This window comes from Nocardia sp. NPDC004654 (assembly GCF_040609595.1).
In the GTDB taxonomy this organism is placed as follows: Bacteria; Actinomycetota; Actinomycetes; order Mycobacteriales; family Mycobacteriaceae; genus Nocardia.
The window spans coordinates 56,803-111,062 of the sequence record NZ_JBEXKI010000007.1; the positions used below are offsets into that span (position 1 = coordinate 56,803).

At 68.5% G+C, this 54,260-nt stretch carries 59 protein-coding genes and 2 pseudogenes (2 of these 61 only partly in view); 34 read left to right on the forward strand and 27 right to left on the reverse strand.

Annotation, left to right across the window (positions count from 1 at the left end):
- A protein-coding gene (gene mptB, locus ABZV58_RS23415; protein ID WP_355002283.1) for a polyprenol phosphomannose-dependent alpha 1,6 mannosyltransferase MptB crosses the window boundary here: on the reverse strand, positions 1 to 1,621 show its 5' portion. The gene continues 62 nt to the left of window position 1, outside the view; the window shows 1,621 of its 1,683 coding nt (coding positions 1-1,621); its start codon is at positions 1,619 to 1,621; the stop codon falls past the left edge of the window.
- Positions 1,622 to 2,155: 534 nt separating this feature from the next.
- Here mptB and ABZV58_RS23420 point away from each other — a divergent pair.
- The 11 genes from ABZV58_RS23420 to ABZV58_RS23470 all read left to right on the forward strand — a co-directional run bounded on the left by ABZV58_RS23420 (position 2,156) and on the right by ABZV58_RS23470 (position 10,875).
- Complete coding sequence (locus ABZV58_RS23420; RefSeq protein ID WP_355002284.1) at positions 2,156 to 2,968, forward strand: metalloregulator ArsR/SmtB family transcription factor; 813 nt, start codon at positions 2,156 to 2,158, stop codon at positions 2,966 to 2,968.
- Positions 2,965 to 4,401, forward strand: coding sequence for a Fe-S cluster assembly protein SufB (gene sufB / locus ABZV58_RS23425; RefSeq protein WP_355002285.1), 1,437 nt, complete (start codon positions 2,965 to 2,967; stop codon positions 4,399 to 4,401). Before ABZV58_RS23420 ends, sufB begins: the two co-directional genes overlap by 4 nt.
- The gene (gene sufD / locus ABZV58_RS23430) at positions 4,401 to 5,612 is read left to right on the forward strand and encodes a Fe-S cluster assembly protein SufD (protein ID WP_355002286.1); all 1,212 of its coding nucleotides are present in this window, start codon (positions 4,401 to 4,403) and stop codon (positions 5,610 to 5,612) included. The genes sufB and sufD overlap by 1 nt, the downstream gene beginning before the upstream one ends.
- Positions 5,613 to 5,644: 32 nt before the next feature.
- Positions 5,645 to 6,421: a Fe-S cluster assembly ATPase SufC gene (gene sufC, locus ABZV58_RS23435; protein WP_355002287.1), complete on the forward strand. Its 777-nt coding sequence runs from the start codon at positions 5,645 to 5,647 to the stop codon at positions 6,419 to 6,421.
- Position 6,422: 1 nt separating this feature from the next.
- Positions 6,423 to 7,676 (forward strand): cysteine desulfurase, encoded by a 1,254-nt coding sequence (locus ABZV58_RS23440; RefSeq protein WP_355002288.1) that lies wholly within the window; start codon positions 6,423 to 6,425, stop codon positions 7,674 to 7,676.
- A 3-nt stretch (positions 7,677 to 7,679) separates the two neighbouring features.
- A complete protein-coding gene (gene sufU, locus ABZV58_RS23445) occupies positions 7,680 to 8,177 on the forward strand; it encodes a Fe-S cluster assembly sulfur transfer protein SufU (RefSeq protein WP_355002289.1) in 498 nt (165 codons plus the stop codon).
- Positions 8,170 to 8,541, forward strand: a complete 372-nt coding sequence (locus tag ABZV58_RS23450) for a metal-sulfur cluster assembly factor (protein ID WP_355002290.1) — start codon at positions 8,170 to 8,172, stop codon at positions 8,539 to 8,541. Before sufU ends, ABZV58_RS23450 begins: the two co-directional genes overlap by 8 nt.
- 147 nt (positions 8,542 to 8,688) lie before the next feature.
- Positions 8,689 to 9,114 carry a DUF4189 domain-containing protein gene (locus ABZV58_RS23455; RefSeq protein ID WP_355002291.1) on the forward strand — a complete coding sequence of 142 codons (426 nt, stop codon included), beginning with the start codon at positions 8,689 to 8,691 and terminating at the stop codon, positions 9,112 to 9,114.
- A 138-nt stretch (positions 9,115 to 9,252) separates the two neighbouring features.
- On the forward strand, positions 9,253 to 9,672 hold the full coding sequence (locus tag ABZV58_RS23460) for a DUF4189 domain-containing protein (RefSeq protein ID WP_355002654.1): 420 nt from the start codon (positions 9,253 to 9,255) through the stop codon (positions 9,670 to 9,672).
- A 175-nt stretch (positions 9,673 to 9,847) separates the two neighbouring features.
- A complete protein-coding gene (locus tag ABZV58_RS23465; RefSeq protein ID WP_355002292.1) occupies positions 9,848 to 10,291 on the forward strand; it encodes a DUF4189 domain-containing protein in 444 nt (147 codons plus the stop codon).
- Positions 10,292 to 10,365: 74 nt separating this feature from the next.
- The gene (locus ABZV58_RS23470; RefSeq protein WP_355002293.1) at positions 10,366 to 10,875 is read left to right on the forward strand and encodes a GNAT family protein; all 510 of its coding nucleotides are present in this window, start codon (positions 10,366 to 10,368) and stop codon (positions 10,873 to 10,875) included.
- A gap of 4 nt (positions 10,876 to 10,879) precedes the next feature.
- On the opposite strand, the gene ABZV58_RS23475 is transcribed toward ABZV58_RS23470, so the two are convergent.
- From ABZV58_RS23475 to ABZV58_RS23485, 3 genes are read right to left on the reverse strand one after another with little or no spacing between them, the layout of a single operon-like run.
- On the reverse strand, positions 10,880 to 11,542 hold the full coding sequence (locus ABZV58_RS23475; protein WP_355002294.1) for a methionine ABC transporter permease: 663 nt from the start codon (positions 11,540 to 11,542) through the stop codon (positions 10,880 to 10,882).
- A gap of 7 nt (positions 11,543 to 11,549) precedes the next feature.
- Entirely contained in the window at positions 11,550 to 12,575 is a 1,026-nt protein-coding gene (locus ABZV58_RS23480; protein WP_355002295.1) for a methionine ABC transporter ATP-binding protein, read from the reverse strand.
- Positions 12,572 to 13,411 carry a MetQ/NlpA family ABC transporter substrate-binding protein gene (locus ABZV58_RS23485; RefSeq protein ID WP_355002655.1) on the reverse strand — a complete coding sequence of 280 codons (840 nt, stop codon included), beginning with the start codon at positions 13,409 to 13,411 and terminating at the stop codon, positions 12,572 to 12,574. The genes ABZV58_RS23480 and ABZV58_RS23485 overlap by 4 nt, the downstream gene beginning before the upstream one ends.
- A gap of 373 nt (positions 13,412 to 13,784) precedes the next feature.
- Here ABZV58_RS23485 and ABZV58_RS23490 point away from each other — a divergent pair, with 373 nt between their 5' ends.
- From ABZV58_RS23490 to ABZV58_RS23500, 3 genes are all read left to right on the forward strand, one after another.
- Positions 13,785 to 14,294 carry a hypothetical protein gene (locus tag ABZV58_RS23490; RefSeq protein ID WP_355002296.1) on the forward strand — a complete coding sequence of 170 codons (510 nt, stop codon included), beginning with the start codon at positions 13,785 to 13,787 and terminating at the stop codon, positions 14,292 to 14,294.
- Between the two features lie 13 nt (positions 14,295 to 14,307).
- The gene (locus ABZV58_RS23495; RefSeq protein ID WP_355002297.1) at positions 14,308 to 15,477 is read left to right on the forward strand and encodes a zinc-dependent alcohol dehydrogenase; all 1,170 of its coding nucleotides are present in this window, start codon (positions 14,308 to 14,310) and stop codon (positions 15,475 to 15,477) included.
- 349 nt (positions 15,478 to 15,826) lie between these two features.
- On the forward strand, positions 15,827 to 16,360 hold the full coding sequence (locus ABZV58_RS23500; protein ID WP_355002298.1) for an FHA domain-containing protein: 534 nt from the start codon (positions 15,827 to 15,829) through the stop codon (positions 16,358 to 16,360).
- Positions 16,361 to 16,417: 57 nt separating this feature from the next.
- Here ABZV58_RS23500 and ABZV58_RS23505 read toward each other — a convergent pair whose 3' ends face one another.
- The 3 genes from ABZV58_RS23505 to ABZV58_RS23515 form a co-directional block, all read right to left on the reverse strand.
- The gene (locus tag ABZV58_RS23505; protein ID WP_355002299.1) at positions 16,418 to 17,080 is read right to left on the reverse strand and encodes a S1 family peptidase; all 663 of its coding nucleotides are present in this window, start codon (positions 17,078 to 17,080) and stop codon (positions 16,418 to 16,420) included.
- 142 nt (positions 17,081 to 17,222) lie between these two features.
- A complete protein-coding gene (locus ABZV58_RS23510; protein WP_355002300.1) occupies positions 17,223 to 17,468 on the reverse strand; it encodes a hypothetical protein in 246 nt (81 codons plus the stop codon).
- Positions 17,469 to 17,623: 155 nt separating this feature from the next.
- Positions 17,624 to 18,748, reverse strand: a complete 1,125-nt coding sequence (locus ABZV58_RS23515; protein WP_355002301.1) for an NAD-dependent epimerase/dehydratase family protein — start codon at positions 18,746 to 18,748, stop codon at positions 17,624 to 17,626.
- A gap of 172 nt (positions 18,749 to 18,920) precedes the next feature.
- Here ABZV58_RS23515 and ABZV58_RS23520 point away from each other — a divergent pair, with 172 nt between their 5' ends.
- The 10 genes from ABZV58_RS23520 (at position 18,921) to ABZV58_RS23565 (ending at position 25,285) form a co-directional block, all read left to right on the forward strand.
- Complete coding sequence (locus ABZV58_RS23520) at positions 18,921 to 19,274, forward strand: hypothetical protein (RefSeq protein ID WP_355002302.1); 354 nt, start codon at positions 18,921 to 18,923, stop codon at positions 19,272 to 19,274.
- A 185-nt stretch (positions 19,275 to 19,459) separates the two neighbouring features.
- Positions 19,460 to 19,627, forward strand: a complete 168-nt coding sequence (locus ABZV58_RS23525; protein ID WP_355002303.1) for a hypothetical protein — start codon at positions 19,460 to 19,462, stop codon at positions 19,625 to 19,627.
- 91 nt (positions 19,628 to 19,718) lie between these two features.
- A complete protein-coding gene (locus tag ABZV58_RS23530; RefSeq protein ID WP_355002304.1) occupies positions 19,719 to 20,252 on the forward strand; it encodes a hypothetical protein in 534 nt (177 codons plus the stop codon).
- A 105-nt stretch (positions 20,253 to 20,357) separates the two neighbouring features.
- A complete protein-coding gene (locus tag ABZV58_RS23535) occupies positions 20,358 to 20,678 on the forward strand; it encodes a hypothetical protein (RefSeq protein ID WP_355002305.1) in 321 nt (106 codons plus the stop codon).
- Positions 20,679 to 20,907: 229 nt separating this feature from the next.
- On the forward strand, positions 20,908 to 21,522 hold the full coding sequence (locus tag ABZV58_RS23540) for a TetR family transcriptional regulator (RefSeq protein WP_355002306.1): 615 nt from the start codon (positions 20,908 to 20,910) through the stop codon (positions 21,520 to 21,522).
- Between the two features lie 391 nt (positions 21,523 to 21,913).
- Positions 21,914 to 22,336: a hypothetical protein gene (locus tag ABZV58_RS23545; protein WP_355002307.1), complete on the forward strand. Its 423-nt coding sequence runs from the start codon at positions 21,914 to 21,916 to the stop codon at positions 22,334 to 22,336.
- 2 nt (positions 22,337 to 22,338) lie between these two features.
- Positions 22,339 to 22,764 (forward strand): DUF1360 domain-containing protein, encoded by a 426-nt coding sequence (locus ABZV58_RS23550; RefSeq protein WP_355002308.1) that lies wholly within the window; start codon positions 22,339 to 22,341, stop codon positions 22,762 to 22,764.
- Positions 22,765 to 22,946: 182 nt separating this feature from the next.
- Positions 22,947 to 23,669, forward strand: coding sequence for an alpha/beta fold hydrolase (locus tag ABZV58_RS23555; protein ID WP_355002309.1), 723 nt, complete (start codon positions 22,947 to 22,949; stop codon positions 23,667 to 23,669).
- A 40-nt stretch (positions 23,670 to 23,709) separates the two neighbouring features.
- Positions 23,710 to 24,276, forward strand: a complete 567-nt coding sequence (locus ABZV58_RS23560; protein ID WP_355002310.1) for a hypothetical protein — start codon at positions 23,710 to 23,712, stop codon at positions 24,274 to 24,276.
- 160 nt (positions 24,277 to 24,436) lie between these two features.
- A complete protein-coding gene (locus ABZV58_RS23565; RefSeq protein ID WP_355002311.1) occupies positions 24,437 to 25,285 on the forward strand; it encodes an LLM class flavin-dependent oxidoreductase in 849 nt (282 codons plus the stop codon).
- Positions 25,286 to 25,368: 83 nt separating this feature from the next.
- Here the strand turns inward: ABZV58_RS23565 and ABZV58_RS23570 are convergent, their stop codons facing one another.
- From ABZV58_RS23570 to ABZV58_RS23605, 8 genes are all read right to left on the reverse strand, one after another.
- A complete protein-coding gene (locus ABZV58_RS23570; RefSeq protein ID WP_355002312.1) occupies positions 25,369 to 26,142 on the reverse strand; it encodes an SDR family NAD(P)-dependent oxidoreductase in 774 nt (257 codons plus the stop codon).
- A gap of 99 nt (positions 26,143 to 26,241) precedes the next feature.
- Positions 26,242 to 27,183: an alpha/beta hydrolase family protein gene (locus ABZV58_RS23575; protein WP_355002313.1), complete on the reverse strand. Its 942-nt coding sequence runs from the start codon at positions 27,181 to 27,183 to the stop codon at positions 26,242 to 26,244.
- Positions 27,184 to 27,315: 132 nt separating this feature from the next.
- Entirely contained in the window at positions 27,316 to 27,948 is a 633-nt protein-coding gene (locus tag ABZV58_RS23580; RefSeq protein ID WP_355002314.1) for a TetR/AcrR family transcriptional regulator, read from the reverse strand.
- 10 nt (positions 27,949 to 27,958) lie between these two features.
- A complete protein-coding gene (locus ABZV58_RS23585; protein WP_355002315.1) occupies positions 27,959 to 29,452 on the reverse strand; it encodes an NAD(P)/FAD-dependent oxidoreductase in 1,494 nt (497 codons plus the stop codon).
- Positions 29,449 to 30,306: an SDR family NAD(P)-dependent oxidoreductase gene (locus tag ABZV58_RS23590; protein WP_355002316.1), complete on the reverse strand. Its 858-nt coding sequence runs from the start codon at positions 30,304 to 30,306 to the stop codon at positions 29,449 to 29,451. The genes ABZV58_RS23585 and ABZV58_RS23590 overlap by 4 nt, the downstream gene beginning before the upstream one ends.
- Positions 30,290 to 31,198, reverse strand: a complete 909-nt coding sequence (locus ABZV58_RS23595) for an alpha/beta hydrolase (protein ID WP_355002317.1) — start codon at positions 31,196 to 31,198, stop codon at positions 30,290 to 30,292. The genes ABZV58_RS23590 and ABZV58_RS23595 overlap by 17 nt, the downstream gene beginning before the upstream one ends.
- On the reverse strand, positions 31,195 to 32,541 hold the full coding sequence (locus tag ABZV58_RS23600) for a cytochrome P450 (RefSeq protein ID WP_355002318.1): 1,347 nt from the start codon (positions 32,539 to 32,541) through the stop codon (positions 31,195 to 31,197). The genes ABZV58_RS23595 and ABZV58_RS23600 overlap by 4 nt, the downstream gene beginning before the upstream one ends.
- A gap of 127 nt (positions 32,542 to 32,668) precedes the next feature.
- Positions 32,669 to 33,280, reverse strand: coding sequence for a PepSY domain-containing protein (locus ABZV58_RS23605; RefSeq protein WP_355002319.1), 612 nt, complete (start codon positions 33,278 to 33,280; stop codon positions 32,669 to 32,671).
- Between the two features lie 161 nt (positions 33,281 to 33,441).
- Here ABZV58_RS23605 and ABZV58_RS23610 point away from each other — a divergent pair, with 161 nt between their 5' ends.
- A complete protein-coding gene (locus ABZV58_RS23610; RefSeq protein ID WP_355002320.1) occupies positions 33,442 to 33,792 on the forward strand; it encodes a hypothetical protein in 351 nt (116 codons plus the stop codon).
- Between the two features lie 8 nt (positions 33,793 to 33,800).
- On the opposite strand, the gene ABZV58_RS23615 is transcribed toward ABZV58_RS23610, so the two are convergent.
- A complete protein-coding gene (locus ABZV58_RS23615; protein WP_355002321.1) occupies positions 33,801 to 35,000 on the reverse strand; it encodes a serpin family protein in 1,200 nt (399 codons plus the stop codon).
- 256 nt (positions 35,001 to 35,256) lie between these two features.
- Between ABZV58_RS23615 and ABZV58_RS23620 the strand changes: the two genes are divergently transcribed.
- Both ABZV58_RS23620 and ABZV58_RS23625 read left to right on the forward strand, forming a co-directional pair.
- The gene (locus tag ABZV58_RS23620) at positions 35,257 to 35,676 is read left to right on the forward strand and encodes a YciI family protein (RefSeq protein WP_355002322.1); all 420 of its coding nucleotides are present in this window, start codon (positions 35,257 to 35,259) and stop codon (positions 35,674 to 35,676) included.
- 15 nt (positions 35,677 to 35,691) lie between these two features.
- Positions 35,692 to 36,969, forward strand: a complete 1,278-nt coding sequence (locus tag ABZV58_RS23625; RefSeq protein ID WP_355002323.1) for a sigma-70 family RNA polymerase sigma factor — start codon at positions 35,692 to 35,694, stop codon at positions 36,967 to 36,969.
- Between the two features lie 27 nt (positions 36,970 to 36,996).
- On the opposite strand, the gene ABZV58_RS23630 is transcribed toward ABZV58_RS23625, so the two are convergent.
- Both ABZV58_RS23630 and ABZV58_RS23635 read right to left on the reverse strand, forming a co-directional pair.
- Positions 36,997 to 38,289, reverse strand: coding sequence for an NtaA/DmoA family FMN-dependent monooxygenase (locus ABZV58_RS23630; protein WP_355002324.1), 1,293 nt, complete (start codon positions 38,287 to 38,289; stop codon positions 36,997 to 36,999).
- 83 nt (positions 38,290 to 38,372) lie between these two features.
- On the reverse strand, positions 38,373 to 39,176 hold the full coding sequence (locus tag ABZV58_RS23635; RefSeq protein WP_355002325.1) for an LLM class flavin-dependent oxidoreductase: 804 nt from the start codon (positions 39,174 to 39,176) through the stop codon (positions 38,373 to 38,375).
- A 253-nt stretch (positions 39,177 to 39,429) separates the two neighbouring features.
- Between ABZV58_RS23635 and ABZV58_RS23640 the strand changes: the two genes are divergently transcribed.
- Together ABZV58_RS23640 and ABZV58_RS23645 are read left to right on the forward strand one after the other, a co-directional pair.
- On the forward strand, positions 39,430 to 40,488 hold the full coding sequence (locus tag ABZV58_RS23640) for an AI-2E family transporter (protein WP_355002656.1): 1,059 nt from the start codon (positions 39,430 to 39,432) through the stop codon (positions 40,486 to 40,488).
- Positions 40,489 to 40,591: 103 nt separating this feature from the next.
- Positions 40,592 to 40,846 (forward strand): annotated as a pseudogene (locus ABZV58_RS23645) (hypothetical protein); the annotation flags it as partial.
- On the opposite strand, the gene ABZV58_RS23650 reads toward ABZV58_RS23645, so the two are convergent.
- From ABZV58_RS23650 to ABZV58_RS23675, 6 genes and pseudogenes are all read right to left on the reverse strand, one after another.
- Positions 40,829 to 41,767: a formylglycine-generating enzyme family protein gene (locus ABZV58_RS23650; RefSeq protein WP_355002326.1), complete on the reverse strand. Its 939-nt coding sequence runs from the start codon at positions 41,765 to 41,767 to the stop codon at positions 40,829 to 40,831. The pseudogene ABZV58_RS23645 and the gene ABZV58_RS23650 sit on opposite strands and share 18 nt — an antisense overlap.
- A 326-nt stretch (positions 41,768 to 42,093) precedes the next feature.
- On the reverse strand, positions 42,094 to 43,398 hold the full coding sequence (locus ABZV58_RS23655) for a bifunctional o-acetylhomoserine/o-acetylserine sulfhydrylase (protein ID WP_355002327.1): 1,305 nt from the start codon (positions 43,396 to 43,398) through the stop codon (positions 42,094 to 42,096).
- Positions 43,399 to 43,439: 41 nt separating this feature from the next.
- A pseudogene (locus tag ABZV58_RS23660) lies at positions 43,440 to 43,592 on the reverse strand (OsmC family peroxiredoxin); the annotation flags it as partial.
- A 258-nt stretch (positions 43,593 to 43,850) separates the two neighbouring features.
- Positions 43,851 to 45,011 carry a hypothetical protein gene (locus ABZV58_RS23665; RefSeq protein ID WP_355002328.1) on the reverse strand — a complete coding sequence of 387 codons (1,161 nt, stop codon included), beginning with the start codon at positions 45,009 to 45,011 and terminating at the stop codon, positions 43,851 to 43,853.
- Positions 45,012 to 45,249: 238 nt separating this feature from the next.
- Positions 45,250 to 46,893 (reverse strand): MDR family MFS transporter, encoded by a 1,644-nt coding sequence (locus tag ABZV58_RS23670; protein ID WP_355002329.1) that lies wholly within the window; start codon positions 46,891 to 46,893, stop codon positions 45,250 to 45,252.
- Positions 46,886 to 47,383, reverse strand: coding sequence for a MarR family transcriptional regulator (locus ABZV58_RS23675; RefSeq protein WP_355002330.1), 498 nt, complete (start codon positions 47,381 to 47,383; stop codon positions 46,886 to 46,888). The genes ABZV58_RS23670 and ABZV58_RS23675 overlap by 8 nt, the downstream gene beginning before the upstream one ends.
- 152 nt (positions 47,384 to 47,535) lie before the next feature.
- Here ABZV58_RS23675 and ABZV58_RS23680 point away from each other — a divergent pair, with 152 nt between their 5' ends.
- Positions 47,536 to 48,336 carry a DUF1460 domain-containing protein gene (locus ABZV58_RS23680; RefSeq protein ID WP_355002331.1) on the forward strand — a complete coding sequence of 267 codons (801 nt, stop codon included), beginning with the start codon at positions 47,536 to 47,538 and terminating at the stop codon, positions 48,334 to 48,336.
- Positions 48,337 to 48,355: 19 nt separating this feature from the next.
- On the opposite strand, the gene ABZV58_RS23685 is transcribed toward ABZV58_RS23680, so the two are convergent.
- Positions 48,356 to 48,835, reverse strand: a complete 480-nt coding sequence (locus tag ABZV58_RS23685; RefSeq protein ID WP_355002332.1) for a nucleoside deaminase — start codon at positions 48,833 to 48,835, stop codon at positions 48,356 to 48,358.
- Positions 48,836 to 49,044: 209 nt separating this feature from the next.
- Entirely contained in the window at positions 49,045 to 49,875 is an 831-nt protein-coding gene (locus tag ABZV58_RS23690) for a helix-turn-helix transcriptional regulator (RefSeq protein ID WP_355002333.1), read from the reverse strand.
- 438 nt (positions 49,876 to 50,313) lie between these two features.
- On the opposite strand from ABZV58_RS23690, the gene ABZV58_RS23695 reads away from it, so the two are divergent.
- Positions 50,314 to 50,517: a hypothetical protein gene (locus ABZV58_RS23695; protein WP_355002334.1), complete on the forward strand. Its 204-nt coding sequence runs from the start codon at positions 50,314 to 50,316 to the stop codon at positions 50,515 to 50,517.
- Positions 50,518 to 50,616: 99 nt separating this feature from the next.
- On the opposite strand, the gene ABZV58_RS23700 is transcribed toward ABZV58_RS23695, so the two are convergent.
- Positions 50,617 to 51,024: a VOC family protein gene (locus ABZV58_RS23700; protein ID WP_355002335.1), complete on the reverse strand. Its 408-nt coding sequence runs from the start codon at positions 51,022 to 51,024 to the stop codon at positions 50,617 to 50,619.
- Positions 51,025 to 51,368: 344 nt separating this feature from the next.
- Between ABZV58_RS23700 and ABZV58_RS23705 the strand changes: the two genes are divergently transcribed.
- The 3 genes from ABZV58_RS23705 to ABZV58_RS23715 all read left to right on the forward strand — a co-directional run.
- Positions 51,369 to 52,895, forward strand: coding sequence for a helix-turn-helix domain-containing protein (locus tag ABZV58_RS23705; RefSeq protein WP_355002336.1), 1,527 nt, complete (start codon positions 51,369 to 51,371; stop codon positions 52,893 to 52,895).
- 361 nt (positions 52,896 to 53,256) lie between these two features.
- Positions 53,257 to 53,787, forward strand: a complete 531-nt coding sequence (locus tag ABZV58_RS23710; RefSeq protein ID WP_355002337.1) for a GreA/GreB family elongation factor — start codon at positions 53,257 to 53,259, stop codon at positions 53,785 to 53,787.
- Between the two features lie 15 nt (positions 53,788 to 53,802).
- Positions 53,803 to 54,260 carry the 5' portion of a CBS domain-containing protein gene (locus ABZV58_RS23715; RefSeq protein WP_355002338.1) on the forward strand. 130 nt of this gene lie beyond the right edge of the window, so only the first 458 of its 588 coding nucleotides appear in the window; the start codon lies at positions 53,803 to 53,805; its stop codon lies beyond the right edge, outside the window.

Sequence of the window (54,260 nt, forward strand, 5' to 3'; positions counted from 1 at the left end):
GCCACGGCAGGGAGTTACGCGTGATCACGATGAACAGCACGCCGACGATGACGGTGGCGATGGCGGCGCCGACGATCTGGAACACCTCGAGATCGGCGCCGCGCGGCATCTGTAGAACACTCACCACCGCGGAGAACGCGACCGCGGGGACACGGAACACGGGCCGGGTCGCCCACGCCGCGAGCGGAACGATCGCCCACAGCAGATACCACGGTTGCACCACCGGGAACAGCAGCACGATGGCGCCCAGGGTGACGCCGAGCGCGCCCACCGGGTGCAGGCGACCGGTGCCGGTGGCGACGAGCATGCGCACCGTCACGAACGCGGCGACCGTCGCGGCGATCGGACGGGTGATGCTGAGCAGAGCGGTGGTGTGATCGCCGAGGCCGAGTAGTACGCCGCCGAAACCGGTGATGATGCCGAGCGCGGTGGGCAACGACATCCAGCTGCGCACGGCGCTCGCGGTATTGAGCGTGTGGATCCACCCGAAGCCGAGACCGCTCGCCGAACTGATCACGAGCGTGGTGCCGAGGGCTATCGCGCCGAGCATCGCGGCCGCCGTCACCACGGGCCGCCAGCCGCCGCCCCAGCGTCGGGCGAGCGCCATCCACACGAAGCCCATCGCGATAATGGAGGTGATCTTGATCGTCGAGGACAACGCGATGATCAGCGCACCGGCGATCAGCAGCGCGTAGGCCCGTCCGTCGAACGGGTGGGTGTCCTCGATCGCCCGCAGCGCGAACTCGAGTCCGGCCAGCATCAGACCGATCATCAGCGCGTCGTTGTGCACGCCGCCCACCAAATGGAACAGCACCAGCGGATTCGCCGCGCCGAGCCACAGCGCGCTCACCCCGGCGACACCGCAGCGGACGGACAACCGCGGCAGCGCCCAGACGATCAAGGCCACACCCGCCAGCGCGAGCACCCGGTGCACCCAGACGCCGAGAATGATGTTGTCCCCGGTCAATTCGGCGATGCCACGGCCCATCCACAGGAACAGCGGCCCGTACGGGGCGGGCGTATCCCGCCAGATGGTCGGGACGTTGTTGGTGAGGACGTTGTCGATTCCGAGACCGGCGACGGGGCCTTCTTTGTAGGGATCGATGCCGCGCGCCGCGATCTCGCTCTGCGCCAGGTACGAGTACACGTCGTTGCTGAACAGCGGCGGGGCCACGCTGAGCGGGATGATCCACAGCAGCAGGGTGCGGTCGAGCTGCGAGCGGGTCAGCCGGTGACGGGGGGAGCCGCCGAGGCCGCCGACCGCGAAACGGCCGAGCAGCAGCCAGGCGAGCACCACGACGACGGCGCCGATCATGCACATCGCCAGCGAGCCGGTGTGCGCCCTGGCGAAAATGCCGAGCACGCGCAGACCGGACGTCGGGTTCTGCTGCACCGGCTGCGCGCCGATGCCCAGCGCGCTGATCGCCATCAGCACCGTGCCGGTCGCGCCCATGAGCCGGATGCGGTCGAGCTGGACCAGCTCTCTGCGGTCGAGTTCGGGCACCTCGGATTCGTCGCGGTGTAACACCGCGATGGTGTGATCGGCCGCGGGCACGTCGAGACCGAGCGCCCGGCGCCCGAATACCACTGCCTTGCGCCGCGCGCCCTCCAGTACCGCCACGAGACGCAGCCTAGTGGGCGCTGCCGGACGGAGTCCGTCAACAGCCCGCGCACGGCCGAAGGGTAGGGCGGAGGTACACCTAGCGGGCGTCGTTGGACAGAGTCCGTCGACAGCCCGCGCCCGGCCGGGCGTCGGTCTCGTACCGCACCGAGTGGCCGACGGGATCGAGCATCGCGACTCGTCCGTAGATATTTACGAACGATATTCGTGTGTACTCACCCGAGTCTCTCGAGCGAGTGTGGCCAATGTCGCAGCAGGTCCGGATCTCGCATCGCCGGGGTGTGCCAGCGGCACGAAAAGGTGCGGGACTCGGCCCGGGACGGAAGGGGGCGGACGCGGGTCGCAGCGGAAAGCTCCAGGTTGGAGCCGCGCGAACCGTGTGGAGGCGGAGGGGCGGTTGTCCGGTTTGCTGAATCGCGCCCTTGTTGCCCGAAGGAACGGGCGCTGCCACCGCCCCGGTCACGCAGGTCGAGCCCTGTTCTACTCAGGGCACCCTTATTAGATTTCGGGAACGAATTCCGCCACACTGATGTTGTGAAAACCGTGGGTTTGCGGAAGAACGACGAGAGGTCCGGTCGCAAGACCGGTGCCGCGCCGTCCGCTGCCGTCGCCACGGTCGGGGCCGAGGGGCATCACACCCGTGCCGCCATCGTCCAGCTGCTGCTGGAGGAGGGGCCGATCACCGCGACGGCGATCGGTAACCGGCTGGGGCTTGCCCCGGCGGGCGTGCGCCGCCACCTGGACGCCCTCATCGATTCGGGGCAGGCCAGGGCCAGCCGGTCCGCGCCGTGGCAGCAGAAGGGGCGCGGCCGTCCGGCCAAGCAGTATCAGCTGACCGCTGCGGGTCGCGGCAAGCTCGGGCACGCCTACGACGACCTCGCGGGCGCGGCGATCCGCCAGCTCGGCGAGATCGGCGGCGACCAGGCCATCACCGAGTTCGCGCGTAAACGGGCACGCACTATCGTGGCCGGGATCGAACCCGTCGGGGAGCACACCCCGGAGACCACCGAGGCCAAGGCCGAGGAGATCGCCGAGGCGTTCACCGACGCCGGGTTCGCCGCGTCCACCCGCAAAGTGGGCGCGGGCGTGCAGATCTGCCAGCATCACTGCCCGGTCGCGCACGTCGCCGAGGAATTCCCGCAACTGTGCGAGGCCGAACTCGAGGCGTTCCGCGATCTGCTCGGCACCCATGTGCAACGGCTCGCGACGATCGCCAACGGCGACTGCGCGTGCACCACGCACGTTCCGCTGCTCGTATTACCGATTACCAATTCCCAAGACGCACAACCAGCCGCCGCACAGCCCGCGACGGTACGAACGAACGACTCCGGAAGGAGTGCCGAATGACGACGACCACCGACCAGGTGCAACCGCTCACTCAGGAAGAGACCATCGCTTCGCTGGGCAAATACGGTTACGGCTGGGCCGATTCGGATGTGGCCGGTGCCAGCGCGCAACGAGGCCTGTCCGAGGCTGTCGTCCGCGACATCTCGGCCAAGAAGAACGAAGAGCCGTGGATGCTCGAGCAGCGGCTCAAGGCGCTGCGCATCTTCGACCGCAAGCCCATGCCGAACTGGGGCTCCAACCTCGACGGCATCGACTTCGACAACATCAAGTACTTCGTGCGCTCGACCGAGAAGCAGGCCGAGAGCTGGGAAGACCTGCCCGAGGACATCAAGAACACCTACGACAAGCTCGGCATCCCGGAGGCGGAGAAGCAGCGGCTGGTCGCCGGTGTCGCCGCGCAGTACGAGTCCGAGGTCGTCTACCACCAGATCCGCGAGGACCTGGAGGCCCAGGGCGTGATCTTCCTGGACACCGACACCGGTCTGCGCCAGCACCCGGAGATCTTCCAGGAGTACTTCGGCTCGGTGATCCCCGCCGGTGACAACAAGTTCTCCGCGCTGAACACCGCCGTGTGGTCGGGTGGCTCGTTCATCTACGTGCCGCCGGGCGTGCACGTCGACATCCCGCTGCAGGCCTACTTCCGCATCAACACCGAGAACATGGGCCAGTTCGAGCGGACCCTGATCATCGTCGACGAGGGCGCCTACGTGCACTACGTCGAGGGCTGCACCGCGCCGATCTACAAGTCCGACTCGCTGCACTCCGCGGTCGTCGAGATCATCGTGAAGAAGGGCGGCCGCTGCCGCTACACCACCATCCAGAACTGGTCGAACAACGTCTACAACCTGGTCACCAAGCGGGCCAAGGCCGAGGCGGGCGCGACCATGGAGTGGATCGACGGCAACATCGGCTCCAAGGTCACCATGAAGTACCCGGCGGTCTGGATGACCGGCGAGTACGCCAAGGGCGAAGTCCTCTCGGTCGCGTTCGCGGGCGAGGGCCAGCACCAGGACACCGGCGCGAAGATGCTGCACCTGGCGCCGCACACCTCCTCGACCATCGTGTCGAAGTCGGTGGCGCGCGGCGGTGGCCGGGCGTCCTACCGCGGCCTCGTCCAGGTCAACAAGGGCGCGCACGGCTCGAAGTCGACCGTGAAGTGCGACGCGCTGCTGGTCGACACGATCAGCCGCTCGGACACCTACCCCTACGTCGACATCCGCGAGGACGACGTGACCATGGGCCACGAGGCGACCGTCTCGAAGGTCTCCGAGGACCAGCTGTTCTACCTGATGAGCCGCGGCCTCACCGAGGACGAGGCGATGGCGATGGTGGTGCGCGGCTTCGTCGAGCCGATCGCCAAGGAACTCCCGATGGAGTACGCGCTGGAACTCAACCGCCTGATCGAACTGCAGATGGAAGGAGCCGTCGGCTGATGGCCGTCGAGAACGTTGCCGAAGCCGCTGAGGCTCGTACCCCGGCGATCAATAAAGGCGAGGTTTTCACGTCGTTCGACGTGAACGCCTTCGAGGTTCCGCACGCCAAGGACGAGGCGTGGCGGTTCACCCCGCTGCGCCGCCTGCGCGGCCTGCACGACGGCACCGCGACCCGGGACGGCAAGGCGCAGGTCGAGGTCGTGCCGGCCGAGGGCGTCACCGTGGAGACGGTGGACCGCACCGACGCGCGCCTCGGCCAGGCCGGTGTGCCCGCGGATCGCGTCGCGGCGCAGGCGTACTCCGGTTTCGAGCAGGCCACCATCGTGTCGGTCGGCTCGGAAGTCGAAGTGGCCGAACCGGTCACCGTCACCATCACCGGCCCTGGCGAGGGCAAGACCGCCTACGGTCACTTGCAGATCCGGCTCGGGAACTTCGCCGTCGCCACCGTCGTCATCGACCAGCGCGGCAGCGGAACCTACGCGGAGAACGTGGAATTCGTGCTCGGCGACAGCGCCAAGCTGGTCGTCGTCGCGGTCCAGGACTGGGCCGACGACGCCGTGCACACCACCGCCCACCACGCCATGCTGGGCCGCGACGCCACCCTGCGGCACACCGCGGTGACCCTCGGCGGCGACCTGGTTCGCCTCACCGGCACCGTCAAGTACGACGGCCCCGGCGGCGACGCCGAACTGCTCGGCCTCTACTTCGCCGACGCGGGACAGCATTTCGAGCAGCGCCTGCTCGTCGATCACGCGGTGCCCAACTGCAAGTCGAGGGTGCTGTACAAGGGTGCGCTGCAAGGCGACCCGGCTGGGTTCGATGGGCGCTCCGCAAGCTCCGCGCACGTACCCAAGGGCGACGCCCGCACGGTCTGGGTCGGCGACGTGCTGATCCGCGCGGCCGCCGAGGGCACCGACACCTTCGAGGTGAATCGCAACCTGGTGCTCACCGACGGCGCGCGCGCCGACTCGGTGCCGAACCTCGAGATCGAGACCGGCGAGATCCTGGGCGCCGGACACGCCTCGGCCGCCGGCCGTTTCGACGACGAGCAGCTGTTCTACCTGCGCGCCCGCGGCATCCCCGAGGACGCCGCCCGCCGCCTGGTGGTGCGCGGCTTCTTCCACGAGATCATCCAGAAGATCGCGGTCCACGAGGTCCGGGAGCGGCTCGAGACGGCCATCGAGGCCGAGCTCGCCGCGATCGGCGTCTGATCACCGAAACTCTTACCCCGCAAAGGAACTCCATGACCACCCTGGAAATCAAGGACCTGCACGTCGAGGTCGCCAACCCCGACGAGACCGGCGAGCCCATCAAGATCCTCAAGGGCGTGAACCTGACCGTGAAGTCGGGCGAGACGCACGCGATCATGGGCCCCAACGGCTCCGGTAAGTCGACCCTGTCCTACGCGATCGCCGGCCACCCGAAATACACGGTGACCTCCGGCTCGATCACCCTCGACGGCGAGGACGTGCTCGAGATGTCGGTCGACGAGCGCGCGCGTGCGGGCCTGTTCCTGGCCATGCAGTACCCGGTCGAGGTGCCCGGCGTCTCGATGTCGAACTTCCTGCGCACCGCCGCCACCGCGGTCCGCGGCGAGGCTCCCAAGCTGCGCACCTGGGTCAAGGAGGTGAAGGAGTCGATGAACGAGCTCGAGATCGACGCCGCCTTCGCCGACCGCAGCGTGAACGAGGGCTTCTCCGGCGGTGAGAAGAAGCGCCACGAGATCCTGCAGCTCGGCCTGCTCAAGCCGAAGATCGCCATCTTGGACGAGACCGACTCCGGCCTGGACGTCGACGCGCTGCGCATCGTCTCCGAGGGTGTCAACCGCTACAAGGAGCGCGAGGACGGCGGCGTCCTGCTGATCACGCACTACACCCGCATCCTGCGCTACATCCAGCCGCAGTTCGTGCACGTCTTCGTCGGCGGCCGCATCGTCGCCGAGGGCGGCCCCGAGCTGGCCGAGGAACTCGACGCCAACGGCTACGTCCGCTTCACGACCGCTGCTACCGCTGGAGCCTGACATGACCGCTACGGTCCGCACCCTCGACGTCGCCCGCATCCGGGCCGACTTCCCGATCCTGAGCCGCACGGTTCGGGACGGGAAACCGTTGGTGTACCTGGACTCCGGCGCGACCTCGCAGCGGCCCCTCGCGGTGCTCGACGCGGAACGGCGATTCCTGACCGAGAGCAACTCGGCGGTGCACCGCGGCGCGCACCAGCTGGCCGAGGAGGCGACCGACGCCTACGAGGGCGCCAGGGCCGACATCGGCCGGTTCGTCGGCGTCGACGCCGACGAGATCGTGTTCACCAAGAACGCGACCGAATCGCTGAACCTGGTGACCTACTCGTTCGCCGACGACCGGTTCCCGTACCACGTCGGCCCCGGCGACGAGATCGTCATCACCGAGCTGGAGCATCACGCGAATCTCGTTCCGTGGCAGGAACTCGCGCGGCGCACCGGCGCGACACTGAAGTGGTACGGCATCACCGCGGACGGCCGGATCGACCTCGATTCGCTCGAATTGTCGCCCGCCACCAAGGTCGTCGCGTTCACGCACCAGTCGAACGTCACGGGCGCGGTCGCCGACGTGGCCGAGATGGTGCGCCGGGCAAAGGAAGTCGGCGCTCTGGTGGTGCTGGACGCCTGCCAGTCGGTGCCGCACATGCCGGTGAACTTCCGCGAACTCGGCGTCGACTTCGCCGCGTTCTCCGGGCACAAGATGCTCGGCCCGTCCGGTGTCGGCGTCCTCTACGGCCGTCGCGCGTTGCTCGCGGAGACCCCGCCGTTCATCACCGGTGGCTCGATGATCGAGACGGTCACTATGGAGGCAAGCACCTACGCCCCGCCGCCGCAGCGGTTCGAGGCGGGCGTGCCGATGACCTCGCAGGTGGTCGGATTGGGCGCGGCGGTGCGGTATCTCGACGAGATCGGCATGGAAGCCGTTGCGGCCCATGAGCACATGCTGGTCGGCGCCACCCTCGAGGGTCTCGGCGCGATCGACGGCGTGCGCATCGTCGGCCCGACCGAGAACGTGGATCGCGGCGGCGCGGTGTCGTTCGTGGTCGACGGCATCCACGCTCACGACGTCGGCCAGATTCTGGACGACGAAGGCGTCGCGATCCGGGTCGGCCACCACTGTGCCTGGCCGCTGATGCGCAGGATGGGCATTCCGGCCACCGCCCGGGCCTCGTTCGCGGTCTACAACACGCTCGACGAGGTCGACGCGTTGGTCGCCGCGGTGCGGAAGGCTCAGAGCTTCTTCGGAGTTGCATAAGACATGCGCATGGAGCAGATGTACCAGGAAGTGATCCTGGACCACTACAAGCACCCGCACCACCGCGGGCTGCGGGAACCGTACGGCGCCGAGGTGCACCACGTGAACCCGACCTGCGGTGACGATGTGACCCTGCGCGTCCAGCTGGACGACAACGGCGATGTCGCCGACGTCTCCTACGACGGCCAGGGCTGTTCGATCAGCCAAGCCGCCACCTCGATCCTCACCGATCAGGTCATCGGGTTGCCGGTGCAGCAGGCGCTGAAGGTCGTCGACGCCTACAACGAGATGATCTCCAGCCGCGGCACGGTCGAGGGCGACGAGGACATGATCGGCGACGGCATCGCGCTGGCCGGTGTGTCCAAGTACCCGGCGCGGGTCAAATGCGCACTGCTGGGCTGGATGGCGTTCAAGGACGCCGTGGTCCGGATAACCTCCGCGGAAGAGACCAAGCGCACGATGGGCAGCGCCCTGCCGAAGAATGGGGAACGTCATGAGTGAGTCGACGCCGACGACGGAAACGGCCGAGCAGGTCGAACTCTCGGCCGAGGAGATCAAGCACCTCGAGGACATCGAGGAGGCCATGCGCGACGTCGTCGACCCCGAGCTGGGTATCAACGTCGTCGATCTCGGCCTGGTCTACGGCATCAAGGTCGAGAACGAGGTCGCCAAGCTGGACATGACGCTGACCTCGGCGGCGTGCCCGCTCACCGATGTCATCGAGGACCAGTCCCGCAACGCCCTGGTGCGCAGTGGTCTGGTCGAGGATCTCGAGATCAACTGGGTCTGGATGCCGCCGTGGGGGCCGGACAAGATCACCGAGGACGGCCGCGAACAACTGCGCGCCCTCGGTTTCACCGTATAACGCTCTTCGATATCGGGCCCGGATCGCGATGATCCGGGCCCGATTCGTTTCTAGCCCCGAGAAGGGTCGACTTTCGAACTTCCATGCCGTCGGCAATGATTGCGGGGGCTCCGATTCCGGGGCCGATCCGAACAGGAAGATAAATCGATGAGATTGATGGGTAAGGTCGGCTTCGCCGTCGCGGTGAGCAGCCTTGCGGTGGGGTCGGTGCTGGGTGCCGGTTCCGCGAACGCGGCGAGCTTGCACGCGGCGATCGCGGTGAACCCCAACACGTTGGTGTACGGGTTGAGTGTCAACGCGGCGAGCACCGCCGACGCCGACGCCGCGGCGATCGCCGACTGCGGCACGGACGGTTGCGAGGTGGCTGCCTCGTGGGCGAACGGCTGCGGTGTGCTGATGGAGAGCAACGACGCCGCCGTCGTGGCGACCGGCGCGACCAGGGCGGATGCCGAGCGCGCCGGCTACCAGAAGATCGCGGAGGTCACTCCGACGGCGTTTCTGGCCAACGTCGGCTCCGCCAATCTGAGCGGCGTGCGGATCATCGAGGCCGTCTGCACGGCGAACGCGCGCTGATTCGCCCGTGATCGTCCCCGACGTCCAGATCTGCTGGGGCCGTTGACGTTCGCGATCCGCTGAATATCTGGACAAACCGGGCACGCTCGGCAAGGATCTCCCCGTTATCGCTTCTGAAACGGGGAGATCCTGTTGTCTGTGCTGCGCAAGTCGGCTCTTGCCGTCGCCGTGTCCTCCACCGCCGCCCTCGGGGTCGTCGCCGCCGGTGCGGCCGAGGCGGCGCCCAAGCTCTACGGAACGCTGGCGTTCTCGCCGAGCACCGGCCGGGTGGTTGCCGCGATGGACCACCCCAGCCGCGTGCAGGCCGACGCCGCGGCCATCCGCGAGTGCAACGTCTACGACTGCGACCTGGTGCTGAACGTCGTCGACGGCTGCGGCGCCATCGCCCGCGGCGCCGACGGCCGGTTCGGCTGGGCCGCCGCGGGTTCCCGCGAGGAGGCCGAGCGGATCGCGGTGGCCTCGCTCGGCGAGAGCGCGCCGCCCTTCCCCGATCTCGGCAGCGCGTCCCCGCGGGCCGCGCAGGTTGCGGTGTCGGCCTGCACGAAGAATGTCGGCTGAGAGCGGTTCACATCGCTCGCGCGGCGCGGGACGTTCTCGAAATGAAATACTCACAGCGAGGGAACAATTCGTAGCCGAGCGCGCCACGATCGCGTTCCCGCGGCAAATTTGGACATTTACGAATTCGTGGACAATGATCTGACCCGAATCGTTTCTGAAACGGGGAGGAAATTCAATGTCGTTGTCGCGCAGTATCTTCGTGGGCGCGATCGCCGCGGGCGCGGTGGTCGCCGGTGCGGGGCCCGCCGCTGCCGAGCAGGCCGAGCCGTGGGAGACCCGGATCGGTGATCTCTACGGTGCCATGGCCATTTCGCGCAGCACCGGTGCGGTGTCCTACGCGGTGAACTACAACAGCCTCGCCGCGGCCGACGCCAACGCGATCGATGAGTGCGGCGCCCGCGACTGCCAGGTCGTCGTGCACTTCCGCAACGCCTGCGGCGCGGTGGCGCAGGGCGCCGACGGTCGCGTCGGCTGGGCCTGGGACCACACCAAGAGCGGCGCCGAGCGCGCGGCGATCCAGGTGCTCGGCCTCAGCGCGCCGCCGTTCCCGGACCTCGGCAGTGCCTCGCCGCGCCCGGCGAGCACGGTGCTCTCCGCCTGCACATCCAACGTCGGCTGAGGTCCGCTGCCCGCTTTGTGGCGAAATCTCCGGGATGTCGGTTGCCGAATCGTGATCTTGTTGACGATTATGGAGTGGTGCAGCTATCCGACGGCGTGATCGCGCTGCGACCGATCACGGTGGCCGATGCCGAGGCGCATCTGGCCGCCGCGGAGCCCGAGCGGGTCCGCGGGCTCGACGGCGGTCCCGGCACGCTCGAGAGCGTGACGGCCCACTTCGAGAAGTGCGTGGCGGACTGGGCCGCGGAGGGACCCGAGCGGATGTTCGCGATCACGGCGGAGAACGGGGCGGCCCTCGTCGGCACCCTGGATATCCGGACCGATCGGATCTACTTGGCGGCGGGCCAGGCCGACCTGTGGTTCGACATCTACCCGGCCTGGCGCGGCCGCCGTCTGGCCACCAGGGCGGTCATCCTCGGTTGCCGGTACCTGGCCAGCACAGGTCTGGCCGACGAGGTGGTGCTGCGGATCGATCCCACGCACGCCGCCTCGGTCGGCGTGGCCCGCCGGGCCAGGTTCCACTACCTGCGTAGCAGCGACGAACCCGGCGTCGGCCCGCTCGACTGGTACATCCAGGCCCTCTGACCGGTTACCTGCGCAGCACCTTGTGCGCCAGCCAGTTGCCGAGGAACTGGATGCCCTGCACGCCCGCGATGATGATCAGGGTGGCGACCAGGGTGACCTGCCAGTCGAAGCGCTGGTACCCGTACACCAGGGCGAAATCGCCGAGCCCGCCGCCGCCCACGATGCCCGCCATCGCGGACATGTCGACGATCGCGATCACCACGAAGGTGTAGCCGAGAATCAGCGGACCGAGCGCCTCCGGGACGAGCAGCGTCAGAATGATCCGCAATGGTCCCGCCCCGACCGCCCGCGCCGCCTCGATCACGCCGGGATCGACGGTGACCAGGTTCTGTTCCACGATCCGGGCGATCCCGAACGAGGCCGCCACGATCATCACGAAGGCGGCCGCCTCGGTGCCGATCGTGGTGCCGACCACCTCCAGCGTCACCGGCCCCAGCGCGGCGAGGAGGATGATGAACGGGATCGGCCGCACGATGTTGACCACCACGTTGATCAGCACGTTGACCGGCGCGTTGGCCAGCAGTCCGCCCTTGCGCGTGGTGTACAGGGCGGTGCCGAGAAAGAGCCCGATCAGCCCGCCCACCACGAAAGTGATCAGCACCAGGTAGACGGTGGTGCCGATCGCCTCGGTCAGCACCGGCCGCAGGCGCTCCCAATCCGTGTGCACGGTCCGCTCACCTCCGTTCCAGTTCGTCGATCACCTTCGCCACCGCGTCGTCCGGCCCGTGCAGGGCCAGCGTGACGCTGCCGAAGGTCTTGTCCTGGAGCGTGCTCACCCCGCCGTACACGACCTCGAACCGCACGTCGGCGTGCGCCGCGCCGGTCAGTGCCGCGCCGAGACCGCGCTCGTCGTCGACGTCGACGGTGACCAGGGTGCCGCCGTGGCGTTCGCGCAGCCGGGCCAGTTCGCCGGAATCGGGCCGGTTGTGCAGCACGGTGCCGACGAACGACTTGGTAGGCGTGGCGCGCGGCGCCGCGAAAACATCGAAGGTCTCGGCCAATTCGACGATCCGGCCCTCGGCGAGCACCGCGACCCGGTCGGCCACCGCGCGGATGACATCCATCTCGTGGGTGATCACCACGATGGTGACGCCGAGTTCGCGATTGACCTTCTTCAGCAGGCGCAGCACCTCGCCGGTGGTCTCCGGGTCCAGCGCCGAGGTGGCCTCGTCGGCCAGCAGCAGCGCGGGCGAAGTCGCCAACGCCCGCGCGATGCCGACCCGCTGCTTCTGCCCGCCCGAGAGCTGGTCCGGATAGCTGCGCGCCTTCTCCGAAAGGCCGACGAACTCGAGCAGTTCGGCGACGCGCGCCTTGCGCTCGGCCCGCCGCCACCCGGCGATCTTCAGCGGGTACTCGACGTTGCCCGCGACCGTGCGGGAGCGGAACAGGTTGAACTGCTGGAACACCATGCCGATATCGCGCCGGATCCGCCGGACCCGGGCTTCCGGTACATCGGTGATCGGTGTGCCGGAAACCAGGACGGTGCCGCTCGTCGGCTTCTCCAGCGCGTTGATCAGACGCACCAGCGTGCTCTTGCCCGCGCCGGAATAGCCGATGACGCCGAAGATCTCGCCGCGCTCGATCCGCAGATCTATGCCGTCGAGTGCGACATGGCGGTCGGCGCCCTTACCGAAAACCTTGGCGACGCCGCGGAATTCGACTGCGGCCGCGCGCTCGTCCGGCTCGGTCGCCGAACTCACTTGCCGTCGCGGATGGTCTGCTGCACCCGCTGCAGGATCTGTTCCAGCTCCGGTGCGGGGCGGGTCACCTCGACCGCGGTGTTCTTGGTCGACTCCGCGTGCGCCGCTTGCACTTCCGGGTCCTTCCAGACGTCGACCACCTGCTTGTAGAGCGGGTTGTCTTTGTCCTCGGCCCTGGTGACGATGACATTGATGTACGGCTCGGCCGCCGGATTCCTCGGATCGTCCTTGTACAGCGCCGAATTCGGGTCGATGCCGGAGCGCTCCAGGAAAGTGTTGTTGATGACCGAGCCATCCGTCGAGGCCAGCGACAGCGCCGTCTGCGCCGCGTCGACCGGCGTCACGGTGACCTTGGACGCGGCCTTGTCGATGTCGGCGGGGGAGGGCTGGCGGCTGTCGCCGGACAGCTTCAGCAGTCCGGCGGCCTGCAGCACGAACAGCGCCCTGGCCTGATTGGTCGGGTCGTTCGGGATGGCGATCTGGCCGCCCTGCGGGATGTCGGCCAGCGATCGGTGCTTCTTCGAGTACAGACCGAGCGGCACGATGTAGGTGGAGCCGATCGGGGTCAGCGTGTCGTTGTTGGACACGTTGTACTGGCCGAGGAACTGCAGGTGCTGAAACAGGTTGACATCGATCTGCCCCTGCGCGAGCGCGAGATTCGGCTGCTGGTAGTCGGAGAAGTTGGTGATCCGCAGGGTGATGCCCTGGTCTTTCGCCTTGCGCTCGAAGACGTCCCAGACCTGATCCCGGTCGGTGGTGCCGATGCGCACCACTGTCCCGGAGGACGCGTCGTCGGTGCCGCACGCCGTCAGGGTGAGGGCCGCGGTGGCTACCAGGACCGGGATCGCCAGTACCCGATGGAATTTCACTCGTGCTCCCGAATGCTCGTCGCAAGGTGGCGGGGCAGCGCGTCGTCGCCGTCCCGCCTTTTCTGAACCCGGCAATCCAAGCGGCGCGGCACGGTGACCGACAAGGATTTCGCTAGTGGTGAGCGGAACCCTCGCGCAAAGTTGGACAGTCGTCTAGTTTGACTGTCGACCGAACCTCGCGCGTCGGGTGCGGGCGGCGGACCGCCGTGAGGGGGCGGTCCGCATCGGCCGCGGGACCGGTGACGTGCTGTGTTTGCCCGGGGACTCGTCGGGTAGGCGGTCGGGGAAGCGCACCAGGGATTCCGGCTCTCGACCCGCAGACCGCTCGAAGGGACGTCCCATGCACTACGTCGACACGGCCAAAGGGCAACTGACCGAACTCGTCGAGAAATTTTTCGAATCCGCCAGCCGGACCGGACCCAGCCGGACGGTGACGATCTCCCGGTCGCGGGCCGAGGTCGAACGGTTCTGGCGCGACGCGGACAACCTGTCCCGGGTGCTCGGCGATCTCGGCGACGTCCGCGCGACCGGCCCCGCCGCCTACGAATGGACGCTGCTGCGCGGTGACGACGAGGCGCTGACCTGGCAGACCACACTGGTGACCGAGGCGGACGGCCTGCGTTTCGTCGGCGCCGCCCCCGACGGCTCCGCTCGCGAGCGTGGACCCGAGATCGGCTTGTTCTTCGCCGACGCGCCGCACGGCCTGGGCACCGAGGTGACGATGCGCGCGTCGGCGCCGGTCCCCGGTTTCCTGATCGGACCCGCGGCGTTCAAGGCGCTCTACCGTGCGCGCGCACTGCTGCAAACCGGTGAGCTGCCCACCCTCGAACACAACCCCAGCGCTCGCTGACCGAGGAGACGACATGCGCGCACTCTGCTGGAACGGCGTCGACGACCTGGCGGTGGAGACCGTCGACGAGCCGAGGCTGGTCAATCCGCACGACGCCATCGTGCGAGTCCGGCTGACCACCACCTGCGGTTCGGACCTGCACTTCATCGACGGCTACCTGCCGGGCATGCGCGAAGGCGATGTGTTCGGCCACGAGTTCATGGGCGAGATCGTGGAGGTCGGCAAGGAGGTCGTCGCGCGTTCGGTCGGCGAGCGGGTCGTCGTACCGTCCTTCATCGGCTGCGGCTCGTGCTGGTACTGCGACAACGACCTGTACTCGCTGTGCGACACGACGAACCCGAACGCCGAGCTGCAACAGCCGATCTTCGGCTATCCGACCGGCGGCATCTACGGGTACACCCACCCGTTCGGCGGCTATCAGGGCTCGCACGCGCAGTACATCCGGGTGCCGTTCGCCGACGTCAACTGTTTCACCGTCCCCTTCGGGGTGACCGACGAGCAGGCGCTGTTCCTGTCCGACGCGGTGCCGACCGGGTTCATGGGCGCCGACTTCTGCGACATCTCGCCCGGCGACACGGTCGCGGTCTGGGGGAGCGGCGGCGTCGGGCTGATGGCCGCGCACAGCGCCCGGCTGCTCGGTGCGGAGCGCGTCATCGTCATCGATCGGCTCCCCGAACGGCTCACCCTGGCGCGCGAGAACATCGGCGCGGAGACCATCGACTACACGGCGGTGGGCAGCGTGCTCGACGCGCTGCGCGAAGGCACCGGCGGGCGAGGACCGGACGCCTGCATCGACGCCGTCGGGATGGAAGGGCACGGCACGGGTCTGCAACAGATCTACGACCGCGCCAAACAACTGCTGCGCATGGAGACCGATCGCGCGACGCCGCTGCGCGAGGCGATCCTCGCCTGCCGCAAGGGCGGGACCGTCGCCGTGCTCGGCGTCTACGGCCTCACCGACAAGTTCCCGATGGGCGCCGTGACCAACAAGAACCTGACCATCCGCACCGCGCAGCAGCACGGGCAGCGGTACGTGCCGCGATTGCTCGACTACGTCCAGCGCGGAGAACTCGACCCGACATATCTCATCACCCACGACATGCCGCTCGAGGATGCGGTGACCGGATACGACCTGTTCAAGAACAAGCGGGACGGCTGTGTCCGAGCGGTCTTCCGTCCGTGAGTTCGGCACGCCGGCACGTTGTCACACCGGTGGTCCGGCTGACGAGTAGAAATCGAGCCTCGGGCGGAAAATAGCCCCCTGGTTGCCGCACGCGAGTAGCTCGCCGCGTGCATTCAGCCGTGAAAGAGCGCATTCTGTGTTATGGGTCGGGTGCTCGTAGTCATGACGTACTTCGGAACGGGAACTACGCATCATGTCCACGCCACAGGGACAAAAAGCGCTGGGTAACGGATCGTACTCGGCAGCATACGAGCGTGCGCGGCGACAGCCGGCCGGTTGTGCCACGCTGTCCCACCGGGACCGGCACGGGGGCTGGCGTGAGATTCCACTCGATCACGGCGCGACCCGGATGACGATCGGGCGGTCGGACGCCGCGGACATCATCGTGGCGGCCGACGCGACGGTTTCGCGCCTGCACGCCATCATCGAGCGAGTGGGCGGCTGCTGGGTCGTGATCGACAACGGTCTGTCGATGAACGGGACTTTCGTCAACGGCGAGCGCGTCGGCGGATTTCGGAAGCTCGAGTCCGGCGATTCGGTGCGCCTCGGGAAATCGGTGTTCGTCTTCACCGACGGCCAACCGTCCGACGACGGGAAAACGGTCGTCCAGATGCGGCTGCCGACCCGGAATGCACTGACCGAGGCACAGTATTCGATTCTGGCGGCGCTGTGTCGCCCGTATGATTCCGAGACCGCGTTCACCTACCCCGCGTCGAACTGTCAGATCGCCCAGGATCTGTGTCTCAGCGTCGCCACGGTGAAAACCCATATGCGAGCGCTGTTCAAGATATTCGACGTCGAAGCCCTGCCGCCGAATCAGAAACGGGTGTTCCTGGTCGAACGTGCCATCGAGAGTGGCGTGATCGACTATCACGATCGGTAGGGCTGCGGAGTACCGGCGCCGCGTGCGCAGCGGCGACTCCTTTCGGCGCGATGGACCTCAGATCGGGTCGAAACCCACGCCGACGCCACCGCGTGCGTCGATATCGGCGATGATGGCGGCCATGTTGCCGCCCAGCTGCGGTCCGAGGCACGGCACGTACAGGTAGCCGTTGACCATGCCGACCAGCGTTGTCCCGACCACGATCGGCCCGCCGGAGTCGCCGGGCAGGACGCAGATCTGGGTCCAAGCCCAGTTGTTGGTCTCGAACACGTCGCCGTAGGCCAGACCGCAGGTCTGGCCCGTGGTGTAGCCCTGCTTACAGGCGATTTCCGGAAACCGCACCGGCCCGCCCACCGCGGTGATCGTCGTATTTCCCACGCGATTCACGGGGACGACTCGGTCCGGATCGAACTCGATGACGGCGTAGTCCATATCCGCGTTCGTGAAGGCGAAGGTGCCGACTACGCCGGCGTCACGGTTGGCCTCGGCGGTGATCGAGGTACCCGCCGCATCGCAGTGACCCGCGGTGAGACCGACCAGCCGACCCGCGGCGTCGTGCCCGATCGTGGTGAGCGTGCAGACGCCCTGGTCGCCGACGACGATGCCGGAGCCGCCGCCGAGCACCGCCGGGGCCGCGGCATGCGCGATGCCTGCTTGCGCCCCGGCCGGCAGCACGCCTGCCGCGAGTGCGAAGACGGCCACTGCGAGTTTCCTGAACATAGTCCATCCCATCGCTGGGGCCGCGATGCTCCCGTGCGGCGCTATTGACGTTGGCACCTCCTCGAGCACTACTGCTACAAGTCACCACACCACAGGAGTGTGTGACGCGCGGCGTTTTCGGCATTGTCGCGTTGCGATTACGTCATGCGAGGCAGATGCCCGTACCGAACGGGAAGATCGGCGGTACGAAGCAGACCCACCACAGGAATGGGTTCCACCACAGCAGAGCCGGCTCGACCTCAGCGGGAACTTGGTCGGAGGCGGGCGCCACCTGAACGGGCACAGGGGGTTCGACGGCCGGGGCCGAGGTCGCAACGCCTGAGCCGAGGGCGATCATAGGTGCGATCGCTACCGCTGCGACGGCTGCGCGCATTTTGGTTGATTTCATGATCTTTCCTTCAACTGAGCGCTTTTCGGGACACCCGGAAGGCGTCCCGGAATGACACCACCAACTCTTCTCGCAGACCGCGCGGAAGATCTTCCACCTGCGGGTTGGAAATGCTCAGACCTCGGGTTGGAGTGCCCGTCGCTGTTCGGAAACGGCTACACCCTGTTCGTCACCGAACGGGGTGGTCGCGTCCGAGCGGTCTTCCGGCTGTGTGCGGGAGCGGGGGAGGGGAACGCCTGGGTCTGATGGGTGGGGTGCCCAAGTCGGGATCGCGCGCGAGCGGGCGCGAGCGGCGGGCTGTCTCCGGTTCGGCGCGTGCGAAGTCCCTCGGCGAGTTCGGCGGCGACCGCATCGGCCGGGTGACGCGGTGCCCAGCCGAGTTCCCGGCGCGCCTTGGCCGTGTCGATCAGGCACGCCCTGTCGGCGAGCTCGAGCCAGCCCGGATGCAGCGGCTGTACGCCGAGTCGCCAGCTCGCCCACGCCGCGGCGGTCAGCGCGGGCAGCGGCACCGGAAAGCGAAATCCGCCGAAGGTGGCGGCCAGTTCGGCGGTTCTCAGCACCGGCTCGGCGGCCAGGTTGTACGGGCCGCTCGCCTGCCGGATCAGGATCAGCCGGAGTGCCGCGGCGACGTCTTCGCTGTGCACGAGCTGCAACCGCAGGTCCTTCCACAGCGGGATCGGTAGCCAGCGGCGACCGATCAGGGTGCGCGGCAGCCACGGACTCAACGCCCAGTCGGCGAGTTCGGCGGCCGCGTCGGCCTGCGTCACGCCGCACGGCCGGATCCGCGCGACCCGCACGCCGGGGTGCTCCACCGCGAAACCGTCGAGCAGCGCTTCGAGCACCGCTTTGCCCCGGCTGTAGGCGCTGCCGGGAACCCCGCTCGACGGCCACGCCTCGTCGACCCGCTGCCAGCGCGGCGCGGGCGCGTACGCCGCAACCGAGGACGCGCACGTCAGATGCCGCACGCCGCAGTCCGCAACGGCCCGTAGCACATTCGCGCTACCGGCCAGATTCGTCCGCTCCATCAGCGGCTCCCCGCTACGTGGATGGATCGCCCACGCCAGATGCACCACCGCGTCCGCGTCCGCGAACGCCTCGCGCAGCACCCCGACGGCCCCCGGCGCACCGATATCGCACCGCACCCAGCGGGCCCGCGCGTACGGTCCGCGCTCCGCGGGCGGTCGGCGAACGACACCGACGATCTCCCAGTCCTCGGCGCACAGCGCCCGCAGCAACGCGGTCCCCACATTGCCGCTGGCCCCGGTGACGACAACCTTCACCAGCCGCGTCCTTCGAAGCTTCGTCCGGACATGCCCCCGCCATACCCGCAACCGCACGAGTCACACGATCGGCTCCGCGTCGACAGTGTCGCGGACCTCGGTCCGAGTACTACGGTCACTTCGACACCGCCGAGGACGCCGTGCAGGAGGCCATGCTCGCGGCGGCGACCAAGTGGCCCGTCGACGGCAGGCCTCGACCTACGCCGAGACCGACTGGCCGCAGATCACGCTGCTCTACGAGCGGCTGCTGCGGCTGGTCGACAATCCGATCATCGCGCTGAACCATGCCGTCGCGGTCGCCATGGCGGTCGGACCGCGAGCCGGTCTGCGGCTGCTGGACGAGCTCGCCGCCGACGAGCGCCTGCGCGCCGACCATCGGGTGCCCGCTGTGCGCGCCCACCTGCTGGAACTGCTCGGCGACGACGCGGCCGCGCGCGAGTCCTATCTGCGCGCGGCCCGGCAGACCACCAGCCTCCCCACCCAGCGCTACCTGTACGCCCGCGCCGCCGCCCTGACCGCCGACTGAGCGGACCGCTACTCCGGAATACGCTCGGCGTACTCCGCCTCGAGCCGGGCGGAGGTGGACCTGTTCACCCACCTGCTCCAGCGTGAACGTCACCTCGGATCTGTCACCCCAGGTGAACGACAGCAGCCGCGGCGGCTCCCAGGCCAGGACCTCGCCCCGCATCCCTAACAGCTCCAAGATGTTGGGTGAGCTTGCCGACCATGTCCTGGCGTCGCGAGAGCGGTGCCGAGCGGGATCTTCTCCGCCTTCGGCCGGCCCGAATGCCGATCGAATTCCGCTGTTTCGCGGACCTTGGCCGCGAGGTGAGCCAGGTCGGCGATGTCGAGGAACTGGTCGACGTGGGTGAGGATTAGGATCCTGCGGTATGGCCCGCGGACGATCCACCGGCATCGAAACCCGGCGAGCCACAACGAGATTGCCCGACGTGCCCGCTTGGAGAACGCATTGAACAGCCCGTACTCACCTGTCGAGGAGCTCAACCTGCTGATGGAATTGCAGGACAGGCTCGGTTACGAGAATTACGCCGACGGGTTCGGTCTCACGGACTTCGGTGACATCTCGGGCCTGGTGGCGGGCTGGTCGAAAGATCCGGAGTTCACCGACCGGCTGATTCCGTTCGCGCAGGCCAACGGTTCCGGTTCGTTCTACGCGCTGTGGCGCCTCGACGACCGGGCCGATCTGGCGACGCTGCCGGTAGTCGTCTTCGGAGACGAGGGCGGTCAGCACGTCGTCGCTCGCCACGTGCGGGAGTTGTTCCAGCTCCTCGGCTTCGACTCGGAGATCCGAGTCGACTGGAAAGAGGTGTACTTCTATCGCGAGGAGGACGAGGCGCACCGCGACTGCCACGACGAGTTCGTGGCGTGGCTCGACGAGAACTTCGGCCTGCCCCCGGCGGAGGACCCGGCAGCCGTACTCGCGGCGGCGCAAGCGGAGCTGGGGGAGCGGTTCACCGACTGGGCGAAGCCGTTCCTCTCCTGAATCCTTCCTGGCCCCTGAGTGCTTGCGGCCGAAGGGTATTCGCGACGCTCCTGGACACCGTACGATTCGTCGAGGACTCCCGCTGAGCAGATCGGTAGCACCACAATGATTCTCGCGACCGCCATCGACGTTCTGGCGCAAGTCGGCAACCCCACTCCGGAGCCGCCGCCCGATTCGGACAGATACCTGCAACTCGTCCGGTATCTGATCTGGTTCGCCATCCTCGGCGCGGTCGCGCTGGTGGTGATCGGTATTCCGCTGATCGTCGTGTTGGTGACCCGCCGGTCCAACCGTCGCGCACCGGGTGGGCCGGGGGCGGGCCCGGGCTACGGCGGCCCGCACCAGCCGGGGCCGGGCGGTCCCGGCGGCGGTGGTCCGGCGGGTGGTGGATGGGAGGGCTACGGTGGCGGTGGTCCGAGGGTCTGAGCGCCAGCCGTCGTCGACCCTTCGAGACCGGTGCGACCAGCCCACCGCGATGTCCGACAGCGGTAGCCGGTCGCACCATCGCCGAACCGGTCGGCGGCCCGGCCGTGATGGCGACGGCGGATTCATGTCTCGAGCACCTGTTCTGTAGTTTTACGGGGCAGCGGTTGGGCGTGACGGCCGAGGCGCACATATTCGGCCGCTCGGTCGCAATAGGGAGGAATTTCGAAACATGGCGCGCACCAAGGAATTCGACCCAGACGTCGTCTTGGACCTCGCCATGGATCTGTTCTGGCAGCGCGGGTTCGAAGCGACCTCGATGTCCGATCTGGTCGAGCATCTCGGCATAGGCAAGGCCAGTATCTACGCTGCCTTCGGCTGCAAGCGCTCACTGTTCATCAAGGCGCTGCAACGCTACCTGCAACTCGCCGACGAGCGGCTCACCGGCGCGCTCTCGCGTCCGGGCCCGGCCGTACCCGCCCTTCGAGCGCTCATCGCTCACTTCGTCGCCGAAGCCCGCGACGAACACCGCTACCTGGGCTGCCTGGTGTCCAATACCGCCGTCGAACTCGCCGACCGAGACCCCGAAATCGCCGCGCTGATCGAATCGGGTTGGGCAAGCTGGGAAGATACGTTCACTTCGGCGTTCACGCGCGCCCATGCGCAGGGCGAACTGGCCGCCGACCGCGATCCACGTGCGCTGGGCCGTTTCCTGCTGGTCTTCCTCCAAGGCGTCTGGGTCTTCGAACGCACCCCCAACGCCGCCACCCGCCTGCAAGAGGCCAGCGAAATGGCCGCGGCGTACCTGTTCGATCACCCCGCACCAGCTCCACTGGCCCCGCACTAGCTCCATCGGCTCGGAGGGGAGCCGTCGCACCTTTCGAGCCCGCGACGTGGAGCCAAACATCCCATCAATCAGCTGACCGCGGGAAATCCCGGTCGAACCCGGGTCGATGGCTCGGCGCCGTCGCGTCCGCATATTCGCGGCGATCGTGGGTAGGCGGCAACTGATCAGCGATTCGCGAGACCCGAGGAGGTGATCGCGATGCCCGGTATGTGCGAGCGGATGATGGACATGTTCATGGGTCTGCTCAACATGCTTCCCGGCATGCCGATGATGATGTGATCACTGGAAAAGTCGGCCTCCAGGGCGGATCAGCACCCTGGAGGTCGTTGCCCGACCGAATGCCCGATTCCCAAGTCGACATCCCTTCCCGACTCACCTCGAGGAGCACATCATGGGTATCGCAGCACTGATCACCTGGCTGTTGACCGCAGGCGGCGGCGCGGTCCTGCTCGGCACCTGGATCGCCAAGGGCGGCGCGCGACAGCCAACCGCCAGCCATCTGCCGCCGCCGGTCGTTTTCGGTCACTTCCTGCTAGCCGCGGCTGGCCTCGTCGTCTGGATCATCTACCTGGTAGTGGACTCGACGGCGCTGGCCTGGATCGCGTTCGCCCTGTTGGTGCCCGTCGCCGCCCTCGGATTCGCCATGCTGTTGCGCTGGCTGCCGGTCTATCGCTCCCGCACCGCCGCCGCGGCCGAGGTCATCGACTCCGCTCCGCCGGAACGGCACTTCCCGGTCCCGATCGTGGCCGCGCACGGGGTACTGGCCGTCACCACGGTCGTCTTGGTCCTGCTCACCGCCCTGGGTGTCGGCTAGACATGATGTACGCGCTCACCGTGATCGCGGTGGCGATCCTCGGCAGGCTCACCCACCGGAGACTTCCGGAGGCCATGAGTGTGCAGGACCTGGTGACGACCGCGTTCGCGGCCCACAAGCTCTCCCGCACCGTCACCAAAGACGCTGTCGTCGCACCGCTTCGGGCCCCGTTCACGCGCCCGGCCGGCAACGGCGGCCCCGGCGAGGTGATGGAGCGCCCCAAAGCCGAGGACGGCGTCGCGCGCGGCATCGGTCAGCTGCTGACGTGCCCGTTCTGCTTGGACGTCTGGGTGGTGACGGGCTTCACCGTCGGCCACGTCTTCGCGCCGCGCGCGACCCGAATGATCGGTGAATCCCTGGCCGTACTCGCCGGTGCCGACTTCCTGCACCTCGCGTACGCGACCGCCCAGCAGATCGCCGAGCAGTAGACGCTCGATGGGGTCCAGCGGCTCGGCCGCGGCCTGGCGCCGCGGTGCCTGCCTCGGCGCTACGGTCGGACCGCGACAGCGGACAAGCCTGCAAGCGGCAGACACGTCGGTGACTCGCGGCGACGGCGGCGTGTGTCCATTACTGTCCCCAGGGCACCCCGGCCCCTCGAGGAAGCAGGTCGATGGACACCGTGCGAAGGCTGCTCGTCTGTCTGGTTTCGGTCGCGCTCGGTCTCGGCGTTGTGGGCGGACCCGCCGCCGCCGAGCCGGTGCCCGGTGCCGCGCGGAACCCGGTCCTGGTGATCGGCGGGTTCGACGCGAACGTCGGCAAGCTCGAGACCCTGCGGGCCTGGTTGGGCTCGCGCGGCTACACCGCGTACGCGATGGTGCTGCCGGGCACGCCCGCCGCGACCGCGCCGCTGGTCGACTCGGCGCGCGCCGTCGCGGACAAGGTCGCCGAGATTCGTCGCGAAACGGGTTCGGCGCGAGTGGATCTCGTCGGCCACTCGATGGGTGGTCTGGCCCAGCGTCACTACGTGAAGTTTCTCGATGGGCGCGCGGCGGTGGGCATCTACCTCGACTTCGGCACGCCGGAAAACGGCGTGGCTCTCGCGGTGCTGTGCGCACCGTTCTACCCGGGCTGCCGCGACCTGACCCCTGGTTCACCGTTCCTCACCGCGCTCAACGCCGCACCGGCGATTCCCCCCGACCTCCCCGCCTACCACCTGTTCTCCGAGGACGCGGGCGAGGAACGCGAACCGCTGCCCGGCGCGACGAACGCGAGCGTGCAATCGTTCTGCCCGGGCCGCCGGGTGACGCACGCCGACGAACCGATCGACGGCGCCTTTCAAGAGTTGATCGACAGCGCGCTGCGCGGCGAACCCCTGGCCACCGGCTGTCCCTGAGCTGTCGAAAGATGTCCGAAGCCGCTTCTACAATCCCCGCGTGACGCTTACCCTCGCCGACCTCGTCGGCTACACCGATCGTGACCTCGACGCCGACCTGGCGCGGTGGTTTCCCGATGCGACTCCCGTCCAGGTGCCGGAGGAAACCCCGCCGGTGGCAAGGTTTCTCGCGCGCCTCGCGCCCACGGACGCCGCGGCGCTGGCTGCGCTCGACCGCCGGGTGCGCTCGGGCCGCTTGCCGCAGTTCTTGGACATCTTCTCCTGGTCCTACGGTTTCGACTTCGGCGGAAACGATTGCGGGCTCCTCGATTCGGACTACACCACCGAGCTCACCGACGACGACGTCTACTCGATCGGCGCGGACGGCGGCGGCAATCTGTACGTCGTGCTCACCAATGGTCAAGTGGCCGTGTGGTTTCACGAAGAGGAGGTGCTCGAGGGCGGCACCCGCTTCGACAACCTCGATGTCTTCCTCTGGTCGTTCGTGCGCTACCGCGCCGTGCGCGCGGGGAAACTCGCGCTCTCGGCCGTGGAGGCGGACTTCGTGGCGCTCGGCCAGGACGGCGCGCTCGAGCCGAACCTCGGCCTGCTGAAATACATGAAGTAGGTACGCCCGTTTGTGCGCAACGACCCGGTGAATCTATAGTGGTCGCAATCCGATTGGTGCTCCCAAGAAGTACAGCCGCAGAACGGGAGACCACGCCTCGATGATCCAGGCGATGGAGTGGGCGGTGCTGTTTGCCCACCCATTTTTCTGGAGGAATCCCATGCATATCGGACTCGGATTGCCGATCTCCGGCCCCGTTCTTCTGCTCGATTGGGCGCGGCGTGCCGACGCGGGGCCGTTCTCGACGCTCGGCTTGCTCGACCGCCTCGTCTACGACAATCCCGAACCGTTGGTCGCTTTGTCGGTCATCGCCGGAGCGACCAGCCGCGTCAAGGTACAGACCGAGGTGCTGCTGGCCCCGCTGCGGGATACCGCGCTGCTCGCCAAACAGGTTGCGACACTGGACCGTATGTCCGGCGGCAGGCTGGTGCTCGGGCTCGGCGTCGGTGGACGCGCCGACGACCATCTCGCCACCGGCGTCGAGCTGCGCACCCGCGGCCGTCGGATGAACGAACAACTCGCGCACCTGCGCGGCCTGTGGTCGGGAGAGCCGTTCGGCGCGGAGTGCGGTCCGATCGGCCCGGCTCCGGTGCGGCCGGGAGGTCCGCCGATCCTGTTCGGCGGCTTCAAGCCCGCCGCCCTGGAACGCGTCGCGCGCTGGGGCGACGGTTTCCTTTCCGCGGTCCCGCCGAACTGGGCGGGCGGGTTGTTCGACTCCGTCCGCAAGTCCTGGCACGACCACGGACGCGACGGCGACCCGCGGCTCGTCGCGCAGGTCAACGTCGCCCTCGGTCCGCAGTCAGTCGTCGACGAAGCCCGCACGGCGATCGGCGCCTACTACGAGTTCAGCGGCTGGGCCGACAACATGGTCGCGGGTCTACGCGCCACTCCCGACGAGATCCGCGCGGCCATAAGGCAATTCGCCGACCTCGGCGCCGACGAGGTGATGCTCTACTGCTACGGCTCCGATCCCGGACAGGTCGACCGCATCGCCGATGTGATCGGCTGATCGAGCACCCGGGCCCGTCGGCAGTATTGCCGACGGGCCCGGAACGCCGCCGCCGGTCCCGGCTCCGGGCGCGGCGCCGTCTGTCAGAACATGCTGTAGCCGCCGTCGATCAGCAGGGTGTCGCCGGTGTGGTAGGCGCTGGCCGGGCTCGCGAGATAGACCGCGACCGCTTCGAAGTCCTCGGGGGAACCCCAGCGCCGCACGGGAATTCGCGGCTGAACGCGTTCCCTGAAGCGGTCCCAGGCGAAGATGTGCTCGGTCATCGGGGTATCGATCCAACCGGGAAGCACGGCGTTGGCGCGGATGCCGTGCTTGCCGAGTTCGACGGCGATCGAGTTGATCACCGCGATGATGCCCGCCTTGCTCGCGGCGTAGGACTGGCCGCGAGGCACGCCTTGCCTGGCCGCCAGGCTGGCGGTGGCGACGAGGCTGCCGCCCGTGCCCTGGGCAACCATCACCTTCGCGGCCTCGCGCAGGGTGACGAAGGCGCCGTCCAGGTTGACCGAGGTGACGCGGCGGAACTCCGCCAAACCGGTGTCGAGGAAAGGCGTCATACTCTGCGCCACACCGGCATTGACGAAACAGGAGTCGATGCGCCCGAGTTCGGCGGCGGCGCGCGCGACGGTGTCCACGATCTGCTGCTCCTCGGCGACGTCGCAGACGAGGGGAAGCACGCGGCCGCCGAACTCGCGCAACTCGGCGGCGGCCGTGGCGTTGCGTTCGCCATTGCGACCGACGATGCAAACGTCGGCTCCCGCGCGGGCCAGGCCGCGGGCGAAACCGAGCCCGATCCCGGAGTTGCCGCCGGTGACGACGGCGACCTGGCCGCTGAGATCGAAGGGGGAGGCGTCGGTCATGCGTGGGTCCTTCCGTCGGCGACACTGCCTGTGCTCGAAGGTACCGGTGGCCGACGGGACGGTGACGGCCCCGACGCGGTGCCGGGGCCGTGCGGTCGGTCAGGCGCCCACCGACGTCAGCAGCATGTTCAATGCGTTCTGCATCTGGGCGCGCCAGGCGGGCCAGTCGTGGCCGTGGCCCTCGACGTAGCGCTCGTCGACATTCGCGCCGAGTTGCTGGAGGCGGTCCACGAAGCGGTAGTTTTGCTGGTAGACCGCCTCTTCCACGCCGCCGCTGCGGCCGTAGGAGACGAACAGGGGCTTGTCGGCGAGTTTCGCGGCATGGCTGTAGGGGTTGTTCTGCTCCCAGATCGCACGCTGGGCGGGGATGTTGTAGTCACCCCAGACGCGTTTCCAGTCGGCGGCGCAGCCCTGGCCGGGCTTGTCCGGGTCGCCGGGGGCGCCGGAGGCGTGCAGTGGGTCGACGTTGCCGCTGAAGGAGGCCGCGGAGCGGAACATGCCCTGGTACTCGGCCGCGAACTTCATCGCGCCGAGGCCGCCCATGGAGTTGCCCGCGATGGCGCGGGTGGTGTTGGCCTTGTAGGTCGATTCCAGGATGGTGCGCACGTCTTCCAAAAGGTACTTCTCCCAGGCGGGAGCGCCCCAAGCGCCGTTGTTGTACCAGTCGGAATAGGCGCTGCACCAACTGGTTTCGGGCAGCACGAAGATGGCGTTGGCGTCCTCGGTGAGCGCTTCGAGATCACCCTTGTCGGTCCAGGACTTGTGGTCGTCGAAGCCGCCGTGCAGCACCCAGACCGTCGGCCAGGTGCGATTGGCGTCCTTGGACCAGCCGGGCGGCAGCAGCAAGCGGACGACCTTGACCGACCAGTCGGGGCCTTCCAGGTTCGGGGAGGAGATGCCGATGTCGAGGATGCGGTCACTCACGCGCGCCTCCCAGCGCACGATGCCCGCCGCGGCGGCGGGCGTTCGAGGGACGAAAGTCGATGCGACACCAGCCAATACGGCGACGACCGCGAGCGCGATCCGGATCGGTCGAGACACAGGGGATCCTTTCGGTACGAGCTGTCGCAGAGGAAGGTAGTCGAGTACCCGGTTCTGCGAATAGCAGTGTTCGTGAAACTGTGAACACTCACCAGACGCGAATTCCTCTGGGGGCTCAGCGCACTCGCTGTGTCAGTCGCGGTCTTCGGGTTCGTAGCGCGGGCCGAGCAGGGCGATGGCGGTCTCTACGGCGACCTCGACGAGATCGGAGACGTCCTCTCCGTCCTCCACGGCGGAGGCGATGAGTTCACGGTAGCCGCCGTAGAGGATGGTGGCGGTTCTGCGAGTCGCTCGATGCACGCCCGGTGCGCCGAATTCCGGTGTGGCGGTGAGGTTCTGGATCAGGCCGACGAACGCGTCGGCGGCCTCGCGGTGCAGTCGCCGCGCGTCCTCGCCCAGCGCTGGAGTGTCACGGATCCAGGCGAGGGTGATCGTCCGGTCGGTCTTCGACGCGTCGATCCACGCCTCGATGGCCTGGCGGACCTGCGTTCGCCAGGGCGCGCGAGGATCGACGGCGTCGTAGATCCGCTGAATGGTCTCGTTGTTCCGTTCGGTCAGCAGCGCGATGAAACAGTCCTGCTTGCTGCTGAAGTGCTCGTAGAAGGTGCGCCGCGAGGTGCGCGCGGCCCGGACCACGTCGGCCACCGTGGCGTCGCGGTATCCGCGCTCGCGAATCGCCTCCGCCATCGCGTCGAGCAGCCTGCGCCGGAAGCCGGATTCCGGCGCGGTTTCGGCGGCGGTGGTGGCGGGCTCGGCGCGGGTCACATCGACCAGATTAGTGACCGCCCGGCTCCGCGAGCACGTCGGACCCGGCGCGGTGCGGCGTCGCTCGGGCGAAGCGGAGGGTGCCGTCGTCGATCCGGCCGTGCCGCAGGGTGAGCACGTCTTGGGCGTAGTTCATGCCGAGCCGCCACGGCGCCCGCGTTCCCGCTTTCGGGAACCGGTCCAGCGAGCGCAGGACGTAACCGGCCTGGAAGTCCAGCAGCGGTCTGGCGTCCATCGCCGGGTCTGGCACCGGCACGCAGTGGTCGTAGCCGTGCGCGTCCATATGGCGCAACAGCCGACAGACGTATTCGGCGACCAGATCGGCCTTCAACGTCCACGAGGCGTTCGTGTAGCCGATGGTGAACGCGAAATTCGGCACCCCGCCGAGCATCATGCCTTTGTAGGCCATGGTCTGCGGCAACGGGACCTCCCGCCCGTCGACGGAGAGCCGGATGCCCCCGAGCGCGAGCAATCGCAGACCCGTCGCGGTCACCACGATGTCGGCCTCGATCTCCGTGCCGGAGGTCAGCCGCAGCCCGCGTTCGGTGAACCGGTCGATCCGGTCGGTGACCACCGACGCGCTCCCGTCGCCGATCACCCGGAACAGATCGGCGTCCGGAACCAGGCACAGCCGTTGGTCCCAGGGGCCGTAGCTGGGGTTGAAGTGGACGTCCACGTCGTAGCCAGCGGGCAGATGCTTGATCGTCTGCTCGCGGATGAACTTGCGCATCATCGCGGGCCGCCGCTGGCTGAGCTGGTAGATGAGCGTGCTGATGAGCACGTTCTTCCACCGGGTGACGGCGTAGGCGCGGCGCGGACCGAGCACCGCGCGCAAGCGGGTGGCCACGGCGTCCACGGTCGGGGCGGGCAGGATATAGCTGGGCGAACGCTGCAGCATGGTGACGTGGGCGGCCTCCCGTGCCAGGGCCGGGACCAGCGTCACCGCCGTGGCGCCGCTGCCGATCACGACGACGCGCCGACCCGCGTGATCGAGGTCGTCGGGCCAGTGCTGCGGGTGCACCACCCGGCCGCCGAAATCCTCGACACCGTCGAACTCGGGGGTGTAGCCGCGGTCGTAGTGGTAGTAGCCGCCGCAGACGTACAGGTACGAGCACGTCATGGTGACCGTCGCGCCCGCGTGCTCTACGGTGAGCGTCCAGCGCGCCGTCCCGCTGTCCCAGGATGCGTCGACAACCTTGTGCCCGAAGCGGATTCGCCGATCGATGCCCGCCTCGGTCGCGGTCGCGCGCACGTAGTCGAGTATCGCAGGTCCGTCGGCGATCGCCTTGGCGTCGGTCCACGGCCGGAACCGGTAGCCGAGGGTGTGCATGTCCGAATCCGATCGCACGCCCGGATAGCGGAACAGGTCCCAGGTGCCGCCGATCGCCTCGCGCGCCTCCAGCACGAGGTAGGTCCGGTCGGGGAGAGCCGTCTGCAGGTGGTGGGCGGCGCCGATGCCGGACAGGCCCGCGCCGACGATCACCACGTCGAGATGTTCGGTCATGCCAGCGCCTCGCTCCGGCCCCTGGCCCGCAGCCGACGCTCCAGCATCGCGATCACGGCGTAGTAGTGGGTGGGCGTGATCCGTGCCAGCGCGTCGATGAGGTAGGCGTCCGGCCCGACCAGGATCCGCGCCTTGCCCTGTTCGACGCCTCGGGCGATGATGTCGGCGGCCTTCTCGGGCGACGTGAGGGTGGCCGCTTCGAACTCGGTCGCCAGCTGCTCCTTGCTGCGCCCGAGGCCTTCGGGATCCTTGCGCACCCTGGCATTTCGCGCGATGTTGGTGGTGATGCCGCCGGGGTGCACGTTCACCGCCGAGACACCGGTGCCCCGAAGTTCTTGGCGCAGCGCGTCGGTGAAGCCGCGAACGGCGAATTTCGCGGCGCAGTAGGCGCTTTGGTTCGGCATGCCGACCAACCCGAACACGCTCGACGTATTGACGATCACGCCGCTGTCCTGCTCGACGAGCAGCGGCAGGAAGGCGCGCGTGCCGTTGACCACGCCGTCGAAGTTGATCTGGCGCAACCACTCGTCGTCCTCGGCGTTCGCGTCGAGCACCGACGCGGACACCGCGACCCCCGCGTTGTTGAACACCGCCGCCAACGGCGCGGTCAGCCAGGCCCGCACCTCGTCGGCGAACGCGCGCTGATCGGCCGCGTCGCGAACGTCGAGCACGCGGGTGAGCACGGGACCGGAGAGCGATGCGGCGGTCTCCTTCAGTCCCGCCGCGTCGATGTCGGCGATGGCGACCGGGGATCCCCGGCGGGAAAGATGCTGGGCGAGTGCGCGTCCGATGCCGGAGGCGGCGCCGGTGATCATCGCCGGGTGACCGGACAGGGGTCTAGCGGTTCGAGGCATCGGTGCTCCTGGTTACTGCGGTGCGAATGTGTTCGTCGATGAGGTCGGCGAGTGTCGGCCAGATGCCTTCGGGCAGGTCGTGACCCAAGCCGGTGAGCGTGCGCAGGCGCGCGCCCGCGATGGCGCCGGCGGTGACGGCGCCGCCGGTGGGCGCCACCATCAGATCGCGATCGCCGTGCAGCACCAGCGTCGGCGCGGTCACCGCGCGGAGTTCTCGAGTTCGGTCGCCGGACTTCAGGATTCCCGCGAGCTGGCGGCCGACGCCCGCCGCGGGCCGCGGGTCGCGATCCCACACGAGCGCCGCCGCCGCGCGCACGGCGGCCTCGTCGAACGGATAGCCCGCGGACCCGATGTGCCGGTACATGCGGACGGCGGCGTCCACGTGCTCGGCACGGGTGCTCGGTGGTCTGCCGAACATGCGCCGCCACGTCGTGAGGGCGGGTCGGCCGACGCGCGGGGCACCGGTCGTGGACATGAGGGAGATCAGCGAGGCGACCCGCTCGGGATAACGCGCGGCGACGGTCTGCGCGACCATGCCGCCCATCGACATGCCGACCAGGTGTACGGAGCCGAGATCGAGCGCGTCGAGCAAGCCGACGGTGTCGGCGGCCAGATCGCCCAGCTCGTATTGCTCGGGATGCCACCGCTTGCGCAGGAAGTCGAGCGGACCCGGCGGTGGGAAGATCAGATGCGTCGACTCGCCGACATCGCGATTGTCGAAGCGCAGCACCGGATGACCGCGTTCGGTGAGCAGGCGGCACAGGCCGTCGGGCCAGATGTGCAGCTGCTGGCCGAGTCCGGCGATCAGGACGATCGGCGTCCCTTCCGAGTCGCCGAGCCGCTGGTAGGCGAGGTGGACGCCGCGACCGACGTCGACGCGACCCTCGATCATGCCGTCACCTCGGCGGCCTGCGTGTCGGCCGGGACCGCGGGGCGCGGCGGTCGCCTGCGCACGACCGCCCGGCCCTTCTTGGCGGGAACCAGCGCCACACCGCGGAAGTGCGCGCGCTCGTCCGGCGCGGTGGTCGTCTCCAGCGTGAAATCCCTGAGCAGCGTGCGCAATACGACGTTCATCTCCATCGTGGCGAAGGCGGCGCCGATGCAGCGGCGCGAACCGCCGCCGAACGGGATCCAGGTGAAGGTGCCCGGTCGCACCCCGAGGAACCGGTCCGGGTCGAAGGTGCGCGCCCTCGGGAAGAGCTCTTCGTTGTCGTGCATGAGCCGAATGCTCACCAGCACGTTCTGCCCCTTGGGCAGCGTCCAGCGTCCCAGTGTCATCGACTCGGCGCGCACCTTGCGCGCGGTCGCGTCGATCACCGGCCGCACGCGCTGCACCTCGAGCAGTGTCGCTTCGCGCAACTCCGAGCCGCCCGCGTCGACCTCGGCGACCAAGCGCCGCAAGATCTCCGGATGCCTGCGCAACCGCTCGACGGTCCAGGCCAGCGTCGTCGCGGTGGTCTCGTGCCCGGCGGTGAGCAGGGTGAGCAGTTCGTCGGCGATCTCGCCGTGCGTCATCGCGGAGCCGTCGTCGTAGCGGGCCTGCAACATCATCGACAGCACGTCGTCGCGATCACCCAGATCGGGGTCGGCGGCGGCGCGGGCGATGAGTCGCGCGACGATCTCGTCGTAGTGCTCGCGGTGCGCGGCGAATCTGGCCCACGGCCCGTAGCGGCCGAGGAACTTTCGCGGCACGGGCAAGGCCGCCAACGCCGAACCGACGAGAACCAGCCGGGGGAGCAGGACGCGCAGCTCCTCGAACTCCCGGCCTTCCGCGCCGAACACCGCGCGCAGGATCACGTTCAGGGTGATCCGCATCATCGAGTCCATCGTCGCGAACTCGACGCCTGAGGGCCAGGTCGCCAGCTCCCGCTCGGTTTCCTCTTCGATGAGCGCTTCGTACACCGCGAGCCGCTTGCCGTGGAAGGGCGGGGTGAGCAGCTTGCGCTGCTTGCGGTGTTCGGCCCCGCTCAATGCGAAAAGCGAACCGGGACCGAGGAATTGGCCGAGGTTGACATCCAGGTTGTCCGCGACGTCGCTGCCCGCGGTGAACAGCGCCTTGACCTCGGCGGGTTCGGAGATCACCACGGTGCGACCGAATCTGGGCATATAGACCGTGAACGCGGAGCCGTACTTGCGGCGCCAGTGCCGCCAAGCGCGGGTCCGGCCTGCCACGATCGCGAGGCTCTGGACGAGCGGTGGCGTGGAGGGTCCTTCGGGCAGTGTCACGGTGCTCATGCGCCATCTCCCAGCGTGGTACTTCGGCGTACCATTTGCACGGTACGCGCATGTACCAACCTGTGGCAAGGGTCACATCAGTGCTCAGCGCGCCCGACACGGCGTCGGCGGCACCTCGAATCGAAAATCAGCCCTGGCCGATGCTGACGACAGCGCCGGTGCGGGCGTCCACGTCGACCTCGACCTCCGAACCGTTGGCGCGGACCAGTTCGATCTGCCAGATCAGCAACTCGTCCCGGTTGGTGTCCAGCTCCATCTCGACCAGCTTCGCGCCGGGCTCGCGCTCCGCCGCGGCTTCCAGTGCGCGACCGGCGTCGAATGTCGCGGACTCGACCTTGGCCACGTCGTCGCTGGGCTCGTCGGACCGGCTCTGGGCGACGACTTGTTCGCCGAGTTGGTCGACGAGCACCTTCACCTCGTTGCCGTCGGAGGCCACTTTGACGTCGAAGACCTGTTTGCCGTTGCTCGTCTCGATCTCCACGTCGAAGGCGCGGCCGTTCGGCACGGCGTCGGCCGCGGTCCGCAGCGCGCGCTGCGCCGCCGAGATCGAGGCGGTCTCGGCGGAGCCCTGGCTCGCGGAATCCTGCGTGGTCGGGGTGGCCGGGGTCGCGATCGGAGTCGTCGGAGTGGTCGGGCTCGCGGTCGCGCCGGTATCGCTGTCGTTGTCACCGCATCCGGTGAGTCCGAGCGCGCACACCGCGACTCCCGCTCCCGCGATGATCTGTCGCCACTGACGCATCCCGCACCTCCCGGTCCGCACGACCCGCTCGTTGCCGCCCGCGGACCCGGCGAAGGCGGCATCAAACGGGCGTCCGCGCTCCGGAGACGATGACCGGAGGCCGGTTCCGGACGGCGCGTCGCTGACGAATAGGACGGACTCCGGTGGGCACCATTGCTGGTATGGGAGATCCGAGGTCGGAGCTGACTTATGTGGTCGAGATCTCGCTACCGGGCCGATTGGAGGAACGGTGGTGGCGGGTCAGCAATTCCGGCACGCCCGCGCAGACAGCGGCGGCGCTGTCGGAGTTGGCGACGCGGATCTACCGTGATCTGCTCGGGCCGGGCGCGGGCGGTCTGCACCGAGGTCGGTGCTGGTATCACTGCCTGGTGTGCGGGCCGGACGGCACGGTGCTCGACGAGGTCGAGGGTTTGGTGCAGGCGTTCCTGCTGTCCGGGGAGTTGCGGACGGTGTCGGCGACGATCACCGCGCGGGCGCGCGGCCTGCGCGCCCAGCGGCGCGACGTCGGCTGACGCGCCGATCACCGCACGAGTCGAGGAACCGGCACGGGCTCCCCATTCGGTTCCGGAGCATCGGCCGCAGTGGCCACCCACCCCGCGACCACGGCCATCCCGCTCGGGCGGTGGACGGCGAGGAAGCCGAACGGCCGGTCGAAGTCCACCTCCAACACGGTGGTGTGGCGCTGCTCGGGCAGGGCGGGCGGCCCGCCTGGCGCCACCATGAACGCGGTGACGGCCGCGGCCTCGAACCCCTCGCGATCGAACTTGGCGAGCACGTCCTGGGCGCCCTCCGCGATCGCCAGTGGCGCGGGCGACATTCGCGGGAAATGTCCGCTGCCCTTGTCGCTCGCCGCGCGCAAGCCGAACAGGGCGGCCTGCTTCATGAGGTCGTGCTCGGAGCGAATCGCGAAGGGCGGCAGGCGAACCTCGAGGCGGTCGCGCTGTTCGTAGCCGAACACCTGACGCGCGGTCAACCCCGGCGCGACGGGCCCCGTCTCGAGCCCGGTGCGGTAGGGCACCGACCCGCCGAGCGCGGCCAACCCGGTGGCGAGGACCTCGGCGGGACTGTCGGAGCCGATGAGCAGATGCACGTCGAGATCGGCCTTCCCGGCCACGACCAGCCGTGTCACCGGCCGTTCGTCGTCCAGCACGGCCACCTTGCGCAGGTCGTGGTCGGTGCGGGTGAGCGCGACGAGTCGGCGGCCCCGCCACGGACCGGCTTCCGGTGACATGACGGTGTCGCGGAACGGCAACCGCCAGCTCGTTTTGGCGGCCAGCGCGGTGGCCAGGACCAGCAGCGTGTCGGAGGTGACGTTCAGCGGAAAGCGTTCGATCAAGCCGTTGGTGTGCCGCCGCGCCCACTCGTCCAGCTCGGGCTGACCGGTCAGCAGGTCGACCGTGCCGACCGGCAGCGCGGCCAGCCACTCGTCGCGCAGCGGAAGGTCTCGACGGACCCAGATACCCAGCGCCGCGGACAGGTCGACGGCGTCGGCGAGGATGTCGAGCGTCCGCAGTGCCGCCTGCAGCGCCGTCTCGGCGGGCAGGCCGATGGCGGCTTCCAGTTCCGATCGCGCGGGTTCGTCGGCGGCGTCGGCCAGCAGTGCGAGCAGTGGCCAGAGCCCGGCTCCGGAGACGACGAAATCGCCCTCGCCCGCGGCGGCGCACCACCGTGCGGTCAAATCGTTGACGGCGCCGACGTGTGGCGTCGAAAAGGTCTGCACCGCACCACGATACCGATTTCTCGCGGAGTCCCGTACGCGTCGCCTCGCGCCCGACCCAAGCGGCTCGTCGGGCGTCGCCGCAACTGCGCGCGACGGTCCGATGATCGCCGACCGCACCCGTTCGTCGACAGCGCGTCATATGCTGCCCGCGATCGCCGGAAAAAAGTTCGGCGCCGATGTCGATCCGTGGCGATCCCCGTTCGACCTATGGGCGAGAGGGTCCACGAGGGACCCGCACAGCACAGGGAGACAGACCATGAAGTACATGCTGATCATGCGCGCCACCGACGAGGCCTACAAGGCGATGGGCGAGATCGACTTCGACAAGATGCTCGAGACCATGGGGCGGTTCAACGACGAGCTGATCCGCGCGGGCGTGCTGCTGGCCGCGGAGGGCCTCGAGGACGCCGCCGAAGGCGTTGTCGTCGACCACTCCTCGGAGACGCCCGTGGTCACCGACGGCCCCTACGGCGAGACGAAGGAACTGTTCGGCGGCTTCTACATCCTCAACGTGGCGTCGAAGGAAGAGGCCATCGAGTGGGCCAAGCGGTTGCCGATCACCGGCCCCGGCTTCAAGACCGAGATCCGCCGCGTCCCGACGATCGACGAGTTCCCGCAGGACAACGTGTGGATCCAGAAAGAGCGGGCGTGGCGCGAAGCCACCGGCCAGCTCTGAGCGGGCCGACCGGCGATGGCCGACCACACCGGCCGTGAGGCCGTCGCCGCCGTCTGGCGGATCGAGTCCGCGCGGATCGTCGGCGCGCTCGCGCGCTACACCGGCGATTTCGCGCTGGCCGAGGACCTCGCCCAGGAGGCGCTGGCCGAAGCGCTGGTGACCTGGCCGCGCGAGGGCGTGCCGCGCAACCCCGCCGGATGGTTGCTCACTGTCGGCAGACGTCGCGCCATCGACGCGTTTCGCAGGCGTTCCGCCCTCGACCAGAGGTACGCCGCCCTGGCCGGTGAGCTGGGCGAGGGCGGCGCCGCCTCGGGCGGCGCGCCCGCCGAGCAGGCCGGGGACGTGCTCTGGGATCCGGACCAGATCGATGACGACGTACTCGCGCTGATGTTCATCTCCTGCCACGAGGTGCTGCCGCGGGAGGCGCGAATAGCGCTCACGCTGCGGGTGGTCGGCGGTCTCACCAGCGACGAGATCGCCAAGGCGTTCCTCGTCCCGACCGCGACCGTGCAGGCGAGGATCACCAGGGCGAAGAAGACCCTGGCTGCCGCGCGAGTGCCGTTCGCGTTGCCCTCGGCCGAGGAGCGGCGCGCGCGGCTCGGATCGGTGCTCAGCGTGATCTACGTGATCTTCACCGAAGGGTCGACGGCCAGTTCCGGCGACGATCTGATCCGGCTCGACCTGGCGAGCGAGGCGCAGCGCCTCGCGCGGGTGCTCGCCAGGCTGGTGCCGAACGAACCCGAGACGCACGGCCTGCTCGCGCTGCTCGAACTGACCGCGGCGCGGTTCCCCGCCCGCACCGGCCCCGACGGCCAGCCGGTGCTGCTCGAGCACCAGGACCGCCGTCGCTGGGACCACGGCGCGATCCGGCGCGGCCGCGCCGCCCTAGCCCGTGCGGAGCGGCTCGGCCGCGGCCTCGGCGCCTACGGGTTGCAGGCGGCGATCGCGGAATGCCATGCCGTCGCGCCGTCGGTGAACGAAACGGATTGGGAACGTATCGTTCTCGTCTACGAGGCGCTCGGCAGACTCGCGCCGTCCCCGGTGGTCGACCTCAACCGGGCGGTCGCGGTCGCCATGGCGCAGGGGCCCGCCGCGGCGCTGCCGATCGTGGACGAACTGGTAGCCGCTGGGGCACTGGCGAATTCGCACCTGCTGCCGAGCGTGCGCGGCGAACTGCTCACGCGGCTCGGTCGGGCGGACGAGGCCCGCGACGAACTGAAGCGCGCGGTGCGGCTGTGCGCCAACGAACGGGAACGGTCGGTGCTGGAAGACAAACTCGCCGCCCTGGGGTGAACGAATTCCCGACGGGCGCGGCGGGATTCACTCCGGCAGCGGCGGCAGTTCCAGATTCGCGCGGAACGTGTCGCCGACGTAGTCGTGGCCGACGATGCCGCGGCGGCGCAGCTCGGGCAGCAGTCCGTTGCGGAGGAAGTCGCCGGTGCGCGGGTCGTCCAGGCCGCCGAGGGCGATGACGTCGAGGACGCCCGCGTCGTAGCGTTCCGCGATGGCGTCGGCGAGCTGCTCCGGGGTGCCCGCCGCAGCCCAGTGGCCGGTGTCTTTGGCGGCGATGATCAACTCCCGCAAAGTTTTTCCCGACCTGGCGAAGCCGGTGAAGATCTCGACGCGTCCACGCCTGCGATGCACCGCGCCGACGTCGGGCAGCAGCCGCTCGGGGATCGGTTTGTCGAGCGGAAGCTCGGACAGGTCGATATCACCGCCGAGCATGTCGGCCAAGGCGATTCGCCCCGCCTCGAAGTCGGTGGCCTCTTCCCGCTCCCGGACCGCGGCGCGCGCCTCGGCCTCGGTGGCGCCGTAGGTGGCGTGGAAGGAGCTCATGACGAGCGGAAGCCCCTCCGCGCGACCGAGTTCGGCGGCGCGGGCCCGGATCCGCTTGGTGTAGGTGACGGCGTCTTCCAAGGTGGGCAGCGAAGTGAAGACCACCTCCGCGAAGCGGGCGCCGAGCTCGACGCCGCCCTCGGATTGACCGGCCTGGAACTGCACCGGCCGTCGCTGCGGCAGCGGCGGAATGTTCAGCGGACCGCGCACGGTGAAGTACCGGCCCGCGTGGTCGACCGGTCGCACGAGTTCGGGACGCAGCACCGCGCCGCCGCGGCCGTCGGGAGTCAGCGCCCCCGGCGCCCAGCTGTCGAACAGGGCGTTGACCACCGCGAGCGATTCGGCCGCCCGCGCGTACCGTTCCTCCGGGCTCGGCAGCTCCTGGTCGCCGTAGTTCTCCTCGCCCACCGAGGAGGTCACCGCGTTCCATGCGGCGCGCCCGTTGCTGACGTGGTCCAGGGTGCCGAACAGGCGGGCCAGGTTGTACGGGTGGTGGAAGGTGGTCGTCACCGTCGCGATCAACCCGACGTGCGAGGTCACCGCCGCCAGCGCGGACACGAAGATCAGCGGTTCCTGCGCGCCGATCGCGCCCTGCGCGCCGAAGCTGAGCAGGTCCGCGGCGAACAGCGCGTCGAACTTCTCGGCCTCGGCGAGCTTCGCGATTCCGACCGCCTGCGCCAGCGTGGACCGTCGCGGATCCACCGCCGCGGCGTACACCTCGGGCGAGCCACTGACCCCGGTGACGAGTTTCAAAGGCCGTCGTCCGCGCACGCTCATGGGTCCGACGCTATTGACGCGCACGCGGACCGGCACGGGTTCCGCTCATCGAGAGTCCAACCACCGCAACATAATCGGGTGTGTCAGTGCGGTCCCCGGTTGATGAGAGCGAACGCCTCGGCGCGCGTGCAGATTTCGGGCAGCTGGCGCAGCCACCAGGTGGCTCCGGCCCGCTCGTAGGCGTCGCGTTCCTTGTCGCGCTCCGGCGGGACGGCGATGGCCACCTCGTAGCCGGTGAGGTCGGTGCGGTAGTCCGCGATCACCGCGAGCATCTCGGTGAGTTCGCCGGGCGACGCTTCCGGGCACAGACCGTCGTAGCGCGCGGCCCGGCGCAGAGGCGCGCCGCGCACAGACTGCGCCGCCACCCAGATCGGAATGCGGGGGCGCCGCACCGGACGGGGCAGGAAGCGCAGGTCGTCGACGCGGTAGCGGGGACCGTCGTGCCGGACCTCGTCGCCGCTCCACAGCGCGGTGATCACGTGCAAACTTTCGTCGAGCAGCCGGGCCCGCTCGCGCGGCTCGGTGGCCTCACCGAGCTTGCTCAATTCGCCACCGGTATCCGCACCAGAGCCGACGCCGAGCACGAACCGGGCGTCGCTGAGCTGATCGAGCGCCACGGCCTGCCGGGCGACGTCGTGCGGCCGCCGCCGCGACAACGGCGTGACCCGCGGCCCGATCGTCACGCGACGGGTCGCCAGAGCCATGGCGGCCAGCGCGATCCAGGCGTCGCACACCGCGAGTCCCGGCCGGTGCGGACGCACCACGTGATCCCAGACGAAGACGCCGTCGAACCCGGCCTGCTCCGCCTCCGCCGCGAGATCGGCCAGCACCCGCGGGTCGGCGAGCTCACCGAACGGCGGCAGATACACCCCGCACCGAAGGCTCATGGCGCCAGCATAGGCACCGGCGACCGCGCCGATCTCACCCGAAACGTGTGAAGCGCCGTGGCGTCGGCGGACTTAGCGTCGACCACGGCGGCGCATCGAAGAGCGGAGGAGCGCGCATGGCTGGACACCCGACCGCGATCGCGGGGGAGGTCGTCGCGAGTTGACCGAAGGCGGGCCAGGGGAGAAGCGATCGCCTCGAACCGGACAGCCGCGGAACGCCGAACCACCGGCAGGGACCGCGGGAGCCTGGGCGATCCCGCGCGGCCTCATCGTGCTGCTGGCCGCGGCGAGCGCCGTAGGCGCGATCGCGGGCATCAAGATCTTCGCGAGCATTCTCGCCCCGGTCTTCCTCGCGCTGATGCTGACCATCGCCGTCCAGCCCCTCCAGTCCTGGGCGCGGCGGCGTGGCTGGCGGCCCTGGGCCGGAATGATCGTGGCACTCATCGCTGTCTGGTCGATCCTGATCGTGCTGATCGGCGCGTTGGTGGTGTCGGCAGCGCAGCTGGCCACCGAACTGCCCAACTACACCGACCGGGTCGACGAGCTGCTGGACGGTGTACGCCGCGCGCTGGCCGACGCCGGGGTGAGCCCCGAGGAGATTCAGAACCTGCTGAGCTCGGTCGACATCGGCAAACTCGTCGAAGTGCTGGAGTCGGCACTGCGCGGTCTGCTCGCCGTCTTCTCCAACCTGTTCTTCGTACTCGCGTTACTGGTGTTCATGACGCTGGACGGCATGGCCATCGGCGCGAAGATGGCGGTCGTCGAGCGCGTCCGGCCCGAGATCGCCTACGCCATCGAGGCCTTCGCCCAGGGGACGAGGAAATATCTGATCGTCTCGACGGTGTTCGGTCTCATCGTCGCGGTGTTCGACGGCATCGGACTGTGGTTGCTCGGCGTGCCGCTACCGATCCTGTGGGCGCTGCTGTCGTTCATCACGAACTACATCCCGAACATCGGATTCATCGTCGGGTTGGTGCCGCCCGCGCTGCTCGCCCTGCTCGACGGCGGTGTCGGGCTGATGATCTGGGTGATCGTGCTGTACAGCGTGATCAATTTCGTCATCCAGTCGGTGATCCAGCCGAAGTTCGTCGGCGACGCCGTGGGGTTGAGCGTGACGGTGACGTTCCTGTCGCTGGTGTTCTGGTCCTGGGTGCTCGGCCCGCTCGGCGCGCTGCTGGCCATCCCGCTCACCCTGCTGGCCAAGGCCGCCCTGCTCGACATCGACCCCACCACGCGCTGGGCGAACGTGCTGATCGCCGAGAAGGCCCCTGACGTCGAGGATCCGGAAAGCGCCGAGGACCGGTCCACCTGACATGCGAATTAGCGTGGCCAGGATGGCCGAAGTCCTCGGCGATTTGCTTCCGCTGGCGACCGGAGTCGCGATCTCGCCGATTCCGATCATGGCCGCGATCCTCATGATCCTGTCGACGAACGCGGCGGGCGCGGGCAATGGATTCGCGATCGGATGGGTCGCGGGCATTGTGGTCGCGACATCGGTCGTCGCGCTCGCCGCGGGTTCGCTCGGCGCCTCCACCGAACGCGAGCCGTCGGTGGCTATGTCGTGGGTCAGGGTCGCCCTCGGCGTCCTGCTGCTGGTGCTCGCGGGGCAGCAGCTGGCCGGTCTTCGAGGACCGATGAGATCGGGCGGCGGCTCAATCCTTCGCGACGCGGAAGCCGAGGTTGCCCGTCGAGGAGACCGGTTCGCTGCCCTGACGCGCGGAGACGCGGTACCGGCGGCAGTAGGAGAGGTGGCAGAGGTAGGAACCGCCGCGCATGACGCGTCCGGCTCCCCTGGTGGGTCCGGTCGGGTTCTCGCTCGGGCTGTGCCGGTAGTAGCCGGGGGCGAACCAGTCGGCGCACCACTCCCACACGTTGCCGGTGACGTTGTGCAGGCCGAAGTCGTTGGGCGCGAACGCGTCGACCGGCATGGTGCCCAGATGCGCTCCGGGGTCCGTGCGCGGGAAGCGGCCGTGGAAGACGTTCATCCTGTGCTCCCCGCCGGGCTCGAGGTCCGGTCCCCAGGGAAACGGATCGGCGGACCCGGCGCGCGCGGCGTACTCCCACTCGGCCTCCGTCGGCAGGCGCGTACCCGACCACACGCAGAAGGCCTGGGCGTCGTCCCAGGAGACGTGGACCACCGGGTGGTCCCCAATGTCATCGATGCCCGAATCCGGCCCCAAGGGGTGCCGCCAGTCCGCGCCCTCCACCTGCCGCCACCACGGCGCGCCGACGACGCTCCTCGTCGGCGGCGTGTCCTCCGACAGCTGACCCGCGAAGACGAACGACCAGCCGTAGCGTTCGGCGTCGGTGCGGTAGCCGGTGGCGTCGGCGAACGCCGCGAAACCGGCATTGGTGACGGTGTATTTGTCGATGGCGAACGCGTCGACGGTCACTTCGTGGCGTGGCCCTTCGCCGTCGCCCGGATAGGCCCACGCGCTGTCGTCGCCCATGAGGAACGTCCCGCAGGGGAGGGGCGCGAGCGAGGCGGGAGGACGGCCACCTTCGTGCGCGGGGGGCGTGGCGGTCTCGGTCGACCGTCGAGCGGTCGGTGCGCAGCAGCCCGCGGTCTGGTTGTCGAAGCGGTGTTCCATGGCCGTCCTCTCCCGCTTTTCTGCGGACCAGACCGTCCCGTCACACTGTCGCGGGTCGGCGGCCGAGCCATGGAAGGCCGGTCCACACCGGGCGGAATCAGGTGAATCCCGTCGAAACAGCAACGTCGCCAGGATAGTAGCTCGGAGTGCGCTGCATAGGCGTATGCCGACGCTGTGCAGCAGGTTCTGGCGCGGTACCGCGAGAGCTGACCTTCGACACGACAGCACCCCGGGATGGTTGTCCCGAGGCGCTGCCGTTCCCTACCCGGCCCGAGTGTCCCTTCCGATGACCAAGTGGTAGCTGCGTTCGCACACCGGCGAATCGGTCAGACGGCGGCGAAACCGGTGCGCAAGTCGGCGAGGATGTCGTCGATGTGCTCGATGCCGACGGCGAGCCGGACCAGGCCCGGGGTGACGCCGGCGGAGAGCTGCTCCTCGGGAGTCAGCTGGGAGTGGGTGGTCGAGGCCGGGTGGATCACCAGCGAGCGCACGTCGCCGATGTTGGCGACGTGGCTGTGCAACGTCAGCGCCTCCACGAAGCGCTTGCCCGCGTCCACTCCGCCCGCCAGTTCGAAGCCGACCACCGCGCCGACGCCGTTCGGCGCGAGCGCGCGGCCCCGCTCGTACCACGGCGAGGAGGGCAGACCCGCGTACGACACCGAGGTGACTTCGGGGCGCGCCACCACGAATTCGGCTACGGCTCGGGCGTTCTGGACGTGCCGTTCCACGCGCAAGCTCAGCGTCTCCAGCCCCTGGCTGATGAGGAACGCGTTGAACGGCGAGATGGCCGCGCCGAGATCGCGCAGCAGCTGCACGCGGGCTTTCAGCGCGTAGGCGGGCGCGCCGAGGTCGGCGTAGCGGACGCCGTGGTAGCTGGGGTCGGGTTCGGTGAAGCCGGGGAATCGGCCGCCGGTCCAGTCGAACGTGCCGCCGTCCACGATCACGCCGCCGATGGCCGTGCCGTGACCGCCGAGGTACTTGGTGGCCGAGTGCACCACGATGTCGGCGCCGTGCGCGAGCGGCTGGATCAGGTACGGCGTCGCGACCGTGTTGTCGACGATCAACGGGACGCCAGCGCCGTGCGCGACCACCGCGACGCCGGGGATGTCGAGGATGTGGTTCTGCGGGTTGGAGATCGTCTCGCCGTAGAGCGCCTTGGTGTTCGGCCGGATCGCCGCACGCCACTGGTCGAGATCGTCCGGATCCTCCACGAAGGACACCTCGATGCCGAGCTTGGGCAACGAGTACCGGAAGAGGTTGTACGTGCCGCCGTACAGGCGCGGGCTGGACACGATGTGGTCGCCCGCCGAGGCCAGGTTCAGGATCGCGAAGGTCTCCGCGGCCTGCCCGGAGGCCAGCAGCAGTGCGGCGACACCGCCTTCCAACGCCGCGATGCGCTGCTCCACCGCGTCCTGGGTCGGGTTCATGATGCGGGTGTAGATGTTGCCCGCTTCGGACAGTCCGAACAGCGCGGCCGCGTGCTCGGTGTCGCGGAACGTGTACGAGGTGGTCTGGTAGATCGGCAGCGCCCGCGCGTTGGTCGTGCCGTCGGGCACCTGGCCGACGTGGATCTGCTTGGTTTCGAAGCTCCACGCCTGGGTGGGGTCGGCGGGCTGCGGGGATTCGGTCATCGAGTGCTCCAATGCGAGAAGGTCCGAATGCGGGCGGAAGGTCAGGCGGTGATGAGCGTGGTCTGGACCGGCGTCGGTGCGGTCGAGAAATCCAGGACCGGGCAGTGCGCGTCCACGGCTCGCTGGAGTTCGGCACCGCGTTCGGCGGTCTCCGGCCCGGTGCTGCGGACCGTGACGCGCACGGCCTGGAAGCCGCCGACCGTGCCGTCCGGCACACCCGACGCACGAAAGACCACCCGCGCGTCCTGCGCGACCGCCCGCGCGGTGGCTTCCGTGATGTCGTTCGACGACGTGCTCACATTCGCTGTCACGGCTACCGACGGTAGGAACCGGCCCGCGTCGTGGCGAGAGTTACATTCCCCGTGAGCTGAAAGGTAGCTGCCGGCGCTTCGCCGCGCCTTGCGCACGTCGTCGGCGAGTTGCCTTGCGAGCCAGGCGCTTTACCGCAGCGCTCAGCGGTGCCCGCCGTGATCGTGGGAGCAGGTGTCGGTGCGACGACCGTCCGTGCCGGTGGCCGCCTGCCCCGCGCCGTGACCTTCCAGAGCCGCGAACGGCCCGCACTGGTGGGCGGTGATCCAGACATGGACCATCGGATTGCCCGCGCCGGGGTTGACCGAGTTGGGCGGGCAGTTGCCCTGGGCGTCGGTGACCCCGGCGACCTGCGGACCGTTGTCGCCCGCCCGCCAGCAGAGGTTGTCGTGGACGTGCCACTGCATCAGCGGCCCGCCGTAATCCACCAGCTCGGGGTCGTCGATCTTCTTCCCCCTGGCGATGTACATCGCCGAGACCAGGGTTCGATCGGCGCCGTCGACCCGGTAGACCAGCGACTCCGGGTAGGCGGCGTCGAGGAATCGGTCGTCGCGGATGTAGCCGGTGTTGATGTAGTGCTCGTAACCGGTGGCCGAGTCGCCGATGGAGCGGAAGCCCAGTGCGCCGATGGAATCGACGTCGGCGAACGCGGGCAGCTGGTCGAGGGTGCTGCGAATCAGGGCGGTGGCGCGCTGCTCTTGCGCGGCGGTCACGCCCGGCACGCCGGACACGTCGATCGGGGTCGCCGGATCCCACGGCCGCGGCCATGCGGCGCCTGTTCCATGGTCGTGTTCGCTGTGCTCGCCGCCCGCGGCATGGGTGTGGTCGCCCTCGCCGTGGCTGTGCACGTGTCCGGCGCCGCCGAGCATCGCCGCGACGGCTAGGACACCGGCCAGACCGGCGGCGGTCGCGGCCGTTACCGCGGGCAGCGTCGCCCCGGGGCGAACCAGGGCGACGGCCGCACCGGCGATCGCGAGCACCCCCAGCGCCGCGCACGTGCTGTCGAGGAACTGCGGCGCCTCCGCCGTGCCGAGACCGTCAGGCCACGGCAGCCCCGCGAACCGGGTGTACCCCCAGATCCCCACCGCGACGAGATTCACCCCGATCACCGTGAGCGGCACGGCCTTTCGCGCGCTCACCGACGCCAGCAGCCCGGCCGCGCACTGTGCCGCCGCCAGCACGACCATCAGCCGGGCGAGGGTGGCGTGCTCGGTGTGCAGTCCCGCGGCGAACAGGTGCAACGCACCCGCCCCGACCGACGCCACACCACCGAGCAGCAGGAATCCGTTCCGCCCACCAGCCATGCGCCTCTCCTCTCGTATTCCGCGGATGCTACTGCGCCGGATCGCGCTCTGGCTCCGAGAACTTGTGAGAGAACTCTGTGGTTTCCGAGCCTAGGCCGGGGAGGTTGCAGAACGTGGACTGCAGGCAGGGGCTTCCGGAGTGGGTGGTGACTGTCGATCGAATCGGTGCCGTCCTGTCGCGAAGGGGCGGCACCCGGGAGATGCCCGGATGCCGCCCCTGTCGGGAACAGGTTGGTGCTCAGTGCTGCAATGCTCGCACCTTGTCCTCGTTCCGATCGACCGTCGCTTCGGTGACCGGGGGAGTGTCCTCCGCGATCGCACGCATCGGATCCAACGCCGGATCGATGTCGATCGTGTTGCGCAGCGGGCGATTCGGCAGCAGTGCGGTGGCGATCAGCGCGACGACCGTCGCCAGCGCGGCGATCAGGAAGATGCGGCCGGTCGCGTCGCCGTAGGAGGTGCGCACGATCGTCGCGACGGGTCCGGGCAGCGCGTCGAGATTCAGGTTGCTGCCGCCGGAGGCGCCGGTGTGGATGCCCAGCTTGGCGAATCCCTCCGTGGACAGCTCGCTCACCCTGGTGGCCAGCACCGAACCCAGAACCGAGACGCCGATCGCACCGCCGAAGGTGCGGAAGAACGCGACACTGCTGGACGCCGCGCCGATGTTCTGCACGCTCACCGTGTTCTGCACGGCGAGAACGAGATTCTGCATCATCATGCCGACGCCGAGACCGACGATGACGGTGTACGCGCCTACCAGCCACAGGTTCGTCGCGTGGTCGATGGTCGACAGCAGCGCGAACCCGACCACGAGCAGCGCGCCGCCCGCGACCACGAACCGCTTCCACTTGCCGAAGCGGGTGATCAGCTGTCCGGAGCCGACCGAGGCGATGAGCATGCCGATGACGAGCGGGATGCTCAGCACGCCCGCCGCGGTCGGTGAATAGCCGCGCGCCGTCTGGAAGTACTGGCCGAGGAAGGTGGTCGCGCCGAACATGCCGACACCGACCGCGATCGACGCGAGGATCGCCAGGCCGGTCGTGCGTTCGGTGACGATCGGCAGCGGGATGATCGGCGACTTCGCGCGGGCCTCCACCCACACGGTCGCCACGAGCAGCAGCACGCCCGCGCCGACATACAGCGCCGACTCCCGGGAGACCCACTCGTAGTAGCCCGCCTTGCCCGCGAACGACACCCAGATCAGCAGCACCGAGACGCCAGCGGTGAGCAGCGCGGCACCGAGCCAGTCGATCGAGACGTCCGTTTTGCGTTCGGTGGGCAGCCGCAGGGTCCGGTGCAGCAGCACCAGGGCGATCACGGCCAGCGGCACGCAGACGAAGAAGCACCAGCGCCAGCCGAGCGGGCTGTCGACGATGACGCCGCCGAGGATCGGGCCGCCGGACATCGACACCGCCATCACCGCGCCCATGTAGCCGGAGTACCTGCCGCGTTCGCGCGGCGCGACGATGGTGCCGATGATCGCGACGGCCAGCGCCGTCAGTCCGCCCATGCCGACGCCCTGGATCACCCTGGCGACCAGTAGCAGCGCCACATCGTGGGCGAATCCGGCGATGATCGAGCCGATCACGAAGATGACGATCGCCGACTGCACGAGCAGCTTCTTGTTGAACAGGTCGGAGAACTTGCCCCAGATCGGGGTGGATGCCGCGTTGGCCAGCAGGGCCGTGGTGATGACCCACGCGTACGCCGTCTGCGATCCCTCGAGATCGCCGATGATCGTGGGCAGCGCGGTGGCGACGATCGTGGTGCTCAGCAGAGCGGTGAACAGCGCGGCCAGCAGGCCGGTCATCGCCTCGAGGACCTCGCGATGGGTCATGGCGGCCGGATCGCGCCGCACGGGCGTCTCGACTGAACTAGACATCTGCTCCCTGACTCTCCTTCGAAACCGGCTGGGGGTGCGCCGTTCCCGCGTGCTGCGCGTGCGTGGCGAGCGAATTCCTGAGCTTGCGTACCGACTCGCAGGCCTGCTCGGCGTCGTCCTCGCTCCAGTCGGCGAGAGCGGTTTGCAAGCCGCGCGCCCGCGACGTCCGCACCCGGCCGAGCAGTTCGCGCCCCTCGTCGGTGACCTGGATGAGGGTGGCCCTGCCGTCGCTCGGGTCGGCGTGGCGGCTGATGTAGCCCGCGCCGACCAGCTCGGTGACGTGCCTGCTCAGCGCGGACGCACTGATGCACAGGTCCACCGCCAGGTCGACCTGGCGGCAAGGGCCCTTCGATTCGAGCGTGCCGAGCACGCCGATGCCGCCGGGTAGTAGTTGCCCTTCTTCCGGATGAAGTAGGGCGATCCGGATGGCCCTGCCGATGAGGTAAAGCTCCTTGATCAGGCTTTGCGCCGTATCGGGTGATACCGGCATGTTCGCTCCCCGCACGAGAAAGTTTGCTTGCAGTCAGCAACTATATTTCATTTGCTTGAGCTAAGCAACTAAATCTGTGACTTCGGGCCGGTGGGGGAGCCGGGCTACGGTGGGTACCGCACTCGTGCACCGATCGACCCTCGGGAGGCGTCTTGCGCACCATCGCCCGCGTACTGCTCGTTCTGCTGGCTCTCGCGTGCGGCATGGCGCCGACGCTGCCCGCGGCGGTGGGAGCGCCGAACATAGACGACGTCAGCGCGCGCAAGATCGATGAGCTGCTGACCTTGCGCGCGACTGTGCCCGGGGCGACCAAGGGGGAGCTGATCGAGTTGCTGTCTAGTCGCTTCCTCGGCACGCCGTATCAGGCGAACATGCTGGTCGGCTCCGCGACCCAACCGGAGCAGCTGGTCGTCGATCTGCGGCGGGTGGATTGCTTCACCTATCTCGACTACGTGGAGGCGCTGACCAGATCCGCCGATCGCGACCAGTTCGTGGCGAACCTGATCGAAACCCGCTACGCGGGCGGGCAAGTCGACTTCCGCAACCGTAAGCACTTCTTCACCGATTGGGCGCACACGCCGAGAATCGCCGCGGCCGACATCACCGCGACCCTGACTTCCGCCGCGGTCACCGTCGGCAAGCAGCTCAACGCGAAAGGCGATGGGGGGACGTATCTTCCCGGGTTGCCGGTAGTCGCCCGCGACATCACCTACATTCCGAGCGCGGCGGTGGACGAGCACGTCATCGGACAGCTCCGCACCGGCGACTACATCGGCGCGTACGCCGACCAGCCCGGTTTGGACGTCACCCACGTCGGCATCTTCGTGATGACGCCGAACGGTCCGGTCTTCCGGAACGCGTCCTCGCTCGCCGCGAACAACCAAGTGGTGGATTCACCGTTGATCGATTACGTGCGGTCTACGCCGGGAATCGTGGTGCTCCGGCCGCAGTGACGTTCGGCGACTCCGCCGCTCAGGTTCGGGGCGTGCGGTGGAGGCGGTGCAGTTCGCGCATCGCGCCCGCCAGTTGGGGTGCGGGGCCGTCGGTGGGGATCCCCGGCGCGACCTCGTTGATCGGGAGTGAACGAACGGGGGCGGGTGGAACTCCCAGGTCGCTGAGCCATTCGGTCAGCTGCGCCGCCGAGCTGGCGTAGACGATCCGACCCAGACCGGCCCAGGCGTGGGCGGCCGAGCACATCGGGCAGTGCTCGCCGGAGGTGTAGACGGTCGCGGCCGCGCGGGCGGCGGGGTCGAGGTTGGCGATCGCCCAGTGGGCGAGTGCGAGCTCGGGATGCCGCGTCGGGTCGCCGCCACCTTCCTCGTTCCTTGCCTCCGCGACGATCCGGCCCCTGCTGACGAGCAGTGAGCCGAACGGCGCGTTCCCGGTGTCGAGCGCCTCCCGCGCCAAGTCCACGCAGCGCCGCAGGTAGCGGAGATCAGCATCGTCGACCATGCTCCGAGCCTAAGCGTCCGCATTGTTTGCCGGTGGTGAACTGTGGCTGATCCACGCGCTGTAGACCGGGTTGTTGACGCCGGTAGCTACCGAGGAGCGGTACAGGTCTCGGGAGAGCCGCGCTTCATTGCACTATTTGGATATGCGCATCTATAGATGTTCGTGCCACTGCACGAGCGGCCGGTAGTACTGCGCATGGAGGGGAGAGGTCAGTCCGACGTGCGCCGAGTGGCAGTAAGCGAGCCGAGCAGCGCCAGCGCCTCGGCGCTCGGCGACGACGGCTCGGCGTGGTAGACGACCAGCTCCTGTCCGGGGCTGGAGCGCACGTCGAAGGTCTGCATGGTCAGCTCGAGCGGTCCGACGTCGGGGTGGTTGAACCGCTTGCGCGCCAACGCTTTCCCGCGCGCGTCGTGCCGGGCCCAGAGTTCGGTGAACTCGGGACTCGCGTCGAGCAGTTCGGCGAGCACTTGGCCGACGCGCGGATCATGCGGCGCCGCACCGTATCCCAAGCGGAAACCGGCGACGACGTTGCGGGCGACGGCGGACCAGTCGCGATAGAAGGTCCGCGCGGCCGGGTCGGTGAACACCAGCCGCAGCAGGTTGCGTGAATGACTCCAGCCACAGAACAGTGCGTCGGCGATGGCGTTGGCGGCGAGGACGTCGTAGGCGCGGTTGTAGACGACCGCCGGATTGTGCGGCCAGGCGGCGACCAGTTCGAGCAGGCTCGGGTCGACGCGGTCGTCGTCGGCTTCTCGGGTCCGCGGGCTCAGTCCGGCGAGCCGGAACAGGTGCTTGCGAGCGTCCTCGCCCAATTGAAGCGCCGCGGCCAGCGCATCGACGACCTGCGCCGACGGCCTGCGCTCCCGTCCTTGTTCGAGGCGGGTGTAATAGTCAGCGCTCATCCCGGCGAGCAGCGCGACCTCCTCACGTCGTAGACCCGGTACGCGCCGATATCCGCCCGCCATCGGCAGGCCGGTTCGCGACGGCGCGACTTGTTCGCGCCGGGCCCGCAGATAGGCGCCGAGTTCGGTACCGGTCATATTCGCATCGTAGGGTGCGGACATCCCGGGTTCGGGGGTGCGTTACTCCCAGGAACGTTTCGGTCTGCCAAAGGGTGATGCAGGGCGGTTCACGACGGTTCGGGTACGGGAAAGCCGTTGGCACCCATCCGATTACCGGCGATGACGTTCTTGACCGGTATGCGTTGCGGGAGACCGAGGTTGCTGTTCTGTGTGAAGGGCGGGATCGGATCGTCAACGGGGAGTCGCAGACCACGATCGTCACCGACTGGAACGACGCGAACGGGCGGCGGTGCGAGTGTCTGGACAACCCGGAGGGCAACGGCATTCGGGTGTATGAGTGTACCGGCACCCGGCACCCGGCACCCGGCACCCGGCACCCGGCACCCGGCACCCGGCACCCGGCACCCGGCATCGGGCGCGGTGGCCTGCTGTGTCACCCGCGCCGAGCATGACGACATGCGAGCGACGATCGTACTGAAGCAGACACTGAAAGCGCTTCGTGCCGAACAGGATTCGTTGCGTGGCGCGCAAGCTCTCGCGGTGCTGGCCGATATCGGGTCCACACCGGGCGAGTTGCGTCAGGCCGTGGGATACGAAGGGTTCGCGCTGGCGGCACGAGGCCGCTGCGCGGCTGGTCGAGAAGGTCATCGTCAAACCTGAGCGGGTGTATGCCGTGAAATGTGTCGACCAGAACGGCAAGGCGTGGCGGTTCGACACCTCCTCGGTCGAGATCGTGTGGCGGGATCTATCGGTCAGGAGTCATCGGAAGCGGTGATCGATTACCTCGCGTGGAAGCTGTTCGGGGGTCGGGTAGGTGATCAGCACGCGGCAACCATCCGGGTCGACGCCGTCGACGAAACTGATCCCGTTCGCGGTGCTGGTATGGGTACTGGGGTAGTGCGCGCGCATTCGGTGTTCGATGCGATCCAGTTCTGCTTTGCTGTCGGTTGACCAGATGAGGTGCACGACGCCCAGGTCACCGACGTAGCGCCTGGCAGGCATCCCGCTCACCCGTAGATACAGCTGGAAGCCTTCGGGTGTCAAGAGCAGCGCGGCGTCCGGCTCGTGAATCGAGACATGGCATTCGAGCACGTCGCAGTAGAAGCGGATCGAACGATCCAAATTCGACACTTCCAGCAAACACGACGCGGCACGCACAGTACCCATCTGGTTACCTTTCAGTAGCCTCGCCCAATCCCTACGCTATCTGTGCTGTGCTGGGCAAGCTGCTTCACGTCATCGAGCGCCGATAGCTGACATGGCGTCAAGAACGCCCACATCTCTCGCGCAGTCGTACTCGCCGATCTCCTTGCGCGACCGGACAGATCCGCCGAACCGTGACCGGCCGAGACTAGACACAGGCGGGCCGCGGAAGCCTCTCGCCGAACACAGCGCACGCGTCCACGGCTCGAGTCCATTATGGAAGGCGGTCCGGCGTCTTGGTCCACGACCTTCCTGGTCGGGTCGGGTCGTCTGATCGTGCTGACGTCGATTCGACACAGGAGCGGCCGATGGTGACATTGGATCGGTTGGCGAACATTCTGGGTGGTTACGGGGTCCGTTTGAGGTTGGGTTCGGTTCCTCGATCCACCCCATTGCGCAGCGTGGTGATCCACGGTGCCGATGAGGACGCCGCGGAAGTGGGTGATGTGCTGCTGGGGATCGGGGCACGCTCGGTCTCGGAGGTGGTGGACTGGGCAGTGTCGGCACGGGCTGTTGTCGCGCTTGTACGAGGGGGTGCGGAGACCGAGGACGAGCCGCAGATCGAGGGTGTGGCGGTGATGGTGATCAGTCGCGAGGTGGCCTGGAGCGAGGTGGCCGCGGTGGTCTATGGGTTGGTGCTGGAAGGCCGGGAGACCGAGGCCGGGCGGGGCCCGACCGATCTGTTTGCCTTGGCCGACAATCTGGCCGACGCAGTCGAGGGGGCAGTGACGATCGAGGATCGTCAATCTCGGGTCCTGGCCTATTCCAGGGGGCCTCAGCATCATCTCGACCCCGCATGGGTCGAGACGATCCTGGGCCGGGAGATGCCGCCGTGGTTGCGGGCTCTGTTGGATGCGCACTGTGTTTTCGCGCATTTGGCAGCCTCGGTAGAACCGTTGTTCGTTCCCGCGCAGGCGGAACGCGGTCTCACGGGGCGGATGGTCGTGGCGGTACGTGTGGGTCGGCAACTGCTGGGCTCGGTATGGGTGTCGTGCCCAGCATCGTTGCAGGGGGCTCGGCGCGCGGCTTTGGTCGATGGGGCGCGCACGGTGGCGCTGCACCTGTTGCGGTCGCGGGCCAGCGCGGACCTGGAGCGTCAGGTGGAATCCGACCTGGTGATCGGTTTGCTGGAGGGTGCCGCGGACGCGGCGACGGTGGCCAGCAGGCTGGGGTTGGCGTTGGAGAGTTTGCGGGTGATCGCGCTGCGAGCTCGGATCGGCGACGAGCAGCATGCCGCACTGCTGCAGGTCTTCGAACGCGCGACAACAGGATTCGGCTGGTCACGTCCGAGTCGCAGCGCCCTGGTCGGCGACACTATCTACACCGTGCTGCCCGCTGATCAAGCGGTGACGGCGCGCCGCTGGATGAGCGAGCTGCAGACGGCGCTGCCCGAGCAGATGGCAGTGCTGGCCGGTATCAGCGGTGTTGCCCGGGCCACGGAGTTGGCGTTGGCGCGTCAAGAGGCTGAGGAATGCCTGGCGCTGCACGAGGCACGCTCGGCGGATACCGCACCGCCTGCTTATGACGAGTCGTGGGACGAAATCTTGCTGCAACGCCTTCGTACCGCAGGGCTTTCCGGGCGCACCCCCGCACGGGGGCCGGTGTCGGAGTTGCAGCGCCACGACCGCGCGAACTCCACCCAGTATGTGGCGACTCTGCGCGCCTGGTTGCAGTCCCAAGGCGACCCCGCCGAGGCGGGCGCCCTACTCGGCGTGCACGAGAACACCATCCGTAACCGGCTGCGCAAGATGGCCGAGGTGACCACCCTCGACCTGGACGATCCCCGCAAACGCCTGGCGATGATGATCGAACTCGCCGCCACCGACAACGTCTGACAACCCTGCGCTGTGCCCTCGCCACAATCTCGACGCCTCGATTGTCGGAATAGCGCAACTGATCACCTCGGCAGCCACGCCATCATTGGAGGTGTGAGCAGAAGTCGCAGGTAGGAGCAGCGAAATGGTAGGCATCGATCGGATCGACAACCGACCCTGGCCAGCCATCGTCGTCAACACACCCTACGGACCTGACGCGCCGCGCGAATCCGATCGCTGATTCGGCACTGACCCGCGTAGCCGTGGGTCCGAGCGACTGAAAAACCCGGCCCGCTCTCAGAGCCCGCGCGTTGCAGGGGCGGTACGCCGCCCTGGCCCGCCCCTGCCGATACCTCCCGGCCCCAGCAGGAAGGAAACCCACATGACCAGCACCGCAGGCGTCTGGATGACCCCTCGAGCCTATGACCGGCTTCGGACCGAATTACTCGAGCTCCACGCGCAACGCGACGCCGAAATGATTGATGAGGGCAGTGACGACTACGCACTGGGCCAGGCTCTGCGTTCCGCGCGCCAAGCACGTATCCGCCGGATCCACCAGCTGCTGAGCAACGCCCTCATCGGTCAGAACCCGCCCGACGACGGAGTAGCCGAACCCGGCATGGTCTTGACCGTCCGCTACGACGACACCGGAGAGGTCGAAACGTTCCTGCTCGCGGTACGCGAGGCCCAAGACAGCGATATGGAGGTCTACTCCACGCACTCGCCACTGGGCAGCGCCATCGCCGGAGCGCGACCGGGCGAACGCCGCACCTACCGCGCCCCCACCGGCGCCACCATGGCAGTGACGCTGCTACGCGCGGTCCCCTACCTGCTGACCGACCCAGCCTCCGGCGAGCACGAGGACAGCCCAACCATGGATCTGTCCTCTCGCGCCGAGCTAGCAGCCAGTTGAACGGAGTTGAACGGAATGAAGGACATGCAGGTGAGCGAGGTGATGCAACGACCCATCATCGCCTTGCGGCACAACAACACAGCACGCGAGGCGGCGCTGATGCTTGCCGAACTGGGTTACGCGGCGTTGCCTGTTCTCGACCAGAACGATCGCCTCGTTGGGATACTCAACAGCGGTGACCTCTTGCGGGCCGGTGAACTCGATGACACCGTCGCCGCGGTGATGACCACGCCGGCGGTGTCGGTGCCCGGTGGCGCGGCACTGGCCGAGGCCTTGAACAGGCTGATTGCGCACGGACTTCGCAGTCTGCCGGTCGTCGATGCCGACAGCCGCGTGGTCGGCATGTTCAGCCGCGGCGACGCGTTGCGAATCATGCTCACTCCCGACGACACACTCGCTGCCGAGGCACAGAATCGCCTCGATCAATACACCGGCGCACGGCGCTGGCGTGTCACCGTCGATGAAGCCGACGC

What these genes read in the sequence shown, in the direction of transcription:
- ABZV58_RS23550 (WP_355002308.1), top strand. Translation starts at nt 22,339, where the DNA reads ATGATGTACGCGCTCACCGTGATCGCGGTGGCGATCCTCGGCAGGCTC.
- ABZV58_RS23490 (WP_355002296.1), top strand. Translation starts at nt 13,785, where the DNA reads ATGCACTACGTCGACACGGCCAAAGGGCAACTGACCGAACTCGTCGAG.
- ABZV58_RS23675 (WP_355002330.1), bottom strand. Translation starts at nt 47,383, where the DNA reads ATGCCGGTATCACCCGATACGGCGCAAAGCCTGATCAAGGAGCTTTAC.
- ABZV58_RS23585 (WP_355002315.1), bottom strand. Translation starts at nt 29,452, where the DNA reads ATGACCGAACATCTCGACGTGGTGATCGTCGGCGCGGGCCTGTCCGGC.
- sufB (WP_355002285.1), top strand. Translation starts at nt 2,965, where the DNA reads ATGACGACGACCACCGACCAGGTGCAACCGCTCACTCAGGAAGAGACC.
- ABZV58_RS23605 (WP_355002319.1), bottom strand. Translation starts at nt 33,280, where the DNA reads ATGCGTCAGTGGCGACAGATCATCGCGGGAGCGGGAGTCGCGGTGTGC.
- ABZV58_RS23500 (WP_355002298.1), top strand. Translation starts at nt 15,827, where the DNA reads ATGACGATCGGGCGGTCGGACGCCGCGGACATCATCGTGGCGGCCGAC.
- ABZV58_RS23690 (WP_355002333.1), bottom strand. Translation starts at nt 49,875, where the DNA reads ATGACCGGTACCGAACTCGGCGCCTATCTGCGGGCCCGGCGCGAACAA.
- ABZV58_RS23510 (WP_355002300.1), bottom strand. Translation starts at nt 17,468, where the DNA reads ATGAAATCAACCAAAATGCGCGCAGCCGTCGCAGCGGTAGCGATCGCA.
- ABZV58_RS23620 (WP_355002322.1), top strand. Translation starts at nt 35,257, where the DNA reads ATGAAGTACATGCTGATCATGCGCGCCACCGACGAGGCCTACAAGGCG.
- ABZV58_RS23555 (WP_355002309.1), top strand. Translation starts at nt 22,947, where the DNA reads ATGGACACCGTGCGAAGGCTGCTCGTCTGTCTGGTTTCGGTCGCGCTC.
- ABZV58_RS23570 (WP_355002312.1), bottom strand. Translation starts at nt 26,142, where the DNA reads ATGACCGACGCCTCCCCCTTCGATCTCAGCGGCCAGGTCGCCGTCGTC.
- ABZV58_RS23685 (WP_355002332.1), bottom strand. Translation starts at nt 48,835, where the DNA reads ATGGTCGACGATGCTGATCTCCGCTACCTGCGGCGCTGCGTGGACTTG.
- ABZV58_RS23650 (WP_355002326.1), bottom strand. Translation starts at nt 41,767, where the DNA reads ATGGAACACCGCTTCGACAACCAGACCGCGGGCTGCTGCGCACCGACC.
- ABZV58_RS23655 (WP_355002327.1), bottom strand. Translation starts at nt 43,398, where the DNA reads ATGACCGAATCCCCGCAGCCCGCCGACCCCACCCAGGCGTGGAGCTTC.
- ABZV58_RS23590 (WP_355002316.1), bottom strand. Translation starts at nt 30,306, where the DNA reads ATGCCTCGAACCGCTAGACCCCTGTCCGGTCACCCGGCGATGATCACC.
- ABZV58_RS23535 (WP_355002305.1), top strand. Translation starts at nt 20,358, where the DNA reads ATGATTCTCGCGACCGCCATCGACGTTCTGGCGCAAGTCGGCAACCCC.
- ABZV58_RS23670 (WP_355002329.1), bottom strand. Translation starts at nt 46,893, where the DNA reads ATGTCTAGTTCAGTCGAGACGCCCGTGCGGCGCGATCCGGCCGCCATG.
- ABZV58_RS23440 (WP_355002288.1), top strand. Translation starts at nt 6,423, where the DNA reads ATGACCGCTACGGTCCGCACCCTCGACGTCGCCCGCATCCGGGCCGAC.
- ABZV58_RS23625 (WP_355002323.1), top strand. Translation starts at nt 35,692, where the DNA reads ATGGCCGACCACACCGGCCGTGAGGCCGTCGCCGCCGTCTGGCGGATC.
- ABZV58_RS23630 (WP_355002324.1), bottom strand. Translation starts at nt 38,289, where the DNA reads ATGAGCGTGCGCGGACGACGGCCTTTGAAACTCGTCACCGGGGTCAGT.
- ABZV58_RS23455 (WP_355002291.1), top strand. Translation starts at nt 8,689, where the DNA reads ATGAGATTGATGGGTAAGGTCGGCTTCGCCGTCGCGGTGAGCAGCCTT.
- ABZV58_RS23710 (WP_355002337.1), top strand. Translation starts at nt 53,257, where the DNA reads ATGACCAGCACCGCAGGCGTCTGGATGACCCCTCGAGCCTATGACCGG.
- ABZV58_RS23610 (WP_355002320.1), top strand. Translation starts at nt 33,442, where the DNA reads ATGGGAGATCCGAGGTCGGAGCTGACTTATGTGGTCGAGATCTCGCTA.
- ABZV58_RS23565 (WP_355002311.1), top strand. Translation starts at nt 24,437, where the DNA reads ATGCATATCGGACTCGGATTGCCGATCTCCGGCCCCGTTCTTCTGCTC.
- ABZV58_RS23635 (WP_355002325.1), bottom strand. Translation starts at nt 39,176, where the DNA reads ATGAGCCTTCGGTGCGGGGTGTATCTGCCGCCGTTCGGTGAGCTCGCC.
- ABZV58_RS23450 (WP_355002290.1), top strand. Translation starts at nt 8,170, where the DNA reads ATGAGTGAGTCGACGCCGACGACGGAAACGGCCGAGCAGGTCGAACTC.
- ABZV58_RS23505 (WP_355002299.1), bottom strand. Translation starts at nt 17,080, where the DNA reads ATGTTCAGGAAACTCGCAGTGGCCGTCTTCGCACTCGCGGCAGGCGTG.
- sufC (WP_355002287.1), top strand. Translation starts at nt 5,645, where the DNA reads ATGACCACCCTGGAAATCAAGGACCTGCACGTCGAGGTCGCCAACCCC.
- ABZV58_RS23595 (WP_355002317.1), bottom strand. Translation starts at nt 31,198, where the DNA reads ATGATCGAGGGTCGCGTCGACGTCGGTCGCGGCGTCCACCTCGCCTAC.
- ABZV58_RS23545 (WP_355002307.1), top strand. Translation starts at nt 21,914, where the DNA reads ATGGGTATCGCAGCACTGATCACCTGGCTGTTGACCGCAGGCGGCGGC.
- ABZV58_RS23705 (WP_355002336.1), top strand. Translation starts at nt 51,369, where the DNA reads ATGGTGACATTGGATCGGTTGGCGAACATTCTGGGTGGTTACGGGGTC.
- ABZV58_RS23540 (WP_355002306.1), top strand. Translation starts at nt 20,908, where the DNA reads ATGGCGCGCACCAAGGAATTCGACCCAGACGTCGTCTTGGACCTCGCC.
- ABZV58_RS23600 (WP_355002318.1), bottom strand. Translation starts at nt 32,541, where the DNA reads ATGAGCACCGTGACACTGCCCGAAGGACCCTCCACGCCACCGCTCGTC.
- sufU (WP_355002289.1), top strand. Translation starts at nt 7,680, where the DNA reads ATGCGCATGGAGCAGATGTACCAGGAAGTGATCCTGGACCACTACAAG.
- ABZV58_RS23465 (WP_355002292.1), top strand. Translation starts at nt 9,848, where the DNA reads ATGTCGTTGTCGCGCAGTATCTTCGTGGGCGCGATCGCCGCGGGCGCG.
- sufD (WP_355002286.1), top strand. Translation starts at nt 4,401, where the DNA reads ATGGCCGTCGAGAACGTTGCCGAAGCCGCTGAGGCTCGTACCCCGGCG.
- ABZV58_RS23495 (WP_355002297.1), top strand. Translation starts at nt 14,308, where the DNA reads ATGCGCGCACTCTGCTGGAACGGCGTCGACGACCTGGCGGTGGAGACC.
- ABZV58_RS23700 (WP_355002335.1), bottom strand. Translation starts at nt 51,024, where the DNA reads ATGGGTACTGTGCGTGCCGCGTCGTGTTTGCTGGAAGTGTCGAATTTG.
- ABZV58_RS23695 (WP_355002334.1), top strand. Translation starts at nt 50,314, where the DNA reads ATGCGAGCGACGATCGTACTGAAGCAGACACTGAAAGCGCTTCGTGCC.
- ABZV58_RS23665 (WP_355002328.1), bottom strand. Translation starts at nt 45,011, where the DNA reads ATGGCTGGTGGGCGGAACGGATTCCTGCTGCTCGGTGGTGTGGCGTCG.